This window comes from Sporosarcina sp. Y1011 (assembly GCF_057669885.1).
On sequence record NZ_JBYHFP010000023.1, the window covers coordinates 1 to 52092 of the forward strand.

Here is a 52092-nt window from a genome sequence, read left to right on the forward strand (position 1 = left end):
GCCCTGAGACTGGATGCGAAGCGCTAATCCAGGCTCATGGCGAAAGGCATCCCCAAAGCGCAAAGCGGTCTACAATGTACACTCTGAATCACAACTCCTTCATTAATGTTGGCTATTAGCCCTTTGGCTGAGATAATACAACAACTCCATAAAGAGTGCGGTTAGAATCCCCATAAGCATCCCGTTTGAGAGGATTGGTCGCGCCAGTAGTGGAATTGTTGTAAAAACGGTTGCGGGGAGTGACATGATTGACAGTCCCAGTAACGCAGGAATTGCAATGCGGTAGACGGTTTTCGGCTCAAATGTCAGGCCCTCGATATTACGGATTGCTGAACGGAACAGCTGGATATAGGCTACAAAGAGCACTGTATTTCCGACACTTTGTGGAATGGTTGAAAAAAATGTACTAAGCATTGGATTCATCCCCAGAAGAATGAATAGAGCAGAACCTATAAAAAATGGTGCCTTGTCACGGATTCCTGACGACTGTAAAAAACCTAATGAAGACGTATAGGGTGCATAAGGAACGAGTCCAAGAACACCTGAAGCAGTTGAAAACAGTCCTGTTAGTAGGAAAGAGGACCGATATTGTTTTGGCGTCGTTTCTTTTTCGAAAATATCTTCTGCCCCTTTTAATGTGGCTATTGTATTTGTTGTGTTTAATAGTCCAGTGATAATAACAGTAATCACTATGCCCCATTCGAACGTAGTGGGGGAACCCCATGGAAACCAAGTGAGGAAAGGTGTCGTGTTAATTGTTTCTGTGGCCTCCACTGGAAATAGAATAACAGCACCAATCCAACCGACCGACATCCCAATGAGAAGGTTCAAACTGCTGATGATCCCTTTTCCTAATACATGAATCAGAATCGTAAGTGTAGCGAGGAGAAACGAAAAAACTGCAACTTTTACATCGATAGAGTCTCCTGTATTTAGACCAATCATTCCTTTTAAGAAAACAGTAATAAGCTGATTGGCTAACAACAGAAGGAAAACAAACATCACTACAGGTGTAAACCATTTTTTTAGGACTTCCCCGATGCCGAGCATTCCAAGAAGGGCAATGATTACACCAGAAATCATGACTCCAATTGCAATACTACCGCCAACCGTTGTAAGTTCTAGATTCATTGTACTAGCGGTTGCAGCCAGACTTAAAATGACGCCCCACCAAAGACCCGATTGGCCCTCCATTATTGCTAAGCGATGCCCGAAGAGTCCCTGCAGAAGACAGGCTACTCCTGTAAAAATGAAAGAACGCTGAATAGCTGATACAATTTCAACAGACTCCAGCTGAAAAGCACTGCCAACTGAGATTGGAATGACCACCGTATTAGCGAACATAAAGAAAAGCCATTGAAATCCAGCTAACACAGTGACAGACATTCGTAATTGTTTTGTGTCCAATTTACCCACCGCTCCTTAACAAGAAAACGTCTTCTATTCTAATACCTAAATTTTAAGACGCATAGATAAAGGCGAGTATACCATTACCAGTTAACTAATAATACAGTTAGTTGAACCGAGAAAGAGAATTCAATCAACAGTACCATTACCTTGACTGGTATTGATAAAAACGTTAAAACAGAACTATACCGTTTTTATCGAAAATGCGACTATGTTAATAACAATGCGTAAATCATAATACCAGGCCAAGTTTGTTTAACGAAAAAAGGTTGAGTGCTTGTGAAAATATGCTGAATAAACAATGAAAACAAAGACTTTTAAAGTTATCAGGGTTATTTTCTTATGTTTTGTTACAATGTATGTAAACAGGCGGGAGGACTTCTTATGTATGATAAAAAATGCGATCGATCGCTACGTATTAATACCGTTGGCACCCGGGAATGGTTGCATCAGTCCTCTCATTATAACCGATACGAAGCGACACCTTATGATGCCTTGGATCAGTTTTTTCAAGTCTATGAACTGACGAAATCGGATAGCGTTGTAGATTTTGGATGTGGCAAAGGCAGACTGCCTTTTTACATACATAATCGATTTGATGTTTCAGTGACGGGGATTGAAATGAGTGGGCAGCTGTATACAGAAGCGCTTGAAAATCAGGCGAGTTACATGAAAAAGGTTAAGCGGACAAATGCATCTATCTATTTTGAACGCTGTCTAGCAGAGGAGTACGAGGTCGACGCGGGAGATAATCGGTTTTATTTCTTCAATCCATTTTCGATTCAAATCTTCATGAAAGTCGTTGATAATATTCTTCTTTCTGTCGAAAAGAATCAGCGGTCTGTAGATATCATCCTTTATTATCCCACTAGTGATTATATTGAATTCCTTGAAAATAATACTCCCTTTGAACTCATTAAGGGAGTAAAAGTATCCGGTATGCGCGAGAAAGATCCCAATGAACTTTTTCTGGTGTTGCGTTTCGGGACAGACAAATGAAAGAAAACCCGCATTCATAGCAGTTGAATGCGGGTTTTCTTGTCATCAATCAGATTATTTCATTGGATTTAAATTCGACATCGTGAATAGGGTAGTGACTTGCTCCTTGAGCAGCGGCCTGTAATAATAGTAGCCTTGTACTTCATCGCAATCCAAGTCTTTTAAAAAACGTGCTTGTTCCTCCGTTTCAACGCCTTCTGCAATAACTTTTAAATTCAAGTTTTTTGCCAGACTGATGATGGTTTTTACAATGGCTCTGTTGCTTGTACTCGTACCTTGTACAAATACCTGATCAATTTTCAAATGGGTAATCGGAAAATTACTAATATAACTAAGTGATGAGAATCCCGTCCCGAAATCATCGATGCTGATATTGATGCCGATTTTTCTAAGCTGATAGAGCGTTTTCTGACAGTTCAGAGCGTCTGATGTCATACTTTCTGTTATTTCCAAGTTTAGATAGTGCGGCTGTAGCCCTGTTTGGACAAGTGTTTCTTCTACTTGCTTGGCAAAATTGGTTTGCATGAACTGGATAAATGAAACATTGACACTGATCTGTAACTTCGGGAAATCAGTTTCTTGCCACTTCTTAGTCTGTGCACACGCTGTTTCGAGCACCCATTGGCCGATTGGGACAATCAAACCAGTCTCTTCTGCAATCGGAATAAAGTCAGCGGGTGAAATAATGCCTTTCGATGGATGATGCCACCGGATAAGAGCTTCCAATCCGGTTATTTCACCTGTGTTGATATCGATTTGCGGTTGATAATAGAGCAGGAACTGATTTCTTTTTAGTGCATGTCGTAGTTCCATCTCCAGTGTCATTTTTTCGACTATGTCACGATGTAAGTCCTCCGTGAAAAATTGATAATTATTTTTCCCTTTTTCTTTTGCAAGGTACATTGCTGAATCAGCATTTCTAGTTAAGGACTCATAATCATGTCCATCTTTCGGAAAAGTACTGATGCCGATGCTTGAAGTGACATACAGTTCAATGTTCTCAAGAGTCAGCGGGTGTGTTAGTTCATCCACGATTCGTGCTGCTATCGTATCCGCTTCCGATTGCTGGCAGGAAGGAAGTAAAATGATATACTCATCTCCGCCATGGCGTGCTACAAAGTCATTTTTTCGAACAGATTTCAGTAATCTTTGTCCTACGGCTATTAGCAGTTGATCTCCGATTGGATGACCCATAGAGTCATTCACATTCTTAAAGCGGTCAAGGTCGATAAACATAATTGTGAATTGGGTATTTTCTTTCTGGGCTTGCGTAATCTCTTCATTCACTTTTTTTTGAAAAAGTCTCCTGTTTGGCAAACCCGTCAGATGATCATAAAATGCCATATGTTCAACAAGTTTTTCTGCTTCTTTACGTTCGGAAATATCAGTGGCAGTACCTACCACTTCAACGACCTTCTCGTCTACAGAAATCGGTGACAAATAAACTAGAAAAGTATAGCCATAGAGAAGCAATTCAAATTGAACAGCTTTACCTTCCATCCCTCTCGTTAGATCACGGACTATCTGAGCAAGTTCCTTTTTTGAAAAAGAAGATTCCACTTTGCGCAAATTGATTTTTTCCACAGTAATGCCGAGCTCTTGTGCAATCTTACCCTCCATAAGTGTGAATAGGATTTTGCCTTTGTCATCGTATGTATACTTGAAAATTGCATTTTGTAGGTTTTTTACAGTCTGGCGGAAATCATTTTTTAAAGCAATTTCAAGTGATTGCTCCGCTTCTTTTCTAGCAGTGATATCTGATCGGATGGCGATGTATTGATAAGGTACTCCTTTATTATTAAGAAGGGGGACAATTGTGGTGTTCACCCAATAGCTTTTTCCATCTTTTGATCGGTTTTTCACATCACCTGTCCAAATCTTTCCCTTTCCGATTGTCTGCCACATTTCTTTGAAGAAGCTTTTAGGGTGATGACCTGAGTTAACGATGCGGTGAGTTTGTCCAATTAGTTCTTCAAGTGGATACTGAGACAGTTCACAAAATTTATCATTTGCATAAGTGATCAACCCTTTTCGATCAGTGATGGCAACAATGGTAGATTGATTGAGTGCATTTTCGATATTATGAAAGTCTAACAGTGCTTTTTTATAATTATTATCCATCAGTACTTTGCTTGTAATGTCAATATCGAAAGAAATATACTGTATGATTTGGTCATTATCGCCAAGAACAGGGACGATGGTTGCTTGGATCCAGAATGGAGTTCCGTCTTTGGCGTGACTCTTTATTTTTTGATGTGATACTTTATGGTTCATTACTTCATTTTTTATTTCGATAAGGGTAGTCTCATCGGAGTAGTCGCTATTGAGAAATCCATATGTTTTCCCAATTAACTCTTCGGCCTGGTATTTTGTGATATCGCAAAAAATTTGATTCACATAAGTGATAAATCCGTTAGCATCTATAATTGAAACAGCAAAATTCTCCTCTAGTAGCAGAGAAACAGATGAGAGATTTTGAATTCTTGATAACATTATGTAATAGTTCCTTCCCATCCGTCATTTATTTTAATCAGCATTTTTAAGTGTGAAAGAATAGTCGTTCTCCACATAATTTTGATAATTATACAAGCTTTTCTATCATCTATCTATTAGGCATAACCCTATACTATTTCAATACTTTTACATTATAAACAATGCATGGCATTCTCCGCTTCATCCCACGGGACAGGATAGCCTTTCCCTTTCGCACAGAAAATAGAGGTGGATGAGTATTCGGGATCCGCCTCTTTATTATAACCAATTTCATCAATGATGTGTTTCTCATTATGACATTCATCATAGCCACCGAATAACAGACTTAATGTCCCTTTTCCATGCGTAAAAGAAGCTAAGGTGGTGCTGTAATTCATGAAAGTAGCGACGGGAACTCGTCCCTTCACAATCACCAATCCGTGTGTGGTTTCGGGTGGGTCAAAGCTGCCGGATGCCTGTTGAATATCTGACAATACGCGTCCCATATGATTCAGATCCACTTTTAGTCTGAAATTGTAATAAGGTTCCAGAAGCCTATTCTTGGCTTTCTCCAAGCCTTGCCGCAATGCACGGAAGGTCGCCTCTCTAAAATCGCCGCCAGACGTGTGCTCATTATGTCCACGTCCCGTCAGTAAGGTTAGTTTCACATCAGTGAGGGGAGAACCCGTTAGTAAGCCGTTATGATCCCGCTCGAATAAATGGCTACGTACTAAGTTTTGATGGCCAATCGAGAGGTCGTTGGCATGGCATACATTTTCAAATTGAATACCACTATTTCTTGCTCCTGGTTCAATTAAAAGATGTACTTCAGCGTAATGCTTCAAAGGTTCGAAATGGCCGTACCCTGTAACGATTGTTTCAATGGTTTCCTTATATAGTATTTTTGGATTTCCAAAAGAAACGTCAATGGAAAAACGTTCTTTGACAATTTGCTGAAGGACTTCGAGCTGGATGGTGCCCATGACATGGACGTGGATTTCTTGAAAGTGTTCGTCCCAAGTTACGGCTAGAGAAGGGTCTTCCGCATCCAATAAGTTGAAGCATTGTAGTACTTCTTTGACGTGGATGGAAGGATTGAAAATAACTTTCGATTTGAGGGTCGGAATCATATCGTATATCGATTTTTCTGCAAGCGTACCTATGCCGTCACCGATAGATGCCTGCGTCAATCCTGTAACGGCAAATAGTTCACCCGCATGAATCTGCTCAATTGTCTTAAACGTATTGCCATTATAGATACGAATTTGTGTTACTTTTTCGGTGGTATCACCATAGTTCACTACATCCCTAACACTTAGCGTGCCACTCAGGGATTTCAGGTATGTGACTCGATTGCCATTTATATCATGACGGATTTTATAAACGCGTGCAGCGAATTCACTGTCATCGTTGTAAGAAGTAGTGGTCAATAAATCGAGTTTCCTCCAAAAATCAAGAATACCGATGTCTTTTAGTGCTGAACCGCTGGAAACTGCAAAGACGCTGTTTTCTTTAATCATCGTTTGTAGCGTTTCAAGCCATAAGCTCAAATCATAACCGGAATTCATGTAGGTTTCCAGCAATTCTTCATCCCGCTCCGCTACAAATTCGATGAGTTCTTCTTGCATGATTCCTTCATTAAAAGAAGTCGTGAGATCACAAATGTCTTCCGATAGATTGGTCCGTATTTCATCTATGATGTTGTCGACGTTCGTTCCTTCACGATCGGTTTTATTGATGAAGAAAAATGTTGGGACTTGATGTTTTCGAAGCAGCTGCCACACAGTATCAGTATGGCCTTCCACGCCGTCGCTCGCGCTAATGATAATTATGGCGTAATCCATTACTTGAATGGCACGTTCCATCTCGGGAGAAAAGTCGACATGTCCGGGCGTATCGATAATCGTATACATGGAACCATTATAGGAGATAGATGCCTGATCTGCGAAAACAGTGATTCCTCTCTCTTTTTCAATGGCATGGTTATCGAGGAAGGCATCTTTGTGGTCCACGCGCCCTCTTTGTTTAATGTGATTTGTATGATAAAGCAGTTGTTCAGAAAAAGTTGTTTTTCCTGCGTCAACGTGTGCAAGTATACCGATTGTTTTATACATGATGTCGCTCCTGTCCGTTTCTTGCCTTTACCAGAAGTATAGCAAATCTGAATTGGGCGAATGACCTTAAAGAGGTGGTATACTGTAACTACAAATTTAGTGTGAAGGAGGAATCAGTTTATGAAATATTCAAAAGCGAAAATGGAGAAGCTTGTGAAGAATGATCCAGAGCTGTCAAAACGTCTGAAACAGATAATGGCAGAACTTGACTTGGAGAAAAGTTTCGCGTTGAAAGCGTTGTATCATGCAGATGTAAAAGACGGTGGCAATCATCAAAGAAATTATCAAGAGCTATAATGAGTTTAAAGCGTGTAGAGCGAAATATGGCTCTGGACGCTTTTTTAATTAAAGGATAATAAAACAGCTGATTTTCACTGGACTATTTCCGGCCCGCTTTCGGCGAATTAATCACGACAGTTTTACCGAGGGGCAGGTGTGGCTAGAAGTGACTGCGTCTCTTCTAGCCACACACTTTTCGGTTTTACTGTTGTGATTATTAGCCTGTCGCGTTCCTACAATATCTAAGTGAAAAATGCAGTTATTTTGGAAGAAAAGAATAGACAACTATCTATAAAGAGTGTAAGTGCCCGAAGATGCAATTTCGGGCACTCTAGCACGTTGTACTTTGTATTCCCTACTTATTAAGACATCTCGATAATGGTATAGAAGTCGCTCAATTCAAGCAATCCTACACGTAGTGCCAAGTGTGTGATCAAGTTATCTTTGTTCGATCAATAGGCATGATCATGTGATGAACAATTCAGTAGTTATTTTTAAATCCCTTTAATTTAGGTACGGTTAAATGATCTAGTTGAAAACAAAGGACATTTATACCTCTTAATAGAATACTAGTACAGAATAGACGGGCACAATAACTTAGTTCGTATCACATTTAAAAACAAAAAATATGAAGTAGGTGTGACAAATGGATTTTCAGCAATCATTAGATTCAATTAATTATTTTGCAGTGTTAGTAGCGGCGTTATCTGCGTTCATCATAGGTGGCCTGTGGTATTCTTTTTTGTTTGCAAAAGCTTGGATGGTTGAAAATAACTTTAATGAAGAAATGTTGAAGAATGGCAATATGGCAAAGGTTTTTGGAGGATCATTTATTTTTTCTTTAATCATATCATTTGTGTTGGCGTTGTTTTTAGGACCTGATAGTGACGCATTAATTGGCGCATTTACAGGGTTGATGATAGGGCTTTTTTGGGTTGCAACTGCAATGGGTATCACGTATTTGTTTGAAAGAAAGTCAATGAAACTGTTTTTCATTAATGCAGGATACCATGTTGTCACATTTACAATAATAGGCTTAATACTAGGCATGTGGAAGTAAGTGTGTTTTTTTACAAAAATGTTTACATAGAAAGAGGTGTGCATATGACAGAACACGCGATTACAACCATTGTTGACTGTATGGCGTCCAATGTGGATATGAAGGAAATCCAGCGAATTCAAACGGAGCATCGCCTTAAGCTTGTTGAATTCTGGGGTATCAAAGAGGGAAGTAGCGTTTTAGAAATTGGTTGTGGGCAAGGCGATACAACGGCCGCGTTGGCGTACGTTGTCGGGCAAGAAGGATTTGTCCATGGGGTAGATATTGCGTCTCCAGATTACGGCGCGCCGATAACGCTGGGTGATTCTGCTCGTTATTTACAGCAGTCGAAGCTAGGAAAACAGCTTAAAATGGAATTTAACGTTGATGTTTTATCAATGGAGAATGATTTTCCTGAAAATAGTTTTGACTATATTGTTTTCTCCCATTGTTCATGGTACTTAAAATCGATTGAGGAATTAGAAGGCATTTTGAAGAGGGTTAGAATATGGGGCAAGACGCTATGTTTTGCTGAATGGGATTCAAGGATTCAAATGATTGAACAATACCCGCATTTCTTAGCCGTGCTTATTCAATCCCAGTATGAATGTTTCAAAGAAAGTAGTCTTTCGAATATACGTACACTGTTTACGCCGACGGATGTTAAACGGGTTGTAGAAAACGTGGGCTGGACCGTTACAAATGAACAATCCATTCATTCACCTCAGCTGCAAGATGCGGAATGGGAAATCGCTATGACGGTAAATGATTTTAAAGAGGAAATTAATACCCTTGTTGATTTGCCTGACAAACTAAAGTCGCTCATTCAATCTGAAGTAATTTTGTTAGAAGAAGCACGAAAGAGTACTGCAGTTCAGCCGATGTCAACATACGTATTTATTGCAGAAAAGTAGGTTTACCCCAATTGTAAAATTTAGATTAATCATTATTTTTCAACCTTTCTTATTGTACACTGTACGTAAGGAGCGAAGGGGGATGATGGCATGAAGAAGTACAGCAAACAGGAGAATAGCTGGATTTTCTATGATTGGGCGAACTCGGCATATTCAATTATTATTACGACTGCGGTGTTTCCGCTTTATTATAAGGCGGTTGCTACGGATGCAGGCGTAAGTATGTCAAACTCTACCGCATATTTGGGGTATACGGTCGCCATTGCCACATTCATACTGGCAATGATTGGACCGCTGTTAGGAACGATTGCCGATTATGAAGGATTAAAGAAAAAGTTCTTCCTGTTCTTTTTCATGATGGGGACGGTAGCAACGGCTTCATTGGCGTTCGTTCCGGGCGATAACTGGCTTTGGTTATTAATTATTTACACCATCACCGCCGTCGGTTTTCACGGGTCGAATATATTTTACGATGCATTTTTAGTAGACGTTACGCCGGAAGAACGAATGAACAAAATATCTTCACGTGGTTTTGGACTCGGGTATATTGGGAGCACGATTCCGTTCATACTTAGTATTGCAATTATAATTCTGGCTCAACAAGAGCTAATCCCGCTGGCAACAGCCACGGCAAGTCGAATTGCTTTCGTTATTACGGCAATTTGGTGGGCTGTATTCACGATTCCTATGGTTAAAAATGTTCATCAAATTCATGGCATTAAACGTGAACCGAATCTAGTGGCGAGCGGTTTTAGGCGTCTAGGTGGCACATTCAAAGAAATACGCAAATACCGAACCGTTTTTTTATTTTTGTTGGCTTATTTCTTCTATATAGATGGGGTTGGGACGATTATTGCGATGTCGACGGCGTACGGAAGTGATTTGGGAATTAGTGCGACGAATCTGCTTATTATCCTGTTTGTCACACAAGTCGTTGCGGCGCCGTTTGCGATTCTCTACGGAAAACTGGCACAGAAATTCACCGGAAAAAAGATGTTATACGTAGGAATCTGTGTATATATCATCGTATGTATTTATGCATTTTTCATGAAAACGACGATGGATTTCTGGATATTGGCAATGCTCGTTGCAACTTCACAGGGCGGTATTCAAGCGCTTAGTCGTTCGTACTTTGCAAGGCTTGTTCCGAAAGAAAAGTCTAACGAGTTTTTCGGCTTCTATAATATTTTCGGCAAGTTTGCATCAGTTATGGGGCCTTTACTTGTAGGGGTGACTGCGCAGCTGACTGGAAGTTCTGCATACGGAGTGTTCAGTCTTGTTATTCTGTTCATCATTGGTTTGGCAATTCTATCACGTGTTCCAGAACCCGATTTAAAAGCCGTATAAAATAAATGAAAAACGACGTTCACTTCATAGAATGTGAACGTCGTTTTAAAATAGTGTACTTATTTGGCTTTTTCAATTTTATCGATTTGTAGAATACGGAATCCTTCTTTTTCAAGCTTTCCTTTTAATTTTTCGATTTCAGCATCCGTTTTGCCATCTTCAAGCGTAATGACAACTCGTCTAGCAAGGACAGAACCATTATCTAGTGTAAACATGCCTTCAATTAGTTCACCACGTAGTGTTTTCGTAAGTTTTTCAATCATACCCTTCGCTTCTGTTGAAGAAATTGTAAGATTGATTCCCCCTGTTTTTAAACCGAAAGCATCACCGAGGACGCTTTCCACTTTATTATGCGTTAAAATACCGACAAGTTTTCCATGTTCAACAACGCTTAGAAAAGGCAGTGCTTTAATTTTTATGAGTGCGCTTAAAAAGGAAGAGCGTTCAGTTATGAATGTTTCTTGGTGCATCAGCAAGTGATCAATCTTTTCGCTTTTATCACCATTTTCTTCATATAGATATTCAATCAAGTGTACCTTATAAATCATTCCTTTATAGTTGTCATCTTGGTCGACAACAGGAATGCATCTGTAGCCGCTTGCGTTAATCGCATCCAGTGCTTCCGCCACAGTTTGATTGATATTCACCGTAGATACTCCAAGTCTTTCCATCAGTAAGTCTCTAACGTGCATGTTTAATCCCCTCATTCCTAGGTTTATCTATTATCACAATTTTTAGTTTATGATAAATTTCATTATAATAGAGATATATAAAGTTGTACAATTAATTATACAGCAAAACCTATAGGGCATGATATACATTGACCACAAAAGCGGTATCAACCTACTTTACTAGACGAATCCAGTATAATAAAAGGAAAGAATCGTTATACGTGAATAAAGGGAGCTATGGAAATGGAAAAGTTAAGTCTTGGTGGACTACTAGATGTTATTGGTGAATTATTTTCTGATGAAATCTCGATTGCGGTGTCGAACACGGAAAAGTACCTTTACTATCTGCCCAGCAAACGAGTGGATTTAAAAATTAGACCGGGTGATCTATTGAAAGAAGGAACGATTGCATATAAGGCAATCTCTCAAAAACAGAAAGTATCTGAGTTTATCAACCGTGATGTGTTCGGCGTTCCTTATCATGGGATGGCTGTCCCGTTTTATAATGGTGAGGTGCTCGAAGGGTGTGTGACCGCAATTTATCCGGCTTACACGGACGGGAAATCTGTGGTAACGGTGAAAACGCATGATGGATGGATTCCTGTGCCTTTTACAGATGTGAAATACGTTGAAGTGAAAGATCGAAAAACGTATGTAGTGGCAGAAGGTTTTTTAGGCACTCATAAAAATACATTGCAAGAATTTGAATATTTATTGCCGCGTGATTCCTTTGTACGCTGTCATCGCTCCTTTATCGTCAATGTCCATCATATTAAAGGGATTTACCCTGACATGCACTCAACTTTTGTATTAGAAATGGATAACGGTACCAAGATTCCAGTCAGTCAAACGTATTCCAGTTACTTCCGCAAACTATTAGGGTTTTAACAAGGAGGAATGAAGGTCAATTCAGTATCTTGACGCAATCACACCGAGGCATGTTTGATTGATGCTGTTTCAGTCGGATATTTGAATGCCTTAACCTATTATTCTCTTTCCAAACCATAAATGCTCGCTCGTGTTGGTGTGTACGCTAGAATTAACAAAAGGTTATGAAAAGGGGCAGTTGAAGATGGGCAGTCAGATGGATCGAATTAGAAATGTTCAATTGAGGGACGTTGTTGTCTCACCAGAAGAAGCAGCATCTTGGATTGAAGATGGTATGACCCTCGGATTGAGCGGTTTTACACGTGCGGGTGACGCCAAAGCAGTTCCGTTGGCATTGATCAAGCGTGCAGAAACAGAACAATTTAAAGTTAATATATATACAGGAGCTTCTTTGGGTTCAGATATTGATAAATTGCTTGCGGAATCAGGTATTGTCAATAAACGTGGACCATTCCAGGCAGACCCTGTAATGAGAAAAAAGATTAATGATGGTGAGCATTTGTTCGTAGATCATCATTTATCACATACAGCGGAACTCGTTCGCTCAGAAATAATAGGGCCAATTGACTTTGCGATTTTGGAAGCGGTTTCAATAACGGAGGACGGAATGATTATTCCAACGACATCTGTTGGAAACTCTTTATCGTTTGCAAACCATGCAAAATCAATCATTATCGAGATTAATACGGCGCACTCTATACAGTTAGAAGGGTTACATGATTTATACGACCCCGGTATGCAGGGCGAAAGGACTCCAATTCAGTTAACGAAAGTCGATGACCGTATCGGTACAATGGGTATCCCAATTGACATGAGTAAAGTAAAAGGCATCGTATTCACGCATCAGTTGGACTTTCCTTCAACAATCGATGCACCTGATGATGAAACGGAAATTATGGCGGAGCATTTACTGACATTCTTGCGCAGTGAAGTTCAAGCAGGCCGTCTGACAGAACGTCTTGCGCCTTTACAATCAGGAATTGGATCGGTGGCAAATGCGGTTCTACACGGTATGGTTAACTCTGAATTTAAGGACTTAGAGGTGTATTCAGAAGTGTTGCAGGACGCAGTCTTCGAATTAATTGATGCGGGAAAAGTACGTTTTGCTTCTTGCGCCTCGATTACATTGTCTGAAGAAAAGATGAAGCATGTCTATAGTAACTTCGAGCAGTATCGGGATAAATTGATCATGCGTCCACAGGAAATCTCCAATCACCCTGAAATTATCCGCCGTCTCGGCTTGATCTCTATTAATACTGCACTTGAATTGGATATATACGGGAACGTGAATTCAACGCATGTTTCGGGGACAAGGATGATGAACGGCATCGGTGGATCAGGTGATTTTGCCCGCAATGCACGCCTTGCTATTTTTGTTACGAAATCGGTGGCAAAAGGCGGCAAGATATCAAGTATCGTTCCGTTTGTATCGCACGTGGATCATACTGAACACGATGTTGATATTATTGTGACTGAACAAGGATATGCCGATTTACGCGGTCTTGCACCGAGAGAACGTGTCGGGCTCATTATCGAAAATTGCGTACATCCACTGTATCGTGAACAGCTACGTGCGTATTATAGTGAAGCGCTTGAAAGAGGCGGACAAACGCCACATATTCTTGAAAAGGCATTCTCTTGGCATACGAATTTTGCGAAGAACGGCACAATGCTTGAGCTAGTTGAAGAGCTAGTTTAATGAAACAAAAAGAGGGTTACCCAATTAGGGGTAATCCTCTTTTTGTTTTTAGAGCGCGGTAGACTGGCCATGTAACAAGTGAACACGTGAACAAGTGAATGAGTGAGTAATCAAACAGTAGGGAGTTATAAGAGAAGTATTTGAAGAACGTGAAATGTTTCCAAGTTCTATAGTCTGAAATATAACCGTATACAAGATTCTGGTATACTGAAGGTGAAATGATGAAGGAATGAGTATTATTTATAGTAATAAAAAAACTATCTAACAAAATGTTAATGAGGTGGTTGTGATGAAAATAGCACTATTTGGTGCCACAGGGCGTATAGGCGGAGATGTACTAAAACGCGCTCTTGCGGATGGTCATGATGTAGTGGCACTTGTTCGTTCGCCAGAGAAATTGGCATCGTCAGACCAGTTAACGGTCATTCAAGGGGATGTCTGTGATGCTGAAGCAGTGTCGCGTGCCGTTACAGGCGTCGACGTGGTATTTAGTTCTCTAGGTACGGATAGAACGACAACGTTGACTGAGGCGGTTCCACATATGATTAAAGCGATGGAAGAGAATGGCGTCAGTCGAATTGTCACAATCGGGACGGCGGGTATCTTACAAAGCAGGGACAATCCTGCAAAGCTACGCTATGAAGCGGGGGATTCGAATCGGAAGCTGACTTTCGCTGCTCAAGAGCATCATAAAGTATATGACATGCTTCGGCAGTCTGGGCTAACGTGGACGATTGTTTGCCCTACTTATTTGCCGGATGGTGCCGAGGCGGGAAATTACAGAACTGAGCGCGATTTGTTGCCGTTGGAGGGTAAAAAGATTTCGGTTGGTGACGCGGCTGCTTTTGCCTACAATGAATTACTGGAAGGTAAAAACAGCGGATTTCGTGTTGGAATTTCATATTGATTCGCAAAGTAGTACTGTCATTGACGGTACTATTTTTGTACGGAAAATAGTTAGAAGAAGTCTTGTATAATTAATTTTTGTGTTTGATTGATTTTAATTGGCAAAACATTTTGACTGTTATAACCGTCTTATTGGTAGAGGTTATCCATATCTCGTGAAAAGGGGGAAGATTGTAGTGGAGTATCAATTTCCGGAATTTGTTTTCTTTAGACCTGTATTTACTGCTTTTATACTAATTCTAATTGTATTGTTGCTTGTCGTTATATTTCAGAAGGGAAGGTTGCTAAATCTCTTCTCTGTTATGAGTATTTTACTGATTTGTACGTACATTCCAGCAATGCTTCTTGTTGCTGAAGGGCATATTGTCGATGAGTATAACCTGGGCGGAGATGCCGTTATTATGTATCAATTTTTGGGGATTGTAGGACTCGCTGCAATTACTATTTTTGTTTTCTTGGGTAGGAGGAAAAGGTAAATTAATTGGATAGAATCAGAGATCCTGCTACCACTGGACGGACTATGTTAGAAAGTGTATTTCGTTATCGGGGATTGCGAAGGCGATTAATAAAAGTCCCGATACAATGGATAGAGTTGGAAATCCCGCTAATACCGCTTCTGCGCTTTGTGGATGCCTCCCGCGATAAGCCGGAAAGGAGCCCGCTTTCAGTCTTATCGCTACGGCTACCACGAAGTCGCGCCTTCGCTGGATAATCTATCTTAGAAAGCACATTTCATTGTTGGAGATAAGACCTGCAGTTCGTAGTGTTCTTTCTTCAATGAAATAAGTATCAAATAGTAATCACATTATAATTTCAGTCTATACATCTCAAAATAAAAACTCCCTGATAACGTACACCCTAGCGCAGGCGCGACAAGGGGTCGCCGAAGCCCTGAGACTGGATGCGAAGCGTTAATCCAGTCTCAGGGCCAGAGGCATCCCCAAAGCGTCAAGCGGTCAACAATCCACACTCCGAATCATAACTCTCACTCAATAATGTACGCACCAGCGCAAGCGCGACAAGGGGTCGCCGAAGCCGTGAGCCTGGATGTGAAGCGCCAATCCAGGCTCATGGCGAGGGGTATCCCCAAAGCGACAAGCGGTCTACAATGTACACTCTAAATCACACCTCAAACTCACTCATCAGTCCATGTGTATTACCTTCAGTATCATTGAAAAATACCATCCAGGTCTCCGTATTGCCCATTTTTGCGATGAAATGTGGTTTGTCGGTGAAAGGAACGCCTTTTTCACTAAGTTCTTTATAGCTCGTATGAATGTCGTCTACTTGGAAATAAAGGACGGAACTTGCGTTTGTGAATTGTTCCGTTTCGGGCAGACTAAGGAGTAGTCTCACACCGTTACAATCAAAAAAAGCCATCGTTTCGGTATTGAATAAGAGTGTCAACCCAAGTCTATCTTGATAAAATGAAACTGCACGATTGATATCTTTTACGGGTACTGCAATTTGGCCAATACTTTTTAAAATAGTTGTCAAAAGTAATCCTCCAATTCAGTCAATTTTCAATAATAGTATACCATATTAACATTTTAATCCAATTGCAATGAAAGTGGAGGCGCTTAAAATATGGAGATTCTTTATAGTGGTTTATTAAAAGACGGGCATCCTTTTTTCATACGTGCATTACAATTGGAAGACCTTAAGGCCATTTATCATGTACAAAAAGAAGTATTACAAGTACTTGATCATCCAGATTCATTATCTTCGCTGTCAGAAAAAGAGTATGAATATATTTTGACTGGCGGCGGTAAGATGGTAGGGGTGTTTGCGGATGGGTGGCTTGTCGCATTTCGTGCATTACTGGTACCGGGTGACGACGAAGAGCATCTTGGTTCTGATGTCGGTCTTGATCGAAACGAGTTAGAGTCCGTTATTTACCAGGAGATTTCGAATGTCTCACCGCGCTATCGCGGCTATCAATTACAAAAAGTAATGGCAATTGTTTTGATGGAACAATTGAAAAAAGATGAATATAAATATGTCTGTGCAACCGTTGCGCCGTTCAATATCGCTAGTCTAAAGGACAAGTTTTCGCAACAGATGGAAATTGCAGCGCTTAAGCAAAAGTATGGTGGTTTGTTGCGCTATGTTTTCGTGAAACACCTCCACGAAAAAGCTAGTGAATGGAAAGCGGAGCAAGACGTTCTGATGCAAGACACAAAAACGCAACAAAAACTTCTTGAAGAAGGATGGCGCGGCACGAATATTTCATGTGGTCCTGATGGATGGCTCGTCCGGTATTGCAAATAAAATACCTACATGCACGCATTGTATAAACTACTAAATGTACTGGAGGTGAAGAGGGGTTGACAAAGAGCCAGACATTAAAATTAATAGGCCTTTTAGTTGTGATTGTTACCGTTTTAACGCTATTTAACAGTAAGAATGACAAAGGTACCGAGAACACTACTGTTGCCTTGGAAAATACCACAGCCCCCGTCGTTAAGGTCCATGAGTCTAATGGATTTCCGAAGCTGGATGAAATCCTGAATGATCCTCGGTTAAAAGGTGCGACAACTGGAATCAGTATCCGAAACGCATCGACGGGCGAAATTGTCTATTCTCATCTCGGTGATACACGGGTTCATCCTGCATCCGTCATGAAGTTACTGACCGGTGCAACAGCGCTTGATACACTCGGTGAAGACCACATATTTAAAACAGAACTATATACGGATGGGCGGATATCGAACGGTCTATTGTACGGGAATCTCTATTTAAAAGGGAAAGGTGATCCAACGCTGACGAAGGATGGTTTAAATGCGTTTGCATCTGAGTTAAAAGCAAAAGGGATTCGCTCCATCAAAGGGAATTTATATGCAGACGATACTTGGTTCGACACCGACCGCCTATCTCAAGACCTAAATTGGTCCGATGAACCGTACTATACAGGTTCACAAATATCGGCATTGACGCTATCCCCAAATAATGATTATGACGCCGGAACAGTGATTATCGAAGTAAATCCTACAACTAAGTCGGGACAAGCAGGAAAAGTGCGCATGGTTCCTGCAAATACTTATCTAACCGTCATTAACAATACGCAAACAGTGAAAAAAAGCGGTAAGAAAAACATCCGAGTTGAACGGCGGCATGGCACGAACACAATCGTCGTTTCAGGAACGATTCCAGTAGGAGCAAAAAAAACAAGAACCTGGTCATCCGTTTGGGAACCTTCAAACTATACTATTAACGTCTTTCAAACTGTACTTGAAGAACAAGGCATCACGTTTTCTGAAGCACCTAAACTGGATAGAAAAAAAGTTCCTGCGGGAGCCACTTTAGTAGCATCAAGACAATCAATACCACTGAAAGAGTTACTCATCCCCTTCTTGAAATTGAGTAACAACGGTCATGCTGAAGTACTGGTAAAAGAAATGGGTCGTGTGATTGGCGCCAAAGGTAGCTGGGAGAAAGGGCTTGCAGTCATGCACAGCACTCTTGCGGACATGGGAATCGATTCTAGTAATATGTTGCTTCGCGACGGTTCCGGCATGTCACATAAAAACCTCGTCACTGCAAATGAAGTATCCGAGCTTCTCCATACAGTACAATCGAAATCTTGGTATCCGACATTTCTGAACGCGCTTCCTGTAGCGGGGAATAAGGATCGTTTTATTGGCGGTACATTGCGAAACCGTATGATAGGAACTGCTGCAGAGGGCAATGTACGAGCAAAAACAGGTGCACTGAATGGAGTTACAGCTTTATCGGGGTTTGTCACAGCGTCAGATGGAGAAAAGTTGATTTTTTCAATTATGATAAATAACTATTTAAGCGAGAGTACTTACGAAGTTCTGGATGCAATTGCAGTCGCATTGTCAAACTTTAAAATGAACTAACATGCACTCATTCCTTGTGATTACATCTCAATAGTGCTTATAACGAACTATTTTTGAATAGTTCGTTTTTTTGTAATATTTTATGTTTACCAGAGAAACAGTAGGGTAAGGGATATAGAGACTATAAATAAATACTGGTACACTACCAGGGAGATTAAAAGGGGAGATTTTATACTATGGGGAAGTTTAAATCACTATTTCTATTGATGACTGTGTTGGTTTTGATTTTAGCTGCATGTGCACCAAAAGAGAATGCAACAGATGAAGTGAGTGAAGGCGACGGGAGTTATGAACTTGTGAAAAAAGGGAGTTTGACCTTTGCGGCAAGTGGACTCTATAAGCCATTCAACTTTGAGGAAAAAGGTGAGCTGACAGGATTTGATATTGAAATTGGAAATGCAATATCGGAAAAGTTGGGCTTGAAGCCGAACCCGGTGACAAATCCATTTGAAACAATTCTGCAAGGGTTAATCGGCAATAAATACGACGCAATTATTGGATCAATGGCCTATACGAAAGAGCGCGCTAAACAAGCGAACTTTACTGAACCTTACTATTACTCGGGTGGAATGATTTTTGTATCCGCAGATAATACCGATATTAAATCTGGAGATGATTTGAAGGGCAAAAAGATTGGCGTCGTGGCTCAATCCACATATGAAAAACCCGCGCAAACCCTTTCGGACAATATTCAGTATTATAGTAGTGACGTAGTTGCATTGAAAGATTTGACGATACCGGGTCGCCTCGATGCGGTAATCACAGCTGATATTGTCGGCTTTGAAGCCATTAAAAATGATTTTAAAATTAAAGAAGTAGGGAAGCCGCTATGGGTAGAACAGCCATCCATCGCTGTGCGACCAGAAAATGATGCATTAAGAGAAGCAATTGATGAAGCACTTAAAGAAATAATTGAAGACGGCACATATGATGAAATCTCACAGAAATGGTTCGATCGAAACCTGTTAGACCTTGATCTGGAGGGCGTGGAGCTTTTAGAATGAATGATTCCACAAACTTAATCAAGGAAAGAGGGTATAGCTAGTGCCAGAGGTATTTATAACAATCTATGAAGTATTCATGCGAACGTACCCGGGCTTTTTGAAAGCAGCCCTTATCACATTAGAAATTACAGCAATTGCCCTAGTACTGGGTACTGCGTTAGGTATTGTTTTTGCTTTAATGAAAATATCCAAGTCAAAAATTTTACAGACAATCGCAAACCTGTATATTACTTTAATACGGGGAACTCCGCTGATTGTTCAAATCATGTTTCTCTATTATGGAATCACAAACATCGTTGTACTCTCAAACTTCTGGGCTGGTGCAATCGCGCTGGGGATTCATAATGGTGCCTATATCGCGGAGATTTTCCGTGGCGCTATACAGGGCATTGACAGAGGGCAGGAGGAAGCCAGTCTCGCAGTCGGCATGAATCGTCGTCAAGCCATGCGCAGAATCATTTTTCCACAAGCGCTGCGCCGTGCCATTCCGCCACTCGGCAACCAATTTATCATTACGATGAAAGATTCATCACTTGTATATGTTATCGGTGTTTCAGAAATGTTTGGTCTGGCGAACAGAGAAGCGGCTGCATCATTCCAGCCATTCGAAACATTTATGGTTGTTGGATTGTACTATCTCGTACTCGTATTGATCTTCACTGCACTACTGAAATGGTATGAGAAAAAGCTGGATGTTGACACTATATGAGGAGGACATTAAATGATTAACACGAAAAACCTCCACAAGTCATTTGGCAATCTTGAAGTGCTGAAAGGAATTGACCTTGAAGTGGAAGCCGGGGAAGTGGTCGTACTTATTGGAGTCAGCGGCTCTGGTAAAAGTACGTTGCTTCGCTGTTTGAACTTTCTTGAAATACCCAACGAAGGTGAAATTGCAATTGATGGGCGTCACGTCAATCTAAAGAAAGATGATTTATCAAACGTGCGTGCTGAAATAGGAATGGTATTCCAGCATTTTAATCTCTTTCCACATAAAACAGTGCTTGAAAACATTACGGAGGCACCAATCATTGTTAAAAAGATGAAGAAGGAACAGGCAGAAAAAAAGGCCCGTATCATATTAAAAAAAGTTGGATTGTTGGATAAAGCAGACGTCTATCCAAGCAAATTGTCAGGCGGTCAAAAGCAACGTGTAGCTATTGCACGAGCACTTGCAATGGAACCCAAAGCACTTTTGTTTGACGAACCGACTTCAGCACTTGACCCTGAACTCGTAGGAGAGGTTCTTCAAGTAATGAAAGACTTGGCAAACGAAGGGATGACAATGGTCGTAGTCACTCATGAAATGAAGTTTGCCAAGGAAGTGGCAGACCGCATTATTATGCTAGATGAAGGTTGTATCATTGAAAATGCTGATCCAGATACCTTTTTCAACCATTCCACCAACGAACGGACACGCCAGTTTTTAGAAATGGTTGACGTTTAAAGTTGTAGAGAAAAAGCTGTCCCTCGCCTAGGTATATCAGGCGGTGAACAGCTTTTTTTCACGTTATCTTTTCGGTTCGTAGTTCAGCATCTTAAACATTTCTGACAGTTCGTCCTCAGTCAAGTCACGCCAATGTCCATTCGGCAAGTCACCAAGGTGAATGTTCATAATGCGTGTCCGCTGTAACTTGCGTACATTGTATCCAAGTGCGGAACACATACGGCGGATTTGGCGATTCATTCCTTGCGTTAAAGTCATGTTGAATTTACGCGGACCCAGTTGCTTCACTTTACACGGTTTAGTAACCGTATCTAAAATGGCAACGCCTGACTGCATCTGGTGAATGAAGTCTTTCGTAATCGGTAGATCCACAGTGACGATATATTCTTTTTCATGGCCATTCTCTTCACGCAAGATTTCATTGACGATATCACCGTCATTAGTCAAAAGGAGAAGTCCATCTGAATCTTTATCGAGCCGTCCGATATGGAAAACACGGAGTGGATGATTGACGAAATCGACAACATTTCCTTTAATATGACGTTCTGTGGTACTTGTAATGCCGATGGGTTTGTTGAGCGCAAGATAGACGAGCTGTTGTTCCGTCTTCACAATTTTTCCGTCTGCCCGGACTTCGTCGCCATCTGAGACTTTACTGCCAAGTTCGGCGAGTTGCCCGTTGATTGTGATACGTCCATCTTCTATCCATTTATCTGCGCCTCGTCGGGAAACGATTCCCGCTTCGCTCAAATATTTATTAATTCTCATTGGAATCACCTGCTTTGTTTATTAAAACTAGTATACAGCATTGGGAATCAAACAACTAAATGAACCATATCGTGAATAAAAAAAATAGCACGTCAGTCGATCAACAAAAATAACCAGTAAATAAGATTACACACTGGGCACTACTTGTATAGTTGCTATTGGATTGCTTTGGATTGAACAACTTCTATACCATTATCGAGATGTCTTCATAAGTAGGGATGCGACTTTGTCGCATCCCTACTTATACTTTCGGTAATCGTATGGTGGTTGTTCATCCTTCGCTCTCCAAAGACACTGCTACAAGAAGTACTAAAGCTTTTCCGGACGATAGAATAGCCCGCTTCTAACATGGAGAGAAGCGGCCAAAGATACAATTTTGGCCGCTCAAGCCCTCTTCTATAGTTTCTCTATTTCTAATTTTAAGGAAGTGTCACTTTTTTATAGAGCATCACATATTCTTTGCTAAAGATAACCAGAGAATACTATGTACAATGTGCAAGAGTGCCCGAAATTGCATCTTCGGGCACTTACTCTCTTTATAAAATGTCATCTATTCTTTTCTTTCAAAACAACTGCATTTTTCACTTGAATATTGTAGGAACGCGACAGGCGATTAATCACAACAAGATATCCGAAAAGAGTGTGACAATAAGTGACGAAGTCACTTATTGTCACACCTGCCCCCACGGTAAAAATGTCGTGATTAAATCGCCGAAAGCGGGCCGGAAATATTACTGTGAAAATGGCGATTTTCAATCCTTTATTGTCAGCGGTTTATGCAAGTTGGTGGTTAATCAACAGACTTGATAAAATATATTACTTTACTGAAAAGGTTGACAATTAGGTGAATCCATAATACGATTGCATTAACATTTTATTTAAGAGACGGGCAGAAGGTTCCGATAGCGGTGCCGCCCACGACAGACGAGACGAGAATAGCTGAGAAATTGATGAATAAGAAGAGTAGCACGGGTACGTGATTATAGAGAGTCAGTGGGTGGTGAAAACTGATTCGCGGCCGGTGTGAATGGACTTATGAGAGCCTAGTTGAATCGCTTTTTCAACTAGGACGTGAGATCCCACGTTACGGGATGTGTCTATTAGACACGCTAAGTGGAAGTAGAAATACTTCAATTAGAGGTGGCAACGCGGTAAATTCCGTCCTCTGCAATCGGACTAATCTGTCCTTTTGCAGGGGACTTTTTTATTTTCAAAAAAGAGGAGAGATGAGTAGAGATGAGTAGAGAACAGACGAGTTTAAGGACAACAATGAAAACGTTAAATGGGGATTCGTTAACGCCGATATCCATTTTCAGAAGAATGCAGGGGCAGCGGAAATTTTTACTGGAAAGCTCTTCGAAGCACGAGGGGTCCGGGCGCTATTCTTTTCTAGGGATGGATCCGCTGAAGTCTTATAGCGGAAGAGATGGCAAGCTGAACGAGCACGTTTACAAGACGGGTAAGAAATATGTGCACGAGGGTGATTTGTTTGTTCTGTTGAAACGATTGATGCCGAGAATTACGGATGATATTGATTTTCCTTTCACGGGTGGTGCGGTTGGCTACGTTGGTTATGGGGCAGGTTCCGATAGTGCGACGCGCGCTCATGACGATATGGGATTCCCAGACGTCAATTTCAATATTTACGAAACCATTATCATCTTCGACCATGTATCGAATGAAGTGACATTGTTGCATACGGAAATTAATCCGGAACAAAGTGCTCCCGATTTGGACGCACTGGCGAACAGTATGTTGAAGGGTCCTGAAAAGGAAGAGTCTACCTTTTCAATATCCGACTATAACTGTAGCGTAACGCAGCAACAGTTTGAAGATATGGTACGCGATGCAAAAGGGTATATCGAAGCGGGCGAAGTGGAACAAGTTGTACTGTCAAGACGATTAGTAGCTGATTTCAATGGCGATCCGTTTTCACTTTATCGAAAGCTTAGAAAGCGTAATCCTTCGCCTTATATGTATTACATGGAATTTGATGATCATGTCGTCGTGGGGACGTCACCGGAAAGTTTGGTTCGCGTGGCAAACGGTAAAGTAACGACAAATCCAATTGCCGGAACACGTCGACGCGGTGTAGATAAAGCAGAAGATAAGGCGCTTGAAAAAGAATTGTTGGCGGATCCGAAAGAACTTGCAGAACACGATATGCTTGTCGAACTTGGAAAGAATGATTTGGAGAAAGTATGCCTAGCGGATTCTGTTAAAGTCACAAGTTATCAGGAAATCGTCCGTTACGAACATGTCATGCACATTGTATCGGAAGCGGAAGGGACATTGTCGCCGGTGCTTCATTCACTGGATGCATTAACGGCTTGTCTTCCAGCGGGTACAGTAACGGGTACTCCGAAAAAAAGGGCGATGGAATTGATTGATGAATTGGAGAAAATGGACCGAGGCATTTACGGTGGAGCAATCGGCTACATTGGATTCAATGGAAATATGGACTTTGCATTGACGATTCGAACGATGGTGGTCAAGGATGGAAAAGCATATGTCCAGGCGGGCGCAGGAATTGTGCAAGCATCAGAACCGACAACTGAATTTATGGAAACAGCCAATAAAGCCAAATCATTATTAGATGTCGTAAACTAGATCACTAGTGAATTGTGTGTGAGAAAGAGCTTAGCAGAGTAGAGGAGAGATTGAGATGAGAAGTTTTGTTAAAAGAGTAGAAATGGGCGAGCATTTGATGTACGAAGAAATGCTAGAGGCTTCGAAGTTGATGTTTAATGAGCAAACGGATTCACAGGGCGTCATTGATTTCCTTGTGGCATTGTCACTTAAAGAGGAAACAGCACATGAATTGGCGGCTCTTGCCGAGGTCATGAGTTCGTTCGCGCTTCAAGTAAATGTTCCACGGGAAACATTTATGGATAACTGCGGAACTGGCGGAGATGGCTCAAACAGTTTCAATATCAGTACAGCATCTGCCTTTGTACTAGCGGGCGCAGGCGTTTCAATCGCCAAACACGGCAATCGGAAAATTTCAAGTGCGGCAGGAAGCTCTGATGTATTGGAAGCACTTGGCGTTCATACGAAATTTAGCATAGATGAGACCATTGAATTGCTTCGACAAGAAGGAATTACGTTCTTATATGCACCAAACGTTCATCCGAAAATGAAACGAATCGGTGAAATTCGACAAAAAATAGGCAAGCCGACCATCTTCAATCTTGTAGGGCCTCTGACAAATCCAATCCCGTTGAAAACACAGTTCACGGGCATTAACAGACCGGACTTCACGATGGAATATGCATCCGTTTTGCGCATGCTGGGAAGAGAGCGGTCCATCGTTGTATCGGGAGCGGGCGGCATGGACGAAGCGTCACTTGCGGGACAAAATACGTTTGTACTGCTCGATAAAGGCGACCTTATTCCATTTTCACTGACAGCGGAGGATGTGGGTCTTACCCCTGCACCGATTTCCGCAATACGCGGAGGGGATGCAAAGGAAAATGCAGCAACGATTCGAGCGATATTCAATGGACGACGCGGTCCCCACTTCGATACGGTCGTGTTCAACGCTGGCATCGGATTATTCGCAAACGGTCAAGCGGAGACAATTCAAGACGGGGTTAACCAAGCGACGGATAGTATTTTATCCGGAAAAGCACTGGGGAAACTAGAGGCTGTTGTAGCATTCAGCGAAAAAATAGGCGCAAAGGCGGTGGCAAGATGACAATTCTGGACACGATTCTACTCGAGAAAAGGCGTGAAGTGCTTAGCATGTTAGCAGAGCAAGAGGTGGTGCAAGAAGCGCGACCTTCACGACCTTCGTTATTCGATAAATTATATAAATCTGAGCATCTACAGATTATGGCGGAGATGAAACGAGCTTCTCCATCGAAAGGACTTATCGCGGAAGGTGCAGATCCCGTTGCACAAGCAATTGCCTATTACAATGCAGGTGCAGCATGCATTTCAGTTTTGACAGATAGTCACTTTTTCAAAGGTTCGTTTGAAGACTTAACGGCAGTCGCGGACAATGTTCCTATTCCCTTGCTATGCAAGGATTTCATCGTAGATCCTGTGCAGATTGACCGTGCAAAAAATGCCGGTGCATCTGTTATCCTGCTAATTGTTGCGGCCCTTACTAACGAAGAACTTACTAATTTCCATGCTTATGCGCTGGCATCTGGCTTGGAAGTACTGGTAGAAGTACATGATGAAGCGGAGTTGAAACGTGCGCTTGCGGTAAATGCTAAACTGATTGGCGTTAATAACCGAGATCTCCGTACGTTTACTGTAGATCTCAAAAGAACAGAAGAAATTGCAGCTGTTTTTCCGTTTGATGAAGAGCGTGTCTTAATCAGCGAAAGCGGAATTTGGGAACCGGAAGATGCACTATTCGTTGCGGGTACTGGCGCAAGTGCAGTTCTCGTTGGTGAATCGCTTATGCGTAGCGGTGAAGTCACTGTAGCTCTGCAGTCACTGCAAGTTGCATTGCCAAAGGTAGTCAGATGACAAAAGTGAAGATTTGCGGATTAATGGAACAGAAACATGTAAAGACGGCGGTCGACGCTGGAGCAGATGCAATCGGTTTTGTCTTTGCACCCAGTAGACGTCAGGTGACAATCGCAAAAGCGCAAGAGTTGGCAAAGGATATTCCGCCAGGGGTATTGAAAATTGGCGTGTTCGTCAATGCATCTCGAGAAGAAGTTGAACGAACATACAGGGAAGTACCGCTAGATTATGTACAATTTCATGGAAATGAAGACACTGAATTTATAGATTCGGTTCGACTTCCTTCTATTAAAGTATTAGCAGTCCACAGTAGTGAAGACGTGAAGCAAAGTAGACAGTATGACACGGACTATTTTTTGTTTGATGCACCTGGCATTGAATTTAAAGGCGGCAGCGGAATAACGTTCGACTGGCAACTGATGAAAGACGTAGGTGTACCGCAGGATAAAGTTATACTGGCTGGTGGATTGAACGTAGATAATGTTGCACAAGCGATTGAATTGGTGAAGCCATATATGGTGGACGTTTCGAGCGGGGTAGAAAGTGCAGGCAGAAAAGATGAGGACTTGATTCGCGCATTCATTAAAGCGGTTAAATAGAGGAGAGATGAACAATGGTAAAAGAATTGGATACAGCACAAACGGAACAGGCGGGGCGGTATGGCAGGTTCGGTGGGCAGTTCGTCCCCGAAACACTAATGACAGCATTAATCGAGTTGGAAAAAGCCTATGATGAAGCAGTTGCAGATCCCGCTTTCGCCAACGAAGTAAATTATTACTTAAAAGACTTTGTGGGACGCGAGACGCCGCTCTATTTTGCAGAGAGGCTCACAAAAGTGGCAGGCGGCGCGAAGATTTATCTCAAACGAGAAGATTTAAACCATACAGGAGCACATAAAATTAATAATTCAGTTGGGCAGGCAATTCTCGCAATGCGCATGGGTAAAAAGAAGATTGTAGCAGAAACTGGGGCAGGTCAACACGGAGTAGCCACGGCGACAGTATGCGCTTTGTTTGGTCTAGAATGTATTATTTTCATGGGAAAAGAAGATATCAGAAGGCAGGAGTTAAATGTCTTTCGCATGGAATTACTTGGAGCAACAGTTGTATCGGTCGATCAAGGATCAGGTACACTGAAAGATGCGGTTAACGAGGCGCTTCGTTATTGGGTAGCGAACGTAGAGGATACGCATTACATTTTAGGTTCAGCTCTAGGTCCACATCCTTTCCCGAGAATTGTTCGTGATTTCCAGCGCGTTATTGGAGTAGAGACAAGGCAACAGATTGTGGAGAAAGAAGGGCGACTGCCGGATGCAATTGTTGCGTGCATCGGTGGTGGGAGCAATTCAATTGGTATGTTCCATCCGTTTATTGACGATGAAGAAGTCGCTTTGTACGGAGTTGAAGCGGCGGGAAGCGGTATAGAAACGGGACTTCACGCGGCTGCAATTGCGGATGGGAAAGAAGGCGTGCTACACGGAGCATATATGTATGTGTTGCAAGACGATGATGGAATTATCCAGGAAGCGCACTCCATTTCAGCGGGTCTCGATTATCCAGCTGTTGGTCCGGAACATAGCCATTTACACGATATTGGACGCGTAACTTACACATCCGTGACAGACGCGGGTGCACTGGAAGGGTTACAGCTATTGGCGAAAGTGGAAGGTATTATTCCGGCGCTTGAAAGTGCACATGCGGTTCAATACGCAGTTGAGCTAGCGGGCAGTATGAGCGAAGAAGAGATACTTGTCGTTTGTCTTTCAGGCCGTGGCGATAAAGACGTCCAAACGGTACGCGATGTTTTAGGAGGTGGCTTGAATGACTAAGCACGATTTAACCAATGCGATTACTGATTGTATAAGTCACGGCGATAAAGCGTTCGTACCCTATATCATGGCGGGCGACGACGGGCTTGAAACACTAAAGAAAACTATTTTATTTCTACAAGAAACGGGCGTGACCGCAATTGAACTTGGTATTCCATTTTCAGATCCTGTCGCAGATGGCCCCGTCATACAAGAAGCTGGTAAACGTGCCCTTGCTAAAGGGGTAACGCTTCGTAAGGTATTGAAAGAACTCCTTTCATTCAAAGATGAGGTTACCGTTCCACTCGTTTTTATGACTTATTTGAACCCGGTTTTAAGCTATGGCGTTGCTCAATTTGCGAAGGATTGCAGGGATAGCGGTATCAGTGGACTTATTGTACCTGACTTACCTTATGAGGAAAGTGGGTTGTTGCGCCAAGAACTGACAGATTGTGAAATTGCACTCGTTCCACTCGTTTCATTAACGAGTCCGCCTGAACGCATTCAAAAAATAACAGCGGTTGCTGAAGGTTTCGTTTATGCAGTGACGATAAATGGAACTACAGGGGTACGCAATGGATTTAGTGAAGACCTTGCGATGCATATAGAACAATTGAAAGCAGTAAGTCCAGTACCTGTACTTGCAGGTTTCGGTATTTCAACACCTGAACAAGTTCAAACAATTGGTGCATTGGCCGATGGCGTTATTGTCGGAAGCGCTATTGTGGATGCAATGCATCGCAATGATTTTGCAGCAGTGGAGGCGTTGGTGAAAGCGTCGAAAAAAGAAATATTTAGCTGAAAAAATGCCCTTCTCAATGCGGAGTACTGCGTAGAGAAGGGCATTTATGACTATTAAAATTTGCTCTTTTATACGCATACCCCTCCGGACTTTCTTCTATCTGTTACCCATTCAGTCCCGAAATCGATGAGTGGTTTCATGTGGATGATTTTGCAAGAGGCTTGCCCTAAATATCCGTCTAGCACGGCATCGGGATTCATCTCCTCAAATGCACGACCCAATTCAGGGAAAAGGTCGGAATCGACATCCGCCATATCGAAAGTTGCCCAAATTCGTTCTCCATTTTGAATGATGGCAGCGCCTTGCGGGAAAGCTGTAAGGCCGGGAGCCAAATACTCGGACAGATGAAGAGCTGTACAAGATTCGTAACTTACACCAATCATGACAACTTTTACATCTGTGCCCAGCATAGTGCCGAGGGGAGAACTCATCCCGAATGAATCACCAATCGGGTGTTCACTCATCCAATCCATTGCGTTTTTCCCCCATGCTATGAACGAATGAGCGGGATGAGGGCTACGGATAGTTTCCGGATGACGATGTAAGCAGTCTGCAATTTTCCCCATTTCACGCAAAGGTGTTAGATGCTTGTCGAAAGCGGGAATGGATTGACGAATGGGCTCGTGCCAGGCTTGAGGAACAGGAGGCAGCATCCAGTAAGACGGATCGGAATTATCGCCTGACTGTGCGGGCATGACAATCGTACCGGAACGAGTTACAGTTTCTATCAGTGCCTCAACCACAGCTTGTGCACCTCCCGCAATCCAACCCATCGATTTTAGTGATGAGTGGACTATGAGGTGATCACCTGATATGATGCCTAAGGCGTTGAGTTGCACTTTTAATGATTCTTTTGATTGGAATGAATGTGTTTGTTGAATAGCTTCGAACTCTGCCATTGATACCACCCGATTCTATAGATATTTAAACTTCATTCAGCAAATCTTTTTGTACTGAAAGCGAAGCGTCAGCTACAGAAGTCCAAACCCATGCTGAATAAAGTTAAAGCCTCCGGCGGATGTCAAAGATTTTGAAGGGAGTTAATTGAGCAAGCTCAATTCAAAATCTTGACGCAATCACACCGAGGCGTGATTGATAAAAGCATAGCAATTTGTAATGGATTTGCCAAGTTTTGTGAAACCTTTCGGAGGGACAAGCGTACATATATAAAAGGAGATGTGTTTAATGGATGCGTTTGTGATTAGAGAAGAAGTCGAAACGACATATGAAAAAGTGAAGTCGTTGGCAGGTTGGACGGTGGATAAAAACGTCGTACTGACAATTACATCGTATTACGTTACATCTGAGAGGGAATTTGATGCCGCAAGTTTAAGCCGTGTGATGGATACACTTAAGAGTAGAGCCGGCTGGCTATCACCGCTGCGTGGCAATCTCCTTCCGATGATGGCCGCATTTCTGGATCAGCCTGGTGCAGATATCGATAAAGAAGCCGATCGGTTATTTGCGAAACAGCAAGCCTTAAAAGGCCTAGGTTTTCGCAATACGATCCATTCTTATCTGGCTGCACTTCTTTTGACGAACAATCCCGAGCTTTATGAAAATGAAGCTCGCCAAGCAAAACGACTTTATGATGCTATAAAAAAACAACATTTCTTTCTAACATCGGATGACGACTATGCGTATGCGGTCTTACTAGGAAAAAGAGGTGCTGATCCAACTGAGCACGCCAAGTCAATGCGGGTATATTATGATGCCTTGAAAACGGAAGGTTTCCGTTCTGGGAATGAACTGCAATGGCTATCCCAGGTCATGACATACATACAAATTGAATACGATCCAAAACTGGTAGCCAGAGCTGCGGAAGTACTCTCACTTTTTAAACGGAATACGAAAGTGCGGCCGGTTCATTATCCGATGATTGGTTTCCTGACAGTCTTTGAGGTGGATGATCCCGAATTGATGAATATCGTCGAACTGACGCATACATTAGAGGAATCAAAACCGTTCAAATGGAATCGAGAGATGGCACTATCCATCGCTATTGGATATGGTATGCATAAGTTAACTGAGAGTGCAGAAGAAGCATGTATTAGGCTTGCAACATCTGTCGAATTGATAATACAGGCACAGCAAGCAGTGATGGCTGCTACGATTGCGGCGATGGTTGCATCTACTGCGTCCAATTCAACAAACAGTTGAATTGGTCACGGTTAGAATAATGGAAGATCACTATTTATATAGTAGGAACTTGAATTTGAGACATTAAATTATTATTGCAAAAAGTGTATATATATAAGTATTTATCCGCAATCGACATAAAAAACATAGTACTCTACTAGGGATAATTGAATAATTACTTGGTGAAATATTATTCTCAACTGAATAAATTATGCATGAACTAGTGAGTTCTGCTAGAGAGAATTGTCGATTGTTGGGATGCCTCCCGCGCTAAGCCGGAAAGAAGAGCATGGAGGGATTGAACTGCATCCCTCCATCAGTCTTATCGCTTCGGTTACCACGAAGTCGCACCTGCGCTGGAGAGTCTATTTTTAGTTAAAGTAAGTGTCACTTACTTATAGATTAAAGCTGAGAATACAATGTAAGATGTGCTTATGTGCCCGAAATTTCATCATCTAGCACTTACAATCTCTATAGAAAGTCATCTATTCTTTTTTTTTCAGAACAACTGCATTATTCACTTGAATATTGTAGGAATGTGGCAGGTAATTATTCACAACACTTACCCCTCGTGAAACTGTTGTAATTAATTCACTGAAAGCGTGCCGGAAATAGTCCATTGATAGTTCTAGTTTTCAAGCCCGACTGTCCAGCATTTTAGGCAAGCAAATGGTTAATTAACAGACATGCAAAATTACTAACGCTATATGTTTACCGTAAAAGGATTTCACCCAAAAGGGATGGAATCCTTTTTGCATTTTAGACAGAAAAAGAATATAAATCCCAAAAAAACTTTAAAAGTACTTCGGACTTGGAAACGCTTTCATAGCGACGTTTGTAACAAGTTTGTCACATATGAAATATTTCGTGTATTTAGTATTCTAATAAAATAGTATTGTCAACTAGATTTTTCTGTAGTATATTGGGGCAAGCGATTAAATATCAGAAAATTTACTATTCATTTTTCATAAGTTTACGTTATGTTAGGAGGAAGTTTTCTTGGGAAATCCAGTATTGGAAATTGAACATCTCCGCACCTCGTTTAATATTAAGGGTGACTACTATGCAGCGGTTGATGATGTTTCCTTAACAGTCCATGAGAATGAAGTGGTCGCAATTGTAGGAGAGTCGGGTTGCGGAAAAAGTGCATTAGCCCTTTCCATTATGGGTCTTCATAATAAGAAAACGACGAAACTTGAGGGGCAAGTTAACTTCAAAGGTCAGAATCTTTTGAATCTGACAGCGCGCAAGTTGAACAAAGTCCGAGGCAAAGACATAGGAATGATTTTCCAAGACCCGATGACTGCACTCAATCCGTTGGCGACAATTGGCAGACAGATTGAAGAACCTATGGATTATCACATGAATCTTTCGTCTGCGGCTAAAAAGAAGCGTGTTCTTGATCTTCTGAACCGTGTAGGTATTAAGAATGAACAACGCGTTTATAAGCAATATCCACATGAATTGTCTGGTGGTATGAGACAACGTGTCGTAATTGCGATTGCGTTAGCTTGTGATCCAGTTGTTCTAATTGCGGATGAGCCTACGACTGCTTTGGACGTAACGATTCAAGCGCAAATCATGGATCTCATGAAGGAACTTCAAAACCAAATCAAATCAGGTATTATCCTAATTACGCATGACCTGGGTGTCGTAGCTGAAATGGCTGACCGTGTAGCGGTTATGTATGCCGGAGAAATAGTGGAAATTGCGGAGGTTCGTGAGCTATTCGCTAATCCGTTGCATCCCTATACACGCTCTTTGCTAAATTCAATTCCTGCGAATATGGAAGCGAAGGCGAAACTTCATGTCATCGAAGGAATCGTGCCTTCCATACAAAACTTGAACCGTGAAGGTTGCAGGTTTGCCCCAAGAATTCAATGGGTGGCTAAGGAAGAGCATGAAGTGAATCCCAAACTAAATGAAGCACTGCCAGGACATTTCGTTCGTTGCAGTTGCTACAAAAACTTCCACTTCCCAGAGGAGAGATTAGGAGAAGTGAATTATGTCATTACTTAGAGTCAATAACTTAAAAGTACATTATCCAATTCGTGGTGGTTTTCTCCGTCGTGTCGTCGATCAAGTAAGAGCAGTTGACGGTGTAAGTTTTGACTTGCAACCAGGTGAAACATACGGTCTTGTGGGTGAGTCAGGTTGTGGTAAGACGACAACTGGACGAGCAATTATAGGACTAAATAATGCAACAAGCGGGGAAATTTTGTTCGAAGGAAATGACCTTGCAAAACTGAGACGTTCAGAAAAAAGAATACATACAAAAGATATTCAAATGATTTTCCAGGATCCGTATTCATCACTGAATGGACGGAAGAATGTCTTGAGTATAATTGCTGAACCGCTACGGAATTATGAACGCATGTCACCTGGTGAAGAATTGAAAAAGGTTCAAGCGCTAATTGAACGAGTTGGATTGAATCCGGAGTCGATTTACAAATACCCCCACCAATTTTCCGGTGGGCAAAGGCAGCGTATTGGTATCGCGCGAGCACTGACATTGAATCCGAAATTGATTATTGCAGATGAACCTGTTTCAGCACTGGATGTATCGGTTCAGGCACAGGTTTTGAACTTCATGCAGGAAATCCAAAAAGAATTTAATCTCACGTACTTGTTCATATCGCATGACTTGGGCATCATACAGCATATGTGTGACCGTATCGGAATCATGTATAAAGGCCGTTTTGTTGAAGAAGGTACGGCGGCTGATGTCTACAATAATCCTCAGCACTTATACACGAAAAGACTAATTGCAGCAATTCCGGAAATGAACCCGGAAAAGCGATTTGAGAAAACGAATCTTCGTAAGTCCATTAACGAAGAATACCGGGCAAACTATGATAGTTATTTCGATAAAGATGGACGGATGTTCGATCTGAAGAGGGTTTCCGATACGCATTCCGTTGCATTGCAGTAAAGGAGATTATGAAAAGATGCTGACATTTATTCTTAGAAGAACGTTAATCATGATTCCGCAACTAATCCTTCTCAGCTTAATAATCTTTTTGCTTGCAAAAGCAATGCCGGGCGATGCGGTAACGAGTGCCTTTCAGGGCAACCCGGATGCAACGCCAGAACAAATAGAGAAGATTCGTGAAAAACTTGGTCTTAATGATCCTTGGTATGTTCAATATGGAACATGGATTGGAAATGCGGTTCAGGGTGACCTAGGTCAGTCATATACGCACAAACAACCGGTCACGACATTACTTGCCGGGAGAGTTGCCAATACACTGCTGTTAGCAATAGGTACATTAATTGTCACGTATATAATTGCTATTCCACTTGGCATTATTGCTGGGAGATGGACAGATACGTGGGCGGATAAAATCATTGTCACGTATAATTACTTCGCATTTGCAACACCGCTATTCGTTTTTGCGTTATTAATGCTGTTTTTATTCAGCTTCATATTAGGTTGGTTTCCAATCGGTGGCAGTGTCGACATACGGGCTGAGGCAGGATCGTGGGAATATATCGTCAGTAAAGTGGAACACCTCGTTTTACCCGTCATGTCAGGTGCGCTACTTATGACGTTCGGGACCATCCAATACTTACGTAACGATATTATCGATACAAAGTTGAAAGATTTCGTCAAGACTGCCCGTGCTAAAGGGGTTCCGGAAGGTAAAGTGTATACGCGTCATATCTTGCGCAACTCTTTGCTACCGATTGCGGCATTTTTAGGATATGAAATTACAGGCCTTATCGCCGGTTCAATCTTCATCGAAATGGTTTTCAGTTATCCCGGACTCGGAAAACTTTTCATAGAGTCGGTCTTGGGACGTGACTTTACGGTGGTTACAGCTCTTGTCATGATTTCAGGCGCAGCTGCAATTGTCGGTACGATGCTATCGGATATTATCCTCAGCATTGTCGATCCACGTATCCGTATTGACTGATGAAAATGTAGAGAAAAGATGAGGAGGGGAAACGAGTGGTAGTGTTAAATGAAAAAGAACTAATGGCAAAAGAAAAGTTGAATAATCCGTCATTTATGAAAACAATTTGGCGTGAAATAAAGAACGATAAAATGGCCTTGGGTTCAATAATCTTACTAACAATCATTCTGTCGGCCGCCTATATATCTCCATTATTCATTGACCAAGTAGCGATGACTCGCGTTAACTTTTTTAACAACTGGAAAGCGCCATCTGCAGCTAATTGGCTTGGGACGGATGATGGTGGACGAGATGTGCTCAGCCAGCTACTGCTAGGGACGAGGAACTCTTTTACAATTGGTTTAAGTGTAACTTTAATAGCAGGTGTTTTTGGATTGACGGTTGGTCTGATTTCAGGCTTTTACGGAGGGCTCGTCGACAATATCATTATGCGTATCATTGACTTCCTAATGGTATTGCCGTCACTTATGATCATCATTGTTTTCGTAGTTATTGTTCCAAAATATACGATTTTCAATTTCATCTTAATCATGAGCGCATTCGCTTGGTTTGGTAAAGCACGCCTAATTCGCTCTAGAGGACTTGCTGAGAGGGAACTTGATTATATCAATGCTTCTAAGACGTTGGGGACCCCGAGTTGGAAAATTATGTTTTTTGAACTTTTTCCCAACCTGAGTTCACTCGTTATAGTCAATATGACACTGACGCTTGCAGGGAATATCGGACTAGAAACAGGTCTTACATTCCTAGGGTTTGGACTGCCGGCAGGAACGCCTTCTCTCGGCTCGCTAATCAGCTATGCGGTAAATCCGGATGTTGTGCAAAATAAGTGGTGGATATGGTTACCCGCAGCATTACTGATTTTAGTAATGATGCTGTGTATAAATTATGTTGGGCAAGCGGTTAAACGTGCGTCCGACGCAAGGCAAAGATTAGCTTAAAAAAAGGGGAGGTAATACAATTGGTAAAAAAGAAACTTATGCTACTCGTTGGTCTGATGCTTGTTCTCAGCATGTTTTTAGCTGCATGTGCAGGCGAAAAAAGCACGGATGGCGACAAAGGTAAAGATGAAGGCAAAGAAGGAACAAAAACAGAGGACGGAAAAGAAGAAGAGCCTGCTGATGAAAGCGGAGAACTCGTATTTCCACTGGACGTTTCAAACACTGGAGGAGTAGTAGAAGACGGTGAAGTAACATTTGGTCTTGTATCTGACACGCCATTTGAAGGTACATTAAACCGCGTATTCTACTCTGGAGCTCCAGACTTTGATATAATCGAATTCTTTGACGAAGATCTTTTAGACGTTGACGGTGACTATTTGATCACGAACAATGGTGCAGCGGACTATACAATCTCTGATGACAACAAAACAATTACTGTTACTATCAAAGATGGCGTTAAATGGCACGATGGTGAGCCTGTAAAAGCTGATGACCTTCTATACTCATATGAACTTCTTGGTCATCCTGATTACACAGGAGAACGCTACACGTTCATGATTGAAAACGTAGTAGGTATGCCTGAGTACCATGAAGGTAAAACTGACAAAATTTCGGGTATTGAAGTAAAAGACGATAAAACAATTGCGGTTACATTCACAGAAGCTACACCATCACTTCTCTCAGGTTTCTGGTCTTCGCCAACTCCTAGACACTATCTAGGCGATATCGCTTCACTTGACGAGATCGTAGCATCTGAAAAAATCCGTACAAAGCCGATTGGTTTCGGACCATACAAAGTTACCAAAGTTATTCCAGGCGAATCAGTTCTTTTCGAACGCTATGATGAGTACTGGAGAGGTAAACCAGCACTAAAATCAATCGATCTTAAAGTAGTAAGTTCTGCGTCAGTACTTGAGTCACTTAAAAAAGGTGAAGTCGATTATGCAGAAATTCCGGTTGATCAATACGAAGTTGCAAAAGGACTCGAAAACATCGAACTTCTTGCAAAAGTTGACACTGCATACACATATATCGGTTTCAAACTAGGTAAATGGGATGCAGCTAAGAAAGAAAACATCACTGATCCTAACGCAAAACTATCTAACAAGCTAGTACGTCAAGCAATGTGGCATGCAATGGATAACGAAACAATTGGTAAAGAACTTTACCATGGTCTTCGTTTCCCTGCAACAAGCCTGATTATACCTGTTTTCGCAAGCTTCCACGATGCGAGCATCGAAGGACGCTCATATGATCCTGAAAAAGCAAAAGCACTTCTTGACGAAGCTGGATATGTTGATACTGACAGCGATGGTTTCCGTGAAGATCCAGAAGGTAAAGAATTCGTTCTTAACTTCGCTTCAATGGAAGGCGGAGAAACGGCAGAACCAATTGCACAATTCTATATGCAAAACTGGGCTGACGTAGGTATTAAGGTACAACTTCTAGACGGTCGTCTACATGAATTCAACTCATTCTACGATATGGTAGAACTTGATGATCCTAAAATTGATATTTATCAAGCTGCATGGGGAACTGGAACAGATCCGGATCCTGAAGGTCTATACGGCAGAACTGCAGCGTTCAACTACACGCGTTACACGAGCGAAAAGAACGACGAGCTTCTTGCAGCTGGTACATCAGAAAAGTCATTTGACACTGAGTTCCGTAAAGACATCTACAATCAATGGCAAGCGCTAATGGTTGAAGACGTTCCTGTAGCACCAACTGTTTACCGTTACTCTCTAATGGGTGTTAACAAGCGCATTGTTAACTACTCTATCGATCCGGCATCTGAAATTCGCCTTTTCGAAATGGGTGTAAGCGAATAATTACAAATCAAAAACCGTTACCTGGATTATTCCAGGTAACGGTTTTTATTTTGGAGAGTTATTGCAATTAAACCAAAAAATGTTACAATTACAGTTAACTAATTAATAGAATATTTAGATTTGATAGATAAGTAGGCTGGGGGGATAACGCATGGCGGTGTACATAGTAAAACGCTTCTTCATGATGATTGCTACGATACTTATCATTGCAACATTGACCTTTTTCCTCATGCATGCGATACCTGGATCGCCATTCGATGAAGAAAGGACGTCGAATCCAACAATCCAGGCAAATCTTGAAAAATTCTATAAGCTTGATCAGCCAGTTGGCGTTCAATATGTGTATTATTTAAAGTCAATTGCGACATTTGATTTTGGGCCGTCCATAAAGAAACCGAATGAGTCCGTTAACAGCTTACTTGCAAGGGGATTCCCAATATCATTTGAGCTTGGGATGATCACCATTTTGGTTGCGGTTGTATCGGGTATCATTCTTGGTACATTTGCTGCTCTACGGCATAACGGGTTTATTGATTATATGGCTATGACGTTTGCTGTTATAGGAATATCCGTTCCGAACTTTGTACTTGCTACACTATTAATCCAGCAAGTCGCCGTCACATGGCAATTGTTGCCGCCGGCGACGTGGAGTAGCCCTCTTCATATGATATTACCGACATTGGCACTGGCAACAGGCCCAACTGCAATCATCGCAAGGCTAACTAGGGCAAGCATGCTAGAAGTTCTGACGCAAGACTATATGAAGATGGCACGCGCGAAGGGACTTTCACCGTTTCGCATCGTTGTGCGACACGCACTGCGTAATGCACTTTTACCAGTTGTCACGATAATGGGAACGATGCTTGCAGGTATATTAACAGGGACATTTGTCATTGAGAAAATTTTTGCGATACCGGGAATGGGTAAATATTTCGTTGAAAGTATTAATAATCGAGATTACCCAGTTATTATGGGATCTACCGTTTTCTACAGCGCATTTCTCGTCTTCATGCTGTTCCTCGTTGACATCGTTTACGGCTTCCTGGATCCGCGCATTAAACTTCACAGGAAGGATGGTGATGTGTAATGGTGCAGCGAGAAGAAAGGGTAGTCGTTCAGGATGAGTGGTTCAGACCAAAGGAGAAGGACGCGGGTAAACAAGAATTAGTCGTAAGACCATCATTATCCTATTGGAAAGATGCCTGGCACCGCTTGCGAAAAAACAAACTAGCGATGGCGGGACTTATTTTTCTTATCGTCTTAACGTTGTGTGCACTATTTGGGCCGCTACTCTCACCACATTCTGTGACGGGAACAGATTATCCGAATCAGAACAAAGCACCTTCTGCTGAACATTGGTTTGGAACAGATGAAGCGGGGCGTGATGTCTTTACCCGTACATGGTATGGCGCACGTATTTCGCTATTCGTAGGAGTCATGGCAGCCTTAATCGATTTCTTCATAGGCATTATCTATGGCGGCATTAGCGGGTATAAAGGCGGGCGAACCGACACACTTATGATGCGCATTATTGAAATACTGTATGGATTGCCACATTTGCTTGTTGTTATCTTATTGATGGTTGTGATGGGTGCGAGTTTGACGACAATCATCATTGCACTGACGATAACGGGATGGGTCGGAATGGCCCGTATCGTGAGGGGACAAGTTCTCCAAATTAAAAACTATGAATTTGTTACTGCTTCGAAATCGTTTGGTGCGAAGACTCCGAGGATCATCCGGAAAAATTTATTGCCAAATACAATGGGCCCAATTATCGTTCAGATGACACTTACTGTACCAAGTGCCATATTCGCGGAGGCTTTCCTTAGCTTCCTCGGACTCGGCATTCAAGTTCCATTTGCAAGCTGGGGCGTCATGGCGAACGATGCACTTCCAGTTATTTTGTCGGGTCACTGGTGGCGTTTGTTCTTCCCGGCATTTTTCATTTCAATGACGATGTTTGCATTTAACGTCCTAGGTGACGGTATGCAAGACGCGCTCGATCCGAAGTTGAGGGGGTGATGGGTTTTGAATGAACATCAATTGGATAATGCGAAAGTACTGGTCCGTAATCGGCAGGAGGACGTGCTCCTTTTTGACAGGCAAGTAGATTCTGAGAAACAGCATGACAAGAAAAGAAGGCGTAAAGCAGTTTCCACTGAAAAAGTGCTTTCTGTGGAAAATATACACGTATCTTTCAAAACGTTTGGCGGCGAAGTCCAGGCGCTACGTGGCGTGTCGTTCGAACTGTACAAAGGGGAAACGCTCGCAATTGTAGGAGAATCAGGATGTGGGAAAAGTGTCACAGCAAATACAATCATGGGGTTAATCCCACAGCCGCCAGGACGAATAAAGGATGGTAAGGTCCTATTCAAAGGGAAAGACCTGACCAAACTGAACAAAACAGGCCTTCGGAAGATTCAAGGCGTTGATATTTCTATGATTTTTCAAGATCCGATGACAGCGCTTAATCCGACACTCCAAATAGGCGAACAGTTAACCGAGGGTTACCGGACGCATCACAAAGTTAGTAAAGGAGATGCACGGAAGAAAGCGATTGAAATGCTGGAACTAGTCGGTATTCCGAATCCACAAGAGCGGCTGAAACAATACCCGCACCAGTTTTCAGGAGGAATGAGGCAACGTATTGTCATTGCGATTGCACTTATCTGTGAACCGGAGCTGTTAATTGCAGACGAGCCGACAACCGCGCTTGACGTTACAATTCAAGCACAAATTCTTGAGCTATTCGATGAAATTCAAAAAAAGACGGGCGTCTCAATCATTCTGATTACGCATGATCTCGGTGTCGTTGCCAAGATCGCAGACCGCATCGCAGTCATGTATGCAGGAAAAGTGATTGAAATTGGTGAGAAACGAGAAATTTTCTACACGGCAAAACACCCGTATACACAAGGCTTGCTGAAATCTGTACCGCGGCTTGACTTGAAAGAGGAAGAGTTACAACCGATTGAGGGAACACCTCCGGATTTATTCTCACCGCCGAAAGGATGTCCATTTACGGCAAGATGTCCGCTCGCGATGGATGTCTGCGACCGCGTTTATCCAGAAACAACACAACTCTCCAAAGACCATGCAGTGGATTGTTGGCTGCAGGATGAACGCGCGAAACGGGTTTTCGCTTAAACGTTGGGTACACGCACGTAAGTGCTTCCATATTCATGACAAATAAAGGGGGATTTTGAATGAAGAAGTGGTTAACGTTTCTAATGGTAGCGTTGCTCGCGCTTGTGCTTGCAGCTTGTACGGCTACAGAAGATGCAGGAAAAGAACCGGAGAAAGTGAAGGATGACGGTGAAAAAGAGGAACCGGTCGCAGCGGAAAAGATCCTTTACTTGAACAATGGTGAGGAACCAACGTCATTCGATCCATCTGTCGGGTTCAATGCGGTTTCATGGGGTGCATTGAATAACTTGATGGAAGGATTGACGCGTCTGTCAGAAGATCACCTTGCTGTAGAGGCGACAGCAGAAAAGATTGATGTTTCTGAAGATGGCCTGACATATACATTTTCCATCCGTGATACTGCGAAATGGTCAAATGGGGATCCTGTTGTAGCGGGGGACTTTGTCTATGCTTGGCGCCATATGCTTAACCCAGAGACAGCTTCACCTGCTTCGTTCCTGGCGTATTTCATCGAAGGAGCGGAAGCCTATAATACTGGGGAGGGTGCTGCTGAGGATGTAGCTGTAGAAGCACCAGACGAGAAAACATTTGTCGTAACATTAACGGCTCCAAATGAGGCGTTCTTAAATATTATTACAAATCCAAGTTTCTTCCCGATTAATGAAAAAGTGGCGACTGCTGATTCAAAATGGTTTACAGAAGCGGCATCGTTTGTTGGGAATGGTCCATTCAAATTAGCTTCATGGGACCATGATGTGAGTTTCATATTCGAAAAGAATGAAAATTATTGGGATGCAGACGCTGTTAAGCTCGACAAAGTGAATTGGGTCATGGTCAACGATCCAACAACTGAATATCAAATGTACGAATCGAGTGAGCTGGACCAATCAGGCGTACCACCTGAACTGGCGGAAAAGTTGAAAGATAGTGATGAACTGCGCATTGACGACCAGGCGGGGCTTTACTTCTACCGTTTCAATACGTCAATGGAACCTTTCACAAATAAGAAGATTCGAAAAGCATTCGGACTCGCGGTTAATCAGGAAGAAATCGTTGAGTATGTAACAAAAAATGGTGAAAAACCAGCACATGGTTTCGTCACATACGGATTCATCGGCCCCGATGGCAAGGAATTCCGTGATTCTGTCGGTAAACTTGTTGAATTTAATAAGGATGAGGCGAAAAAGCTTCTAGAAGAGGGCATGAAAGAAGAAGGCTATACAGAATTACCAGCAGTGGACTTAACATATTCAACGAGTCCATCTCATCAAAATATCGCAGTAGCGCTACAAGCGACGTTCAAGGAAGTTCTTGGCGTTGACGTAGGATTGAAAACAGTTGAGAGCGCAGTTTTTGCGTCTGAACAAAAAGAGTTTAAATACCAGCTGTCCCGCTCTTCTTTCTTGCATGACTATGCGGATCCAGTGAACGCGCTTGAAAGTTTTATCACGGACTCTTCCATGAACCGAACAACGTGGTCGAATGCAGAATATGATAAGCTTATTACGGACGTTAAAAATGAAACAGATGCAAATAAGCGCTGGGAATTGTTAAAACAGGCAGACCAGCTTCTAATGGAAGAAATGCCTGTCTTCCCGATTTATTACTACAACCAGACAACGCTTGAGAAGCCTGGCGTTACTGGGATTTTGCGTCATCCCGTTGGCTATGTCGACTTGAAGTATGCAGATAAGAACTAATTGAAAGTCGCGGCGTCCGTTGTGGCGCCGTTTTTTTTCTCCTAAGGAAATACGACAATGTACTTTAACAAGGCCGCTGAAAAAGTTCTTTATTATAATAAGAACTAGTTGATTGTAGTGGAAAGCGTCCGCTCGGAACAAGGAAATCGGGCTTTTTTAGCGCCCTCCATTTTAACTAGCAAATGCGTTATGAATGAAAGGAAGTTTTACTCATGAAAATACGACCACAACGCCTACAAAAAGGGGACACAATTGGTATCATCGCCCCGTCAAGCCCGCCCAATCAGGAAAGTTTGGAAAAGTCACTTGCGTTTCTTGAACAACTCGGATTGAAATGGAAGTTTGGAAAAAATATGAACAATGTCAACGGCTATCTTGCGGGAACAGACGACGAACGGCTTAATGACTTACACGACATGTTTGCAGATTCGGAAGTGAAAGGAATCATTTGTGCAGGCGGCGGATTTGGTTCGGCCCGCTATGCCGATAAAATCGATTTACAGTTGATGAAAGAGAAGCCTAAAATCTTTTGGGGTTTCAGTGATATTACATTCCTGCACACGGCGATGGGTCTGTATTCTAATCTCGTCACTTTTCACGGTCCTATGCTTGCGTCTTGTGTCGGAAAAGACACGTTCCACGAATTATCAGCGAAAATGTTCCAACAGTTATTCGAACCAATGGAACTTCATTACACGGAAGCGATTTCACCTCTTGAAACCATTACAGCTGGAGTAGCCCAGGGAGAACTCGTTGGCGGGAATTTGTCCTTGCTTGCCAGTGGAATTGGGACTAAGTTCGAAGTGGATACAAAAGGGAAGTTGCTATTTATCGAAGATGTCGGTGAAGAGCCTTACAAAGTTGACGGGCTCCTCAATCAGTTGCGCCTTTCGGGTAAATTGAAGGAAGCTGCAGGAATTATCATCGGTGATTTTTCAAAAGCTGAACCGAAAAAACGGAAAGAATCGCTGACGCTTGATGAAGTGTTCGATCATTACACAGCGAATCTCGGCATACCTGTCGTGAAGGGTTTTAAAATCGGACACTGCGAACCTCATTTTGCGATACCACTCGGAATCGGCGCAAAACTCGACGCGGACAACAAGACACTGACAATATTGCCTGGAGTGGAATAATCGATTTTGAATGCAACGCCCAGCTGATGAAGTAAAACCAGTTTGGCTCATGCCTGAAATTGACCTTGAATTCGAATGACTGTGACACCTACGAAAAGGAGTGGTTTGGTCGATGGGTACGAACTTGAACACGTGGTATTGTTCCGTTTCAGTTGCAACCGTGTGGACATCACCGGAATCTGCCAGGGAAATTGACGAGCCAGGAATTGTAAACCCAGTCAGGTTAACGAAATGGCTCGAAAACTTAGCTTTCGAAGAGCGCCTCGATTTATGTAATGGGAACCGGATTCAGACCCAGTTGCTTTACGGTGAACCGGTCATCGTGGAAGAGGTACAAGATGCGTGGGCGAAAGTGATTGCTGTCTGGCAGCCTTCAACTAAAGACAAGCGCGGTTATCCTGGATGGGTCCCACTCGCGCAACTAAAAGAAGCGGAACCGATTCACGCGATTGGATTTAGTAGAGTGACTGCTGGGAAAGCACAATTGTGGAACGCGGACGGTACTCCGTCAATTGTCATTCCATTTAATTCAATACTGCCCTATATTGGTGAATCAGGTAACTATTTACGAGTATGCACACCGGATGGAGAAGCATTGTTATTGAAGGAGAACGTAGAACTTGCGCCTTCCGTCCATCAATTTGAGAAAAAGCCTGTTTCAGATGCTGTCGACAAAGGTCTTGTGTTTCTTGACTTACCTTACTTATGGGGAGGTATGTCAACGTATGGCTACGATTGTTCTGGTTTTACATACAATATGCTGAAAGCCTGCGGACACTCCATTCCGCGGGACGGCGGAGATCAGGCACGCAGTGGTAAAGAAATTCCAGTAGATAATCAATCGCTCTGGGCAAAAGGGGACCTCCTCTTCTTTGCTGATAATGAAGGAAAAGCAAGTGTCCGTCACGTCGGGTTTTATTTTGGAGAGGGGATGCTTCTCCATTCCCATTCAACAGGAAAGTCAATTGAAGTGATGAAACTTGCAGGTACAAAACTAGCGCGTGAGCTATGCGCCGTCCGACGTTATGGCATTATAGAAGGAGGCGTACGAGCATGACAAATCGGGTTTTATTGACCGTAAAAGATTTGAAACGTCATTTTGACGTGGGGCGCGGAGAGAAGTTAAAAGCGGTCGACGGAATTAGTTTCGATATTTACAAAGGGGAAACGTTTGGGCTTGTTGGAGAGTCCGGTTGCGGTAAATCAACGGCAGGCCGTACGATTCTTGGATTGTACAATAAAACAGACGGCGAAGTGCTGTATAACGGGCAAAGCATTCACGATATGACGACTAAAGAAAGGGAACGTTTCCTAAAGAAAATGCAAATGATCTTTCAAGATCCCTATGCGTCGTTGAATCCGCGTTCTACGGTCTATGAAATCATTGCTGAGCCAATGCAAGTGCATGGGTTGTACAAGTCAAAGGTGGAAATGCGTAATCGGGTTTTTGAGTTACTGGAGGACGTCGGGCTAAGTCGGGATCATGCAAATCGCTATCCACATGAATTTTCCGGCGGGCAGCGTCAGCGAATCGGCATTGCCCGCTCACTCGCACTCGATCCAGAATTCATCATTGCGGATGAACCCATTTCGGCACTTGATGTTTCTGTACAAGCACAAGTTGTTAAGTTATTACAGCGACTACAGCGTGAAAAAGGCTTAACGTATCTGTTTATCGCCCATGATTTGTCGATGGTGAAATACATCTCTGATCGCATTGGCGTCATGTACCTTGGTCATATGGTGGAATTGACGACAAGTGCACAACTATACGATAAACCTCTCCATCCGTATACGGAAGCACTGTTATCGGCCATTCCGATTCCTGATCCGGACATCGAAGAATCGCGCGAACGCATTTTACTGCAAGGCGAACTGCCAAGCCCCATCAATCCACCGTCAGGTTGCGTCTTCCGTACACGGTGTCCCTATGCAATGGATGTCTGTGCAGCATTGAAGCCCAAGTGGCTTGAGAAAGAATCAGATCACTTCGTCGCCTGTCACTTGTATGATGAACAAGTAATGACACGACCTGATGCAGTTGCAGTAGTCGAGCTGTCCCGCTAAACTGGGACGGCTTTTTTCATTTTCATTTGAACGAAGTATTAACTCTTGCGAAAGACCTGGTATTACTACTTCGCTCAGCGTGATGCTATCTAGCTCTGAAAGGCGCGAGTAGCTTAAACCACGAGAAGTAGAATATACTAGAGTGAGGAAAATCAATTATGAAAGTTATTTGATGGAGGACATTATGTTAAATAAGAAGCTAAAGATTTTACTCGTTTTTTCCCTACTGGTACTCGTTGCTTCCGGTTGTGCGAAAAAAGCGGATACTGATACTAAACCAAAAGAAAATCGCCTCGTATACGCCTCTGAGTCCGAATTTGAAGGACTAAATCCGATTCTTGAAGAGACAAACCTGGATTCATTACTATTCCGGGGTCTAATGAGGTTCGATGAAAAGAATGAGGCTATTACAGACATTGCAAAATCATATACTATTTCTCCAGACTACTTAACGTATACATTCATTTTAGAAGAGGGCATCAAGTTCCATGATGGCAAAGCCCTGACGGCTGAAGATGTCATTTTCACAATTGAAAGCATCTTGGATGATAAAAATGCTTCCTTTTTAAAAGCAGATTTCACTGAAGTTGATTCTTTGACGAAAGTGGACGAGCTATCATTTGAAATGAAGTTAAAACATCCATTTGTACCGATACTCGATAAATTGACAGTACCAATCTTGCCAAAGCATGCATTTGAAAATGTCGAAATGCGTACGGCTGAGTTCAATAGCCACCCCATCGGTGCAGGCCCTTATATGTTTGATAAATGGGATCGGGGAAACAGTTTGACATTGAAAGCATACAACGATTTCCATGGTACAACTCCATCTATCGAAAAAGTGATTTTTAAATTCATCCCAGATAGTAATGTCCGGGCGCTGCAATTAAAATCAGGTGAAGTCGATATTGCGTTACTTGACCCAGTGCAGGCGATAAGTTTGAAAGGTGAAAAGAATATTGACATACATGATATAGAATCAGCAGATTACCGCGGTATTCTTTATAATATGAACAAAGAATTATGGACTGATGTCAATGTGAGACGTGCTTTTAACTACGCAACGGATCGTACAGCAATCGTCAAAGGCATTTTAAAAGGGTACGGAACGGAAGCGTATTCGCCGCTTCAAAAACACGCCTTTAACAATGCTGAAGTTGAGAAATATGAGTATGACGTTAAAAAAGCGCAAACGCTTCTGGATGAAGCGGGTTGGAAAGAAGGAAAAGAGGGCTTCCGTTATAAAAACGGTGAAAGATTAGCATTTACGATTACAGTTCCTGCAACCGATACAGTTCGTGTGAACATAGCAAACTTCACAGCTGAAGGTTTTAAAGCAATCGGTGCTGATGTAAAAGTAGCTGCACTCGACTGGAGTGCAATTACCATTGAAGATACTGATGCGTTCGTAATCGCTTGGGGAAGCCCATACGATGCGGATCATCACACGCACATTTTGTTCAGAACAGATCAGTCGAGCAAAACAAGTTCAGGATACAACTTCGGTGATTACTCAAATGCAAAAGTGGATACTTTGCTAGAGAAAGGCCGTTTATTAACAGATACAGATGAGAGAAAAGCTGTCTATATGGAGTTTCAGAAGGAACTAGCACTGGATCCGCCGTATGATTTAATTGCCTATGCAAATGCAATTTATGGCATCAATAAAAGTCTGGAAGGCGTAAAAGAACGAACACTCGGTCATCATGGATCTGGTTTTCTTTGGAACGTCGAGGAGTGGAAGTGGAATGAACGTTAAATGGGTTGTGAAGCGATTGATGGCGGGAGTAAGTGTCCTTTTTATCATTAGCTTCCTCTCTTTTTTCATCATGCACTTGGCTCCCGGGGATCCGGCGACGGCTTTCTATGGAGGCAATGCACAAACATTAAACGCGGCTGAAAAAGAACGAATCAGCCGTGCTTTTTCGCTAGATCGCCCTGTGATTGTGCAATATGGCACATGGCTAAAGGAAACACTGCAAGGGAATTTAGGTTATTCGTCTAGAGAAGGCCGTCCTGTTAAGATCATTCTTCTAGAACGTTTGCCAAATACGTTATTACTTTCAAGTGTAACCTTACTATTCATTATTATTGGTTCGCAATGGATTGGTACCGTCGCAGGTATGAAAGCCGGCTCATTGTGGGATAAAGGGCTATCGACAATAAGTATTGCGACATCTTCCATACCATCATTTTGGCTAGGGATTTTATTCATCTCATTCTTTTCGGTGAAACTCGGAATTCTTCCGTCCTCGGGTACGGGGGATATCGGAGGTGATGGAGGACTCTTAGACAAACTTCGCCATCTCATTTTGCCAGCAGCCGTTATCATTCTTACCCATGTAGGCATATACGCGCGCTTCCTTCAAGAAAGTATAAAAGCAGAAAGCAGTAAATATTATGTAATGGTTGCGAGGGCAAATGGAGTTGTGGAAAGTAAAATCAGAAAAGGGATTTTGCGCAACGCATCCATTCCGTATTTGAATTACATCGGAATGACAATTCCTTCGTTTTTTGGTGGATCAATTATCGTTGAATCTCTTTTTTCGTGGGCGGGACTTGGACAGCTAATGGTAAAAGCGGTGATGATGAAAGACTTCCCGCTGATCATGGGCGGCATCCTTTTTATCGGGCTGCTCGTTGTCTTAAGTTTATTCGTCATCGACCTCATCATGTATGCAGTGGATCCCAAATTACGGAAGGGGGCATACAGTAGATGAAACTTCAAAAAACAATTCTATTCTGGTCTATGGTCCTTGGGGTGATTGTCATCATGACGGTTTTCGCGGGACTTTTTTCAACACATCTGCCAAACGAAATGGATATGGATGAAATATATGTACCGCCAGGAGAAGGCCATTTGCTAGGAACGGATCATCTTGGGCGCGACGTGTTTTCCCGTCTACTGGAAGGCGGAAAAGTAACGCTCACTGTTGCGGGTACTTCTGTAATTCTATCCCTCATTATCGGTGTACTTTACGGCGGAATTAGCGGTTACGCGGGGGGCTATGTAGATGCGGTAATGATGCGGTTTCTCGAAGCGCTAATTACAATCCCATCTCTAATCCTAATTCTGGCGTTTCAAGCATTTATGCAAGGCGGCATGTGGAGTATGGCGCTAGTCATAGGAGTTACGGGGTGGCTAGTTACTGCACGCATCGTTAGATCTGAATTCATCCGCCTTAGAGAAACTGAATTTGTAAAAATGGCTAAAATGTTCGGGACACCGCTGTGGCAAATCATTTTTGGCCATTTGCTACGTAATAGTGTGCCTGCTATTTTTGTTGTTACATTGTTCAACTTTGCTGGAGCGGTGTTCATCGAAGTATCGCTTAGTTTTCTCGGCATCGGTGTACCGCCGTCGATACCTTCATGGGGAAATATGCTATACTACGCGCAAAATGATATTTTGATTGGTGCATGGTGGATTGGTTTGTTCCCGGGAATCATGATTTTCATAACGATTCTATCCGTTAACTTTATAGGTGAAGCATTGAAAAATCCAAAACGGAGGCGGTCAAATGCTTAAGGTGGACGGATTATCAATAGTTGTCGATGAACAGTGCGTTGTAGAGAATAGTTCGTTTTCGATTCCACGCGGAAAGATTACGTCAATTATCGGCGAAAGCGGCAGTGGGAAAAGTATGACTGTCGCAGCATTGCTCGGGATCTTGCCAGTGGGTATGAAGGCGACTGGACAGGCCTTGTTTAATGGTAAGAACTTAATTAACAGCTCAACCGAGGAAATTACGGAAATTAGGAAATCACATATCTTCACGATTTTCCAAGATGCAGCAAACAGTTTTAATCCGTCTGTGAAAATGAAGTATCAACTTTATGCCTTTTCCGGAGAACGGATAGGGGATACTGTTGAACAGTTTTGTGTGAAAATGGCCGGTGCTTTGAGCAGTCTCGGTCTTTCGAATGACGTTTTCCGTCAGTATCCGTTCGAACTATCAGGTGGAATGTTACAGCGTTGTATGATTGCATGTGCCTTGTACGTGAAGCCGGATCTCTTAATTGCAGATGAACCTACATCCGCACTTGATAGAGTGTTGCAGCAGGACTTTATAGCTTTACTAAAAAAGTTGAATGAGGAGCAAGGGACGACGATTTTATTAATCACGCATGACTTGGATGTCGTAGCTGATGCGGCACATGAAATGGTCGTCATGCAAGCTGGTAAAGTGATTGAGACAGGAAGTGTTAAGGAACTATTTAGACGGCCAGAGCATTCCTATACAAAACGACTTCTGGACAGTCGATTTTAACAGGGAGAAATTAAGTTCCATTTCTCCCTGTTAAAGCCTCCGGCGGATGTCACAGATTTTGAAAGGAGTTAAGAGGAAGGCAGTCTAAGTTCGCGACGTCCTGTCGCAACAAGGAAGGATTGAACTATATCCTTCGCCACTGCATGACCCACAAGGAAGGATGCAGTTCAATCCTTCCCCCCTGTAGGCCTCAAGCTCAATTCAAAATCTTGACGCAATTACGCCGAGGCGTGATTGATGTGTTGGAAAGGTTGGAAAGAGCATGCTATTAACTGTGGAGAATATATCGAAAAGCTACCGCAAAGAGAAGAAAGTTCTTCGTGGAATTGATATGGCTATCGGGGAAGGTGAAATCGTAGGTCTTGTTGGAGAAAGTGGTAGTGGGAAAAGTACTTTGTCACGTCTTATAATGCAGCTTGAAGCCCCCGAAACGGGTGTTGTTTCCTTTCATGGGGCACCCATAACGAGGAATACGAAAAAAGCATTCTACAAAAAATGCCAGCTGATTTTTCAAAATGCATCGGCGGCTCTTAATCCAACTTGGACTGTCAAAGAAATTCTGAGGGAGCCGTTACGCAATAGAAGTGGTGACCGAGATACGTATATTCGTCATATGCTCGGGAATGTAAAACTGACCGAAGTGCATTTGAATCGACGTCCATATGAATTGAGCGGCGGTGAAAGGCAGCGTGTCAACTTACTGAGGTCCATCCTCATTCAGCCAGAATTGTTAGTATGCGACGAAATTGTCTCTAGTCTCGATCGATTAATACAAAAAGAGATTATAGACTTACTCATCAAACTGAATCGGGAGACCGGTATGGCGATTCTTTTTATTTCTCATGATTTACAGGTTGTCGAATATATGTGCAACCGTATTTATGTTATGAAAGAGGGAGAGATTGTCGATGAAAGTGTTAAACAGGAAGGAGAATTCAAGTTTTCCCATCCCTATTCGAAAAAGTTATTTGGCTGAAAATGAAAAGGTTTTACTCACCTCATCGAACGCTTCCTATTCCATAGCTTTATTAAAAAAGCCATAAACCAAGCATAAAAGAACATGGAACCAACCAGTACAATAGCTACATAAATATACTGAAAAAGACCAGGAATATTATACTCCTTAATGAAGCCTCCCGAAAATAGCATGATGGCCGTAAGCGCCGTAATAAGTAAAATCATACCGATTGCATAAATGATCATCGCACTCATAGGGGTATTCCGAAGGGTTTTACGGATAGTATCCCTGTGTTTAACAGCTCTTACAAGTAGGTAGGAAAACAAAATAAGTGATAAATAGTCATTAGCTGTAAAGATTACGAAGAATCCAAGTATTACGATCAACCAAGTGATCTTTTGATAATGTGTATCGATAAAATTCAGCATTAATAGACCCCCAATATGTGTATACTCTATATACGGAACATATAAGGGAAAGGTTTCCTTAATTCATAAAAGCGAAGGAGAGATTTTCATGGTAGAAAAAAGACCAATGAGCCATTCACGTACCATTCAATCCAAAATTGTCTTGCCGCCAGACACGAATCATTTACAAACAATTTTTGGCGGTCGTGTCCTGGCATACATAGATGAAATCGCAGCAATCGCAGCGATGAAGCATTCTCATTGTTCAGTTGTCACGGCATCTATCGATTCAGTCGATTTCCTGTCATCCGCACGCGTTGGTGACGTACTGGAACTTGAAGCAATCGTCACTTTTACCGGGCGCACTTCAATGGAAGTGTTCGTATCGGTCCATTCCATGAACCTTTTGACTGGAGTAACGAATCTGACGACTGAATCATTCCTTACAATGGTGGCCATGGATGAAAACAACAAACCCATTCCTGTACCCGGGGTATACCCGGAAACGGATGTGGAGAAGAGGTTGTATGAGACAGGTCCAGGACGCCAAGCCCATCGAAAATTACGGAGTGAGATGAAACACTGAATAAGTCTCAATACAATGGATAGAATCAGAAATCCCTCTAATACCGCTTCGACGCTTTGTGGATGCCTCCCGCGATAAGC

47 protein-coding genes and 1 other annotated feature are annotated in these 52092 nt (G+C 42.3%); of the genes, 39 read left to right on the plus strand and 8 right to left on the minus strand.

Going from position 1 to position 52092, the window contains the following annotated elements; translation table 11 throughout:
- Positions 1–102: 102 nt before the first annotated feature.
- Positions 103–1407, minus strand: a complete 1305-nt coding sequence (locus tag AC25Y5_RS17060; protein ID WP_488141342.1) for a uracil/xanthine transporter — start codon at positions 1405–1407, stop codon at positions 103–105.
- 384 nt (positions 1408–1791) lie between these two features.
- Here AC25Y5_RS17060 and AC25Y5_RS17065 point away from each other — a divergent pair, with 384 nt between their 5' ends.
- Complete coding sequence (locus AC25Y5_RS17065; protein WP_488141343.1) at positions 1792–2406, plus strand: class I SAM-dependent methyltransferase; 615 nt, start codon at positions 1792–1794, stop codon at positions 2404–2406.
- Positions 2407–2460: 54 nt separating this feature from the next.
- Here the strand turns inward: AC25Y5_RS17065 and AC25Y5_RS17070 are convergent, their stop codons facing one another.
- A complete protein-coding gene (locus AC25Y5_RS17070; RefSeq protein WP_488141344.1) occupies positions 2461–4899 on the minus strand; it encodes a sensor domain-containing protein in 2439 nt (812 codons plus the stop codon).
- 152 nt (positions 4900–5051) lie between these two features.
- Positions 5052–6992, minus strand: coding sequence for a GTP-binding protein (locus AC25Y5_RS17075; RefSeq protein ID WP_488141345.1), 1941 nt, complete (start codon positions 6990–6992; stop codon positions 5052–5054).
- A gap of 120 nt (positions 6993–7112) precedes the next feature.
- Here AC25Y5_RS17075 and AC25Y5_RS17080 point away from each other — a divergent pair, with 120 nt between their 5' ends.
- From AC25Y5_RS17080 to AC25Y5_RS17095, 4 genes are all read left to right on the plus strand, one after another.
- Positions 7113–7289, plus strand: a complete 177-nt coding sequence (locus AC25Y5_RS17080) for a hypothetical protein (RefSeq protein WP_482102649.1) — start codon at positions 7113–7115, stop codon at positions 7287–7289.
- 628 nt (positions 7290–7917) lie between these two features.
- On the plus strand, positions 7918–8331 hold the full coding sequence (locus AC25Y5_RS17085) for a DUF1761 domain-containing protein (RefSeq protein WP_488141346.1): 414 nt from the start codon (positions 7918–7920) through the stop codon (positions 8329–8331).
- 44 nt (positions 8332–8375) lie between these two features.
- Entirely contained in the window at positions 8376–9224 is an 849-nt protein-coding gene (locus AC25Y5_RS17090) for a class I SAM-dependent methyltransferase (RefSeq protein ID WP_488141347.1), read from the plus strand.
- A 90-nt stretch (positions 9225–9314) separates the two neighbouring features.
- Positions 9315–10571 (plus strand): MFS transporter, encoded by a 1257-nt coding sequence (locus tag AC25Y5_RS17095; RefSeq protein WP_488141348.1) that lies wholly within the window; start codon positions 9315–9317, stop codon positions 10569–10571.
- 59 nt (positions 10572–10630) lie between these two features.
- On the opposite strand, the gene AC25Y5_RS17100 is transcribed toward AC25Y5_RS17095, so the two are convergent.
- Complete coding sequence (locus AC25Y5_RS17100; protein ID WP_488141349.1) at positions 10631–11263, minus strand: CBS domain-containing protein; 633 nt, start codon at positions 11261–11263, stop codon at positions 10631–10633.
- 222 nt (positions 11264–11485) lie between these two features.
- Between AC25Y5_RS17100 and AC25Y5_RS17105 the strand changes: the two genes are divergently transcribed.
- The 4 genes from AC25Y5_RS17105 (at position 11486) to AC25Y5_RS17120 (ending at position 15211) form a co-directional block, all read left to right on the plus strand.
- Positions 11486–12130, plus strand: a complete 645-nt coding sequence (locus AC25Y5_RS17105) for a LytTR family DNA-binding domain-containing protein (RefSeq protein WP_482102654.1) — start codon at positions 11486–11488, stop codon at positions 12128–12130.
- A 184-nt stretch (positions 12131–12314) separates the two neighbouring features.
- Complete coding sequence (scpC, locus tag AC25Y5_RS17110) at positions 12315–13829, plus strand: succinyl-CoA:acetate CoA-transferase ScpC (protein ID WP_488141350.1); 1515 nt, start codon at positions 12315–12317, stop codon at positions 13827–13829.
- 289 nt (positions 13830–14118) lie between these two features.
- Complete coding sequence (locus AC25Y5_RS17115; RefSeq protein ID WP_488141351.1) at positions 14119–14736, plus strand: NAD(P)-dependent oxidoreductase; 618 nt, start codon at positions 14119–14121, stop codon at positions 14734–14736.
- Positions 14737–14911: 175 nt separating this feature from the next.
- Complete coding sequence (locus AC25Y5_RS17120; protein WP_488141352.1) at positions 14912–15211, plus strand: hypothetical protein; 300 nt, start codon at positions 14912–14914, stop codon at positions 15209–15211.
- Positions 15212–15857: 646 nt separating this feature from the next.
- Here the strand turns inward: AC25Y5_RS17120 and AC25Y5_RS17125 are convergent.
- Positions 15858–16232, minus strand: coding sequence for a VOC family protein (locus tag AC25Y5_RS17125; RefSeq protein ID WP_488141353.1), 375 nt, complete (start codon positions 16230–16232; stop codon positions 15858–15860).
- A gap of 90 nt (positions 16233–16322) precedes the next feature.
- Between AC25Y5_RS17125 and AC25Y5_RS17130 the strand changes: the two genes are divergently transcribed.
- The 5 genes from AC25Y5_RS17130 (at position 16323) to AC25Y5_RS17150 (ending at position 21049) form a co-directional block, all read left to right on the plus strand.
- Entirely contained in the window at positions 16323–17006 is a 684-nt protein-coding gene (locus AC25Y5_RS17130) for a GNAT family N-acetyltransferase (RefSeq protein ID WP_488141354.1), read from the plus strand.
- A gap of 56 nt (positions 17007–17062) precedes the next feature.
- Complete coding sequence (dacB, locus tag AC25Y5_RS17135) at positions 17063–18598, plus strand: D-alanyl-D-alanine carboxypeptidase/D-alanyl-D-alanine endopeptidase (RefSeq protein ID WP_488141355.1); 1536 nt, start codon at positions 17063–17065, stop codon at positions 18596–18598.
- 176 nt (positions 18599–18774) lie between these two features.
- Complete coding sequence (locus AC25Y5_RS17140) at positions 18775–19602, plus strand: transporter substrate-binding domain-containing protein (RefSeq protein WP_488141356.1); 828 nt, start codon at positions 18775–18777, stop codon at positions 19600–19602.
- 76 nt (positions 19603–19678) lie between these two features.
- Positions 19679–20311, plus strand: coding sequence for an amino acid ABC transporter permease (locus tag AC25Y5_RS17145; protein ID WP_488141380.1), 633 nt, complete (start codon positions 19679–19681; stop codon positions 20309–20311).
- Positions 20312–20323: 12 nt separating this feature from the next.
- Positions 20324–21049, plus strand: a complete 726-nt coding sequence (locus AC25Y5_RS17150; protein ID WP_488141357.1) for an amino acid ABC transporter ATP-binding protein — start codon at positions 20324–20326, stop codon at positions 21047–21049.
- Between the two features lie 63 nt (positions 21050–21112).
- Here the strand turns inward: AC25Y5_RS17150 and rluF are convergent, their stop codons facing one another.
- On the minus strand, positions 21113–21817 hold the full coding sequence (gene rluF, locus AC25Y5_RS17155; protein ID WP_488141358.1) for a 23S rRNA pseudouridine(2604) synthase RluF: 705 nt from the start codon (positions 21815–21817) through the stop codon (positions 21113–21115).
- 941 nt (positions 21818–22758) lie between these two features.
- Positions 22759–22986, plus strand: a binding site (T-box leader).
- Positions 22987–23053: 67 nt separating this feature from the next.
- Here rluF and trpE point away from each other — a divergent pair.
- From trpE to trpA, 6 genes are read left to right on the plus strand one after another with little or no spacing between them, the layout of a single operon-like run.
- Positions 23054–24427: an anthranilate synthase component I gene (gene trpE, locus AC25Y5_RS17160; RefSeq protein WP_488141359.1), complete on the plus strand. Its 1374-nt coding sequence runs from the start codon at positions 23054–23056 to the stop codon at positions 24425–24427.
- Between the two features lie 55 nt (positions 24428–24482).
- A complete protein-coding gene (gene trpD, locus AC25Y5_RS17165; RefSeq protein ID WP_488141360.1) occupies positions 24483–25514 on the plus strand; it encodes an anthranilate phosphoribosyltransferase in 1032 nt (343 codons plus the stop codon).
- On the plus strand, positions 25511–26299 hold the full coding sequence (gene trpC, locus AC25Y5_RS17170) for an indole-3-glycerol phosphate synthase TrpC (RefSeq protein WP_488141361.1): 789 nt from the start codon (positions 25511–25513) through the stop codon (positions 26297–26299). The genes trpD and trpC overlap by 4 nt, the downstream gene beginning before the upstream one ends.
- Complete coding sequence (locus tag AC25Y5_RS17175) at positions 26296–26898, plus strand: phosphoribosylanthranilate isomerase (RefSeq protein WP_488141362.1); 603 nt, start codon at positions 26296–26298, stop codon at positions 26896–26898. The genes trpC and AC25Y5_RS17175 overlap by 4 nt, the downstream gene beginning before the upstream one ends.
- A gap of 14 nt (positions 26899–26912) precedes the next feature.
- Positions 26913–28127 carry a tryptophan synthase subunit beta gene (gene trpB / locus AC25Y5_RS17180; protein WP_488141363.1) on the plus strand — a complete coding sequence of 405 codons (1215 nt, stop codon included), beginning with the start codon at positions 26913–26915 and terminating at the stop codon, positions 28125–28127.
- Complete coding sequence (trpA, locus tag AC25Y5_RS17185; protein WP_488141364.1) at positions 28120–28908, plus strand: tryptophan synthase subunit alpha; 789 nt, start codon at positions 28120–28122, stop codon at positions 28906–28908. Before trpB ends, trpA begins: the two co-directional genes overlap by 8 nt.
- A gap of 68 nt (positions 28909–28976) precedes the next feature.
- Here trpA and AC25Y5_RS17190 read toward each other — a convergent pair whose 3' ends face one another.
- Positions 28977–29807 carry an AAC(3) family N-acetyltransferase gene (locus tag AC25Y5_RS17190; RefSeq protein WP_482102670.1) on the minus strand — a complete coding sequence of 277 codons (831 nt, stop codon included), beginning with the start codon at positions 29805–29807 and terminating at the stop codon, positions 28977–28979.
- A gap of 286 nt (positions 29808–30093) precedes the next feature.
- Between AC25Y5_RS17190 and AC25Y5_RS17195 the strand changes: the two genes are divergently transcribed.
- From AC25Y5_RS17195 to AC25Y5_RS17280, 18 genes are all read left to right on the plus strand, one after another.
- Entirely contained in the window at positions 30094–31068 is a 975-nt protein-coding gene (locus AC25Y5_RS17195) for a DUF4003 family protein (RefSeq protein ID WP_488141365.1), read from the plus strand.
- A gap of 978 nt (positions 31069–32046) precedes the next feature.
- Positions 32047–33066: an ABC transporter ATP-binding protein gene (locus AC25Y5_RS17200; RefSeq protein WP_488141366.1), complete on the plus strand. Its 1020-nt coding sequence runs from the start codon at positions 32047–32049 to the stop codon at positions 33064–33066.
- A complete protein-coding gene (locus AC25Y5_RS17205; RefSeq protein WP_482104902.1) occupies positions 33053–33979 on the plus strand; it encodes an ABC transporter ATP-binding protein in 927 nt (308 codons plus the stop codon). Before AC25Y5_RS17200 ends, AC25Y5_RS17205 begins: the two co-directional genes overlap by 14 nt.
- Before the next feature lie 16 nt (positions 33980–33995).
- Positions 33996–34964 (plus strand): oligopeptide ABC transporter permease, encoded by a 969-nt coding sequence (opp4B, locus tag AC25Y5_RS17210; RefSeq protein ID WP_488141367.1) that lies wholly within the window; start codon positions 33996–33998, stop codon positions 34962–34964.
- Positions 34965–35026: 62 nt separating this feature from the next.
- Complete coding sequence (locus AC25Y5_RS17215) at positions 35027–35905, plus strand: ABC transporter permease (protein WP_482102729.1); 879 nt, start codon at positions 35027–35029, stop codon at positions 35903–35905.
- A 20-nt stretch (positions 35906–35925) separates the two neighbouring features.
- On the plus strand, positions 35926–37737 hold the full coding sequence (gene opp4A, locus AC25Y5_RS17220) for an oligopeptide ABC transporter substrate-binding protein (protein WP_488141368.1): 1812 nt from the start codon (positions 35926–35928) through the stop codon (positions 37735–37737).
- Between the two features lie 151 nt (positions 37738–37888).
- Positions 37889–38824 (plus strand): ABC transporter permease, encoded by a 936-nt coding sequence (locus tag AC25Y5_RS17225; RefSeq protein ID WP_482102676.1) that lies wholly within the window; start codon positions 37889–37891, stop codon positions 38822–38824.
- Positions 38824–39762 (plus strand): ABC transporter permease, encoded by a 939-nt coding sequence (locus AC25Y5_RS17230; RefSeq protein ID WP_488141369.1) that lies wholly within the window; start codon positions 38824–38826, stop codon positions 39760–39762. The genes AC25Y5_RS17225 and AC25Y5_RS17230 overlap by 1 nt, the downstream gene beginning before the upstream one ends.
- A 144-nt stretch (positions 39763–39906) precedes the next feature.
- On the plus strand, positions 39907–40887 hold the full coding sequence (locus AC25Y5_RS17235) for an ABC transporter ATP-binding protein (RefSeq protein ID WP_488141381.1): 981 nt from the start codon (positions 39907–39909) through the stop codon (positions 40885–40887).
- 59 nt (positions 40888–40946) lie between these two features.
- Positions 40947–42587, plus strand: coding sequence for a peptide ABC transporter substrate-binding protein (locus AC25Y5_RS17240; RefSeq protein ID WP_488141370.1), 1641 nt, complete (start codon positions 40947–40949; stop codon positions 42585–42587).
- Positions 42588–42799: 212 nt separating this feature from the next.
- Positions 42800–43723 carry a S66 peptidase family protein gene (locus AC25Y5_RS17245; RefSeq protein ID WP_482102679.1) on the plus strand — a complete coding sequence of 308 codons (924 nt, stop codon included), beginning with the start codon at positions 42800–42802 and terminating at the stop codon, positions 43721–43723.
- A gap of 112 nt (positions 43724–43835) precedes the next feature.
- Positions 43836–44780: a C40 family peptidase gene (locus AC25Y5_RS17250; RefSeq protein ID WP_488141371.1), complete on the plus strand. Its 945-nt coding sequence runs from the start codon at positions 43836–43838 to the stop codon at positions 44778–44780.
- A complete protein-coding gene (locus AC25Y5_RS17255) occupies positions 44777–45790 on the plus strand; it encodes an ABC transporter ATP-binding protein (RefSeq protein WP_488141372.1) in 1014 nt (337 codons plus the stop codon). The genes AC25Y5_RS17250 and AC25Y5_RS17255 overlap by 4 nt, the downstream gene beginning before the upstream one ends.
- A 184-nt stretch (positions 45791–45974) precedes the next feature.
- Positions 45975–47549 carry an ABC transporter substrate-binding protein gene (locus tag AC25Y5_RS17260; protein ID WP_488141373.1) on the plus strand — a complete coding sequence of 525 codons (1575 nt, stop codon included), beginning with the start codon at positions 45975–45977 and terminating at the stop codon, positions 47547–47549.
- Entirely contained in the window at positions 47539–48510 is a 972-nt protein-coding gene (locus AC25Y5_RS17265) for an ABC transporter permease (RefSeq protein WP_488141374.1), read from the plus strand. Before AC25Y5_RS17260 ends, AC25Y5_RS17265 begins: the two co-directional genes overlap by 11 nt.
- Positions 48507–49319: an ABC transporter permease gene (locus AC25Y5_RS17270; RefSeq protein ID WP_488141375.1), complete on the plus strand. Its 813-nt coding sequence runs from the start codon at positions 48507–48509 to the stop codon at positions 49317–49319. The genes AC25Y5_RS17265 and AC25Y5_RS17270 overlap by 4 nt, the downstream gene beginning before the upstream one ends.
- The gene (locus AC25Y5_RS17275; protein WP_488141376.1) at positions 49312–50061 is read left to right on the plus strand and encodes an ATP-binding cassette domain-containing protein; all 750 of its coding nucleotides are present in this window, start codon (positions 49312–49314) and stop codon (positions 50059–50061) included. The genes AC25Y5_RS17270 and AC25Y5_RS17275 overlap by 8 nt, the downstream gene beginning before the upstream one ends.
- Before the next feature lie 262 nt (positions 50062–50323).
- Positions 50324–51037: an ABC transporter ATP-binding protein gene (locus AC25Y5_RS17280; protein WP_488141377.1), complete on the plus strand. Its 714-nt coding sequence runs from the start codon at positions 50324–50326 to the stop codon at positions 51035–51037.
- Between the two features lie 17 nt (positions 51038–51054).
- Here AC25Y5_RS17280 and AC25Y5_RS17285 read toward each other — a convergent pair whose 3' ends face one another.
- Positions 51055–51447: a hypothetical protein gene (locus AC25Y5_RS17285; RefSeq protein ID WP_488141378.1), complete on the minus strand. Its 393-nt coding sequence runs from the start codon at positions 51445–51447 to the stop codon at positions 51055–51057.
- 88 nt (positions 51448–51535) lie between these two features.
- Here AC25Y5_RS17285 and AC25Y5_RS17290 point away from each other — a divergent pair, with 88 nt between their 5' ends.
- Positions 51536–52012: an acyl-CoA thioesterase gene (locus AC25Y5_RS17290; RefSeq protein WP_488141379.1), complete on the plus strand. Its 477-nt coding sequence runs from the start codon at positions 51536–51538 to the stop codon at positions 52010–52012.
- The last annotated feature ends 80 nt before the right edge of the window (positions 52013–52092 follow it).

What these genes read in the sequence shown, in the direction of transcription:
- AC25Y5_RS17065 (WP_488141343.1), top strand. Translation starts at nt 1,792, where the DNA reads ATGTATGATAAAAAATGCGATCGATCGCTACGTATTAATACCGTTGGC.
- AC25Y5_RS17070 (WP_488141344.1), bottom strand. Translation starts at nt 4,899, where the DNA reads ATGTTATCAAGAATTCAAAATCTCTCATCTGTTTCTCTGCTACTAGAG.
- AC25Y5_RS17075 (WP_488141345.1), bottom strand. Translation starts at nt 6,992, where the DNA reads ATGTATAAAACAATCGGTATACTTGCACACGTTGACGCAGGAAAAACA.
- AC25Y5_RS17080 (WP_482102649.1), top strand. Translation starts at nt 7,113, where the DNA reads ATGAAATATTCAAAAGCGAAAATGGAGAAGCTTGTGAAGAATGATCCA.
- AC25Y5_RS17085 (WP_488141346.1), top strand. Translation starts at nt 7,918, where the DNA reads ATGGATTTTCAGCAATCATTAGATTCAATTAATTATTTTGCAGTGTTA.
- AC25Y5_RS17090 (WP_488141347.1), top strand. Translation starts at nt 8,376, where the DNA reads ATGACAGAACACGCGATTACAACCATTGTTGACTGTATGGCGTCCAAT.
- AC25Y5_RS17095 (WP_488141348.1), top strand. Translation starts at nt 9,315, where the DNA reads ATGAAGAAGTACAGCAAACAGGAGAATAGCTGGATTTTCTATGATTGG.
- AC25Y5_RS17100 (WP_488141349.1), bottom strand. Translation starts at nt 11,263, where the DNA reads ATGCACGTTAGAGACTTACTGATGGAAAGACTTGGAGTATCTACGGTG.
- AC25Y5_RS17105 (WP_482102654.1), top strand. Translation starts at nt 11,486, where the DNA reads ATGGAAAAGTTAAGTCTTGGTGGACTACTAGATGTTATTGGTGAATTA.
- scpC (WP_488141350.1), top strand. Translation starts at nt 12,315, where the DNA reads ATGGGCAGTCAGATGGATCGAATTAGAAATGTTCAATTGAGGGACGTT.
- AC25Y5_RS17115 (WP_488141351.1), top strand. Translation starts at nt 14,119, where the DNA reads ATGAAAATAGCACTATTTGGTGCCACAGGGCGTATAGGCGGAGATGTA.
- AC25Y5_RS17130 (WP_488141354.1), top strand. Translation starts at nt 16,323, where the DNA reads ATGGAGATTCTTTATAGTGGTTTATTAAAAGACGGGCATCCTTTTTTC.
- AC25Y5_RS17140 (WP_488141356.1), top strand. Translation starts at nt 18,775, where the DNA reads ATGGGGAAGTTTAAATCACTATTTCTATTGATGACTGTGTTGGTTTTG.
- AC25Y5_RS17145 (WP_488141380.1), top strand. Translation starts at nt 19,679, where the DNA reads ATGCGAACGTACCCGGGCTTTTTGAAAGCAGCCCTTATCACATTAGAA.
- AC25Y5_RS17150 (WP_488141357.1), top strand. Translation starts at nt 20,324, where the DNA reads ATGATTAACACGAAAAACCTCCACAAGTCATTTGGCAATCTTGAAGTG.
- rluF (WP_488141358.1), bottom strand. Translation starts at nt 21,817, where the DNA reads ATGAGAATTAATAAATATTTGAGCGAAGCGGGAATCGTTTCCCGACGA.
- trpE (WP_488141359.1), top strand. Translation starts at nt 23,054, where the DNA reads ATGAGTAGAGAACAGACGAGTTTAAGGACAACAATGAAAACGTTAAAT.
- trpD (WP_488141360.1), top strand. Translation starts at nt 24,483, where the DNA reads ATGAGAAGTTTTGTTAAAAGAGTAGAAATGGGCGAGCATTTGATGTAC.
- trpC (WP_488141361.1), top strand. Translation starts at nt 25,511, where the DNA reads ATGACAATTCTGGACACGATTCTACTCGAGAAAAGGCGTGAAGTGCTT.
- AC25Y5_RS17175 (WP_488141362.1), top strand. Translation starts at nt 26,296, where the DNA reads ATGACAAAAGTGAAGATTTGCGGATTAATGGAACAGAAACATGTAAAG.
- trpB (WP_488141363.1), top strand. Translation starts at nt 26,913, where the DNA reads ATGGTAAAAGAATTGGATACAGCACAAACGGAACAGGCGGGGCGGTAT.
- trpA (WP_488141364.1), top strand. Translation starts at nt 28,120, where the DNA reads ATGACTAAGCACGATTTAACCAATGCGATTACTGATTGTATAAGTCAC.
- AC25Y5_RS17190 (WP_482102670.1), bottom strand. Translation starts at nt 29,807, where the DNA reads ATGGCAGAGTTCGAAGCTATTCAACAAACACATTCATTCCAATCAAAA.
- AC25Y5_RS17195 (WP_488141365.1), top strand. Translation starts at nt 30,094, where the DNA reads ATGGATGCGTTTGTGATTAGAGAAGAAGTCGAAACGACATATGAAAAA.
- AC25Y5_RS17205 (WP_482104902.1), top strand. Translation starts at nt 33,053, where the DNA reads ATGTCATTACTTAGAGTCAATAACTTAAAAGTACATTATCCAATTCGT.
- opp4B (WP_488141367.1), top strand. Translation starts at nt 33,996, where the DNA reads ATGCTGACATTTATTCTTAGAAGAACGTTAATCATGATTCCGCAACTA.
- AC25Y5_RS17215 (WP_482102729.1), top strand. Translation starts at nt 35,027, where the DNA reads ATGGCAAAAGAAAAGTTGAATAATCCGTCATTTATGAAAACAATTTGG.
- AC25Y5_RS17225 (WP_482102676.1), top strand. Translation starts at nt 37,889, where the DNA reads ATGGCGGTGTACATAGTAAAACGCTTCTTCATGATGATTGCTACGATA.
- AC25Y5_RS17230 (WP_488141369.1), top strand. Translation starts at nt 38,824, where the DNA reads ATGGTGCAGCGAGAAGAAAGGGTAGTCGTTCAGGATGAGTGGTTCAGA.
- AC25Y5_RS17240 (WP_488141370.1), top strand. Translation starts at nt 40,947, where the DNA reads ATGAAGAAGTGGTTAACGTTTCTAATGGTAGCGTTGCTCGCGCTTGTG.
- AC25Y5_RS17245 (WP_482102679.1), top strand. Translation starts at nt 42,800, where the DNA reads ATGAAAATACGACCACAACGCCTACAAAAAGGGGACACAATTGGTATC.
- AC25Y5_RS17250 (WP_488141371.1), top strand. Translation starts at nt 43,836, where the DNA reads ATGGGTACGAACTTGAACACGTGGTATTGTTCCGTTTCAGTTGCAACC.
- AC25Y5_RS17255 (WP_488141372.1), top strand. Translation starts at nt 44,777, where the DNA reads ATGACAAATCGGGTTTTATTGACCGTAAAAGATTTGAAACGTCATTTT.
- AC25Y5_RS17260 (WP_488141373.1), top strand. Translation starts at nt 45,975, where the DNA reads ATGTTAAATAAGAAGCTAAAGATTTTACTCGTTTTTTCCCTACTGGTA.
- AC25Y5_RS17265 (WP_488141374.1), top strand. Translation starts at nt 47,539, where the DNA reads ATGAACGTTAAATGGGTTGTGAAGCGATTGATGGCGGGAGTAAGTGTC.
- AC25Y5_RS17270 (WP_488141375.1), top strand. Translation starts at nt 48,507, where the DNA reads ATGAAACTTCAAAAAACAATTCTATTCTGGTCTATGGTCCTTGGGGTG.
- AC25Y5_RS17275 (WP_488141376.1), top strand. Translation starts at nt 49,312, where the DNA reads ATGCTTAAGGTGGACGGATTATCAATAGTTGTCGATGAACAGTGCGTT.
- AC25Y5_RS17280 (WP_488141377.1), top strand. Translation starts at nt 50,324, where the DNA reads ATGCTATTAACTGTGGAGAATATATCGAAAAGCTACCGCAAAGAGAAG.
- AC25Y5_RS17285 (WP_488141378.1), bottom strand. Translation starts at nt 51,447, where the DNA reads ATGCTGAATTTTATCGATACACATTATCAAAAGATCACTTGGTTGATC.
- AC25Y5_RS17290 (WP_488141379.1), top strand. Translation starts at nt 51,536, where the DNA reads ATGGTAGAAAAAAGACCAATGAGCCATTCACGTACCATTCAATCCAAA.